Origin of the sequence: Streptomyces sp. Root1310 (genome assembly GCF_001426425.1) — a bacterium.
In the GTDB taxonomy this organism is placed as follows: Bacteria; Actinomycetota; Actinomycetes; order Streptomycetales; family Streptomycetaceae; genus Streptomyces.
Window position 1 is genome coordinate 455644 of the sequence record NZ_LMEQ01000030.1, and the last position, 55947, is coordinate 511590.

52 protein-coding genes and 2 pseudogenes (2 of these 54 cut by a window edge) are annotated in these 55947 nt (G+C 71.3%); 27 read left to right on the plus strand and 27 right to left on the minus strand.

All coding sequences use genetic code 11. The features are described from left to right. On the plus strand, positions 1-277 hold the final stretch of the coding sequence (locus ASD48_RS29235; protein WP_057604739.1) for a TetR/AcrR family transcriptional regulator. Its footprint begins 350 nt before the window's first position; the window shows 277 of its 627 coding nt (coding positions 351-627); its start codon lies off the left edge, out of view; the stop codon is at positions 275-277. 14 nt (positions 278-291) lie between these two features. Here the strand turns inward: ASD48_RS29235 and ASD48_RS29240 are convergent, their stop codons facing one another. Genes ASD48_RS29240 through ASD48_RS29255 form a run of 4 tightly spaced genes read right to left on the minus strand, consistent with a single transcriptional unit; the run spans position 292 to position 5288 of the window. Further along, on the minus strand, positions 292-2040 hold the full coding sequence (locus ASD48_RS29240) for an aldehyde dehydrogenase family protein (protein WP_057604740.1): 1749 nt from the start codon (positions 2038-2040) through the stop codon (positions 292-294). Then, complete coding sequence (locus ASD48_RS29245) at positions 2037-2930, minus strand: oxygenase MpaB family protein (protein ID WP_057604741.1); 894 nt, start codon at positions 2928-2930, stop codon at positions 2037-2039. Before ASD48_RS29245 ends, ASD48_RS29240 begins: the two co-directional genes overlap by 4 nt. A gap of 51 nt (positions 2931-2981) precedes the next feature. After that, positions 2982-4637: a DUF6114 domain-containing protein gene (locus ASD48_RS29250; RefSeq protein WP_057604742.1), complete on the minus strand. Its 1656-nt coding sequence runs from the start codon at positions 4635-4637 to the stop codon at positions 2982-2984. 24 nt (positions 4638-4661) lie between these two features. Next, complete coding sequence (locus tag ASD48_RS29255; RefSeq protein ID WP_242432766.1) at positions 4662-5288, minus strand: DUF6230 family protein; 627 nt, start codon at positions 5286-5288, stop codon at positions 4662-4664. A gap of 177 nt (positions 5289-5465) precedes the next feature. On the opposite strand from ASD48_RS29255, the gene ASD48_RS29260 reads away from it, so the two are divergent. Together ASD48_RS29260 and ASD48_RS29265 are read left to right on the plus strand one after the other, a co-directional pair. Beyond that, positions 5466-6356 (plus strand): oxygenase MpaB family protein, encoded by an 891-nt coding sequence (locus ASD48_RS29260; RefSeq protein ID WP_079074038.1) that lies wholly within the window; start codon positions 5466-5468, stop codon positions 6354-6356. A 1-nt stretch (position 6357) separates the two neighbouring features. Next, complete coding sequence (locus ASD48_RS29265; RefSeq protein ID WP_199876007.1) at positions 6358-7251, plus strand: oxygenase MpaB family protein; 894 nt, start codon at positions 6358-6360, stop codon at positions 7249-7251. A 78-nt stretch (positions 7252-7329) separates the two neighbouring features. Here ASD48_RS29265 and ASD48_RS29270 read toward each other — a convergent pair whose 3' ends face one another. The 3 genes from ASD48_RS29270 to ASD48_RS29280 form a co-directional block, all read right to left on the minus strand. Then, positions 7330-7839: an SRPBCC family protein gene (locus ASD48_RS29270; RefSeq protein ID WP_057604745.1), complete on the minus strand. Its 510-nt coding sequence runs from the start codon at positions 7837-7839 to the stop codon at positions 7330-7332. Positions 7840-8034: 195 nt separating this feature from the next. Then, positions 8035-8355 carry a hypothetical protein gene (locus ASD48_RS29275; protein WP_057604746.1) on the minus strand — a complete coding sequence of 107 codons (321 nt, stop codon included), beginning with the start codon at positions 8353-8355 and terminating at the stop codon, positions 8035-8037. A 179-nt stretch (positions 8356-8534) separates the two neighbouring features. Then, on the minus strand, positions 8535-9431 hold the full coding sequence (locus ASD48_RS29280; RefSeq protein ID WP_057604747.1) for a LysR family transcriptional regulator: 897 nt from the start codon (positions 9429-9431) through the stop codon (positions 8535-8537). Positions 9432-9525: 94 nt separating this feature from the next. Here ASD48_RS29280 and ASD48_RS29285 point away from each other — a divergent pair, with 94 nt between their 5' ends. Further along, the gene (locus tag ASD48_RS29285) at positions 9526-10395 is read left to right on the plus strand and encodes an alpha/beta hydrolase (RefSeq protein ID WP_057605042.1); all 870 of its coding nucleotides are present in this window, start codon (positions 9526-9528) and stop codon (positions 10393-10395) included. Between the two features lie 208 nt (positions 10396-10603). Further along, on the plus strand, positions 10604-11410 hold the full coding sequence (locus tag ASD48_RS29290; protein ID WP_057604748.1) for a class I SAM-dependent methyltransferase: 807 nt from the start codon (positions 10604-10606) through the stop codon (positions 11408-11410). A gap of 103 nt (positions 11411-11513) precedes the next feature. Here the strand turns inward: ASD48_RS29290 and ASD48_RS29295 are convergent, their stop codons facing one another. After that, entirely contained in the window at positions 11514-12419 is a 906-nt protein-coding gene (locus ASD48_RS29295) for an NADP-dependent oxidoreductase (protein WP_057604749.1), read from the minus strand. A 285-nt stretch (positions 12420-12704) separates the two neighbouring features. On the opposite strand from ASD48_RS29295, the gene ASD48_RS29300 reads away from it, so the two are divergent. Then, on the plus strand, positions 12705-13091 hold the full coding sequence (locus ASD48_RS29300; RefSeq protein ID WP_057604750.1) for a helix-turn-helix domain-containing protein: 387 nt from the start codon (positions 12705-12707) through the stop codon (positions 13089-13091). Between the two features lie 692 nt (positions 13092-13783). After that, on the plus strand, positions 13784-17095 hold the full coding sequence (locus tag ASD48_RS29305) for an RHS repeat-associated core domain-containing protein (RefSeq protein ID WP_057604751.1): 3312 nt from the start codon (positions 13784-13786) through the stop codon (positions 17093-17095). Between the two features lie 640 nt (positions 17096-17735). On the opposite strand, the gene ASD48_RS29315 is transcribed toward ASD48_RS29305, so the two are convergent. After that, entirely contained in the window at positions 17736-18635 is a 900-nt protein-coding gene (locus ASD48_RS29315; RefSeq protein ID WP_057604753.1) for an alpha/beta hydrolase, read from the minus strand. A 57-nt stretch (positions 18636-18692) separates the two neighbouring features. Between ASD48_RS29315 and ASD48_RS29320 the strand changes: the two genes are divergently transcribed. Beyond that, on the plus strand, positions 18693-19301 hold the full coding sequence (locus tag ASD48_RS29320; protein ID WP_199876009.1) for a TetR/AcrR family transcriptional regulator: 609 nt from the start codon (positions 18693-18695) through the stop codon (positions 19299-19301). A gap of 31 nt (positions 19302-19332) precedes the next feature. On the opposite strand, the gene ASD48_RS29325 is transcribed toward ASD48_RS29320, so the two are convergent. The 4 genes from ASD48_RS29325 to ASD48_RS29340 all read right to left on the minus strand — a co-directional run bounded on the left by ASD48_RS29325 (position 19333) and on the right by ASD48_RS29340 (position 23504). After that, complete coding sequence (locus ASD48_RS29325) at positions 19333-19851, minus strand: hypothetical protein (protein WP_057604754.1); 519 nt, start codon at positions 19849-19851, stop codon at positions 19333-19335. A 92-nt stretch (positions 19852-19943) separates the two neighbouring features. Next, positions 19944-22238 carry an ABC transporter permease gene (locus ASD48_RS29330; protein WP_057604755.1) on the minus strand — a complete coding sequence of 765 codons (2295 nt, stop codon included), beginning with the start codon at positions 22236-22238 and terminating at the stop codon, positions 19944-19946. A 4-nt stretch (positions 22239-22242) separates the two neighbouring features. Beyond that, positions 22243-22992, minus strand: coding sequence for an ABC transporter ATP-binding protein (locus ASD48_RS29335; RefSeq protein ID WP_057604756.1), 750 nt, complete (start codon positions 22990-22992; stop codon positions 22243-22245). Beyond that, positions 22989-23504, minus strand: coding sequence for a PadR family transcriptional regulator (locus ASD48_RS29340; protein ID WP_057604757.1), 516 nt, complete (start codon positions 23502-23504; stop codon positions 22989-22991). The genes ASD48_RS29335 and ASD48_RS29340 overlap by 4 nt, the downstream gene beginning before the upstream one ends. A 123-nt stretch (positions 23505-23627) precedes the next feature. Here ASD48_RS29340 and ASD48_RS29345 point away from each other — a divergent pair, with 123 nt between their 5' ends. The 8 genes from ASD48_RS29345 (at position 23628) to gvpJ (ending at position 31901) form a co-directional block, all read left to right on the plus strand. Beyond that, complete coding sequence (locus ASD48_RS29345; RefSeq protein WP_057604758.1) at positions 23628-24896, plus strand: ABC transporter substrate-binding protein; 1269 nt, start codon at positions 23628-23630, stop codon at positions 24894-24896. Between the two features lie 242 nt (positions 24897-25138). After that, entirely contained in the window at positions 25139-26770 is a 1632-nt protein-coding gene (locus ASD48_RS29350) for a glycoside hydrolase family 13 protein (protein ID WP_057605044.1), read from the plus strand. 55 nt (positions 26771-26825) lie between these two features. Then, positions 26826-28154: an ABC transporter substrate-binding protein gene (locus ASD48_RS29355; protein WP_057604759.1), complete on the plus strand. Its 1329-nt coding sequence runs from the start codon at positions 26826-26828 to the stop codon at positions 28152-28154. 6 nt (positions 28155-28160) lie between these two features. Continuing rightward, complete coding sequence (locus tag ASD48_RS29360; protein ID WP_057604760.1) at positions 28161-29519, plus strand: ABC transporter permease subunit; 1359 nt, start codon at positions 28161-28163, stop codon at positions 29517-29519. Continuing rightward, positions 29516-30361, plus strand: coding sequence for a carbohydrate ABC transporter permease (locus ASD48_RS29365; protein ID WP_057604761.1), 846 nt, complete (start codon positions 29516-29518; stop codon positions 30359-30361). Before ASD48_RS29360 ends, ASD48_RS29365 begins: the two co-directional genes overlap by 4 nt. A 62-nt stretch (positions 30362-30423) precedes the next feature. Further along, on the plus strand, positions 30424-30774 hold the full coding sequence (locus tag ASD48_RS29370) for a hypothetical protein (protein WP_057604762.1): 351 nt from the start codon (positions 30424-30426) through the stop codon (positions 30772-30774). A 105-nt stretch (positions 30775-30879) separates the two neighbouring features. Then, a complete protein-coding gene (locus tag ASD48_RS45665; protein WP_079074039.1) occupies positions 30880-31350 on the plus strand; it encodes a hypothetical protein in 471 nt (156 codons plus the stop codon). Positions 31351-31499: 149 nt separating this feature from the next. After that, on the plus strand, positions 31500-31901 hold the full coding sequence (gene gvpJ / locus ASD48_RS29380; RefSeq protein WP_057604764.1) for a gas vesicle protein GvpJ: 402 nt from the start codon (positions 31500-31502) through the stop codon (positions 31899-31901). Positions 31902-31966: 65 nt separating this feature from the next. On the opposite strand, the gene ASD48_RS45670 is transcribed toward gvpJ, so the two are convergent. The 3 genes and pseudogenes from ASD48_RS45670 to ASD48_RS29390 form a co-directional block, all read right to left on the minus strand. Further along, positions 31967-32371 carry a M23 family metallopeptidase gene (locus ASD48_RS45670; RefSeq protein WP_282438355.1) on the minus strand — a complete coding sequence of 135 codons (405 nt, stop codon included), beginning with the start codon at positions 32369-32371 and terminating at the stop codon, positions 31967-31969. Further along, positions 32366-32602 (minus strand): annotated as a pseudogene (locus ASD48_RS45675) (peptidoglycan-binding protein); the annotation flags it as partial. The gene ASD48_RS45670 and the pseudogene ASD48_RS45675, both read right to left, overlap by 6 nt. Before the next feature lie 537 nt (positions 32603-33139). Further along, the gene (locus tag ASD48_RS29390) at positions 33140-34009 is read right to left on the minus strand and encodes a peptidoglycan-binding protein (protein ID WP_057604766.1); all 870 of its coding nucleotides are present in this window, start codon (positions 34007-34009) and stop codon (positions 33140-33142) included. Positions 34010-34381: 372 nt separating this feature from the next. Here ASD48_RS29390 and ASD48_RS29395 point away from each other — a divergent pair, with 372 nt between their 5' ends. After that, positions 34382-34675 carry a hypothetical protein gene (locus ASD48_RS29395; RefSeq protein ID WP_157880724.1) on the plus strand — a complete coding sequence of 98 codons (294 nt, stop codon included), beginning with the start codon at positions 34382-34384 and terminating at the stop codon, positions 34673-34675. A gap of 54 nt (positions 34676-34729) precedes the next feature. After that, positions 34730-36523: a S8 family peptidase gene (locus tag ASD48_RS29400; RefSeq protein WP_057604768.1), complete on the plus strand. Its 1794-nt coding sequence runs from the start codon at positions 34730-34732 to the stop codon at positions 36521-36523. Between the two features lie 225 nt (positions 36524-36748). Here the strand turns inward: ASD48_RS29400 and ASD48_RS29405 are convergent, their stop codons facing one another. Then, positions 36749-37507, minus strand: a complete 759-nt coding sequence (locus ASD48_RS29405) for a hypothetical protein (protein WP_057604769.1) — start codon at positions 37505-37507, stop codon at positions 36749-36751. 183 nt (positions 37508-37690) lie between these two features. Beyond that, positions 37691-38338 carry a dihydrofolate reductase family protein gene (locus ASD48_RS29410; protein WP_057604770.1) on the minus strand — a complete coding sequence of 216 codons (648 nt, stop codon included), beginning with the start codon at positions 38336-38338 and terminating at the stop codon, positions 37691-37693. A gap of 180 nt (positions 38339-38518) precedes the next feature. On the opposite strand from ASD48_RS29410, the gene ASD48_RS29415 reads away from it, so the two are divergent. From ASD48_RS29415 to ASD48_RS29425, 3 genes are all read left to right on the plus strand, one after another. Beyond that, entirely contained in the window at positions 38519-39370 is an 852-nt protein-coding gene (locus tag ASD48_RS29415; protein ID WP_057604771.1) for an RNA polymerase sigma factor SigF, read from the plus strand. A 148-nt stretch (positions 39371-39518) separates the two neighbouring features. Beyond that, positions 39519-39941, plus strand: a complete 423-nt coding sequence (locus ASD48_RS29420; protein WP_057604772.1) for a hypothetical protein — start codon at positions 39519-39521, stop codon at positions 39939-39941. A gap of 17 nt (positions 39942-39958) precedes the next feature. Further along, positions 39959-40327: a low affinity iron permease family protein gene (locus ASD48_RS29425; protein ID WP_057605045.1), complete on the plus strand. Its 369-nt coding sequence runs from the start codon at positions 39959-39961 to the stop codon at positions 40325-40327. Between the two features lie 52 nt (positions 40328-40379). On the opposite strand, the gene ASD48_RS29430 is transcribed toward ASD48_RS29425, so the two are convergent. From ASD48_RS29430 to ASD48_RS45680, 3 genes and pseudogenes are all read right to left on the minus strand, one after another. Further along, a complete protein-coding gene (locus tag ASD48_RS29430; RefSeq protein ID WP_057604773.1) occupies positions 40380-41738 on the minus strand; it encodes an MFS transporter in 1359 nt (452 codons plus the stop codon). A 69-nt stretch (positions 41739-41807) separates the two neighbouring features. Beyond that, positions 41808-42728 (minus strand): amidohydrolase family protein, encoded by a 921-nt coding sequence (locus ASD48_RS29435; RefSeq protein ID WP_057604774.1) that lies wholly within the window; start codon positions 42726-42728, stop codon positions 41808-41810. 158 nt (positions 42729-42886) lie between these two features. Then, positions 42887-43048, minus strand: a pseudogene (locus ASD48_RS45680) (amidohydrolase); the annotation flags it as partial. Positions 43049-43226: 178 nt separating this feature from the next. Here ASD48_RS45680 and ASD48_RS29445 point away from each other — a divergent pair. Genes ASD48_RS29445 through ASD48_RS29455 form a run of 3 tightly spaced genes read left to right on the plus strand, consistent with a single transcriptional unit; the run spans position 43227 to position 46318 of the window. Further along, positions 43227-43904 carry a response regulator transcription factor gene (locus ASD48_RS29445; RefSeq protein WP_057604776.1) on the plus strand — a complete coding sequence of 226 codons (678 nt, stop codon included), beginning with the start codon at positions 43227-43229 and terminating at the stop codon, positions 43902-43904. Positions 43905-43916: 12 nt separating this feature from the next. Continuing rightward, entirely contained in the window at positions 43917-45329 is a 1413-nt protein-coding gene (locus tag ASD48_RS29450; RefSeq protein WP_057604777.1) for a HAMP domain-containing sensor histidine kinase, read from the plus strand. Further along, positions 45326-46318, plus strand: a complete 993-nt coding sequence (locus ASD48_RS29455; protein WP_057604778.1) for a TAXI family TRAP transporter solute-binding subunit — start codon at positions 45326-45328, stop codon at positions 46316-46318. The genes ASD48_RS29450 and ASD48_RS29455 overlap by 4 nt, the downstream gene beginning before the upstream one ends. Before the next feature lie 33 nt (positions 46319-46351). Here the strand turns inward: ASD48_RS29455 and ASD48_RS29460 are convergent, their stop codons facing one another. Next, entirely contained in the window at positions 46352-47233 is an 882-nt protein-coding gene (locus ASD48_RS29460; protein WP_057604779.1) for an NAD(P)-binding domain-containing protein, read from the minus strand. 97 nt (positions 47234-47330) lie between these two features. Between ASD48_RS29460 and ASD48_RS29465 the strand changes: the two genes are divergently transcribed. Beyond that, positions 47331-47681 (plus strand): helix-turn-helix domain-containing protein, encoded by a 351-nt coding sequence (locus ASD48_RS29465; RefSeq protein WP_057604780.1) that lies wholly within the window; start codon positions 47331-47333, stop codon positions 47679-47681. A 200-nt stretch (positions 47682-47881) separates the two neighbouring features. Here ASD48_RS29465 and ASD48_RS29470 read toward each other — a convergent pair whose 3' ends face one another. The 4 genes from ASD48_RS29470 to ASD48_RS29485 are packed head-to-tail and all read right to left on the minus strand — an operon-like array spanning position 47882 to position 52686. After that, positions 47882-49003 carry an XdhC/CoxI family protein gene (locus ASD48_RS29470; protein ID WP_057604781.1) on the minus strand — a complete coding sequence of 374 codons (1122 nt, stop codon included), beginning with the start codon at positions 49001-49003 and terminating at the stop codon, positions 47882-47884. Then, the gene (locus ASD48_RS29475; RefSeq protein WP_057604782.1) at positions 48996-51122 is read right to left on the minus strand and encodes a xanthine dehydrogenase family protein molybdopterin-binding subunit; all 2127 of its coding nucleotides are present in this window, start codon (positions 51120-51122) and stop codon (positions 48996-48998) included. Before ASD48_RS29475 ends, ASD48_RS29470 begins: the two co-directional genes overlap by 8 nt. Then, positions 51119-52111, minus strand: coding sequence for a xanthine dehydrogenase family protein subunit M (locus ASD48_RS29480; RefSeq protein ID WP_057604783.1), 993 nt, complete (start codon positions 52109-52111; stop codon positions 51119-51121). The genes ASD48_RS29475 and ASD48_RS29480 overlap by 4 nt, the downstream gene beginning before the upstream one ends. Continuing rightward, complete coding sequence (locus ASD48_RS29485; protein ID WP_057604784.1) at positions 52108-52686, minus strand: 2Fe-2S iron-sulfur cluster-binding protein; 579 nt, start codon at positions 52684-52686, stop codon at positions 52108-52110. Before ASD48_RS29485 ends, ASD48_RS29480 begins: the two co-directional genes overlap by 4 nt. 259 nt (positions 52687-52945) lie before the next feature. Between ASD48_RS29485 and ASD48_RS29490 the strand changes: the two genes are divergently transcribed. Both ASD48_RS29490 and ASD48_RS29495 read left to right on the plus strand, forming a co-directional pair. Continuing rightward, positions 52946-53554: a TetR/AcrR family transcriptional regulator gene (locus tag ASD48_RS29490; RefSeq protein ID WP_057604785.1), complete on the plus strand. Its 609-nt coding sequence runs from the start codon at positions 52946-52948 to the stop codon at positions 53552-53554. A gap of 396 nt (positions 53555-53950) precedes the next feature. Further along, a complete protein-coding gene (locus ASD48_RS29495; RefSeq protein ID WP_057604786.1) occupies positions 53951-55144 on the plus strand; it encodes a PP2C family protein-serine/threonine phosphatase in 1194 nt (397 codons plus the stop codon). Positions 55145-55355: 211 nt separating this feature from the next. Here ASD48_RS29495 and ASD48_RS29500 read toward each other — a convergent pair whose 3' ends face one another. Then, on the minus strand, positions 55356-55947 hold the end of the coding sequence (locus ASD48_RS29500) for a SpoIIE family protein phosphatase (RefSeq protein ID WP_057604787.1). 1127 nt of this gene lie beyond the right edge of the window; 592 of the gene's 1719 nt are visible here — the last part of the coding sequence; the start codon falls outside the window, past its right edge — the gene reads right to left on this strand; the stop codon is at positions 55356-55358.

Below are 55947 nucleotides of genomic sequence, written 5' to 3' on the forward strand. Positions count from 1 at the left end.
CGGACTGCTGAAGCTCGAACCCGAGGTGGTTCTGCCGTACTTCACCGTCCAGGGCGGCGCCTCCCTCGCCGCCACCACGGACTACCTGACCGCCCATCTGCGGCGCGCCCAGCACACCGAGGGCCGCCCGGAGACCGACCCCCGGCCGGTGGCGGAGCTGATGGTGCGCGTCGCGGTCTCCTTCCTCCTCAACCCGGCCGGCTGTATCGAACTGGGCGACGAGGAGCAGGCCCGCGCGTTCGCCCGCAGATACCTCGCGCCCCTGCTCGACGCCTGACCCTGCGCCCGCCGTCAACGCCGGGAGTGCAGCCACCGCATGAGCGCCACGGCCCTGGCCTTCGTCGCGGCGGGGGTCGCGAACGACGTCAGATCGACCGGCGGTGCGAAGCGCCGGACGGTCACCGACTGCGGGGTGGTGAAGGCCCGCAGTCCGTCCGCGCCGTGGATCCGGCCGAAACCGGAGTCACCGGACCCGCCGAACGGCAGGGCCGGGACGGCGGCGAAGCCCAGCACCGAGTCGACGGAGACCGCGCCCGCCCGCAGCCGGGACGCCAGCGCGGCACCGGCGCGACGGCTGCCGCCGAACACCGCGGCGCCCAGCGCGTAGCGTGACGCGTTCGCGCGCCGGACCGCCTCATCCTCGTCCGCCACGGCGTTCACCGCGACCGTCGGCCCGAAGGTCTCCTCGGTCATGGCGGGCGAGTCCTCGGGTACGTCGACCAGGACCACCGGCTCCACGAAGGCCCCGGCCGCCGGCGCCGATTCCGAGCCGCCGAGCGCCGCGCCCGCCCCCGCCGCCAGCGCATCCTGGACATGCCGCCGCACCACCGCCGTCTGGTCCGGCATCGTCATAGGACCGTAGGCCGCGTCAGGACCGGCGCCCGGGCGCAGGCCCCGGGCCCGCTCGACCACCTTCTCGCACAGCGCCGCGTGCACCTGCCGTACGGCGTAGACGCGTTCGACGCCCGCGCAGGTCTGCCCGGCGTTGCCCATCGCACCCCACACGATCGCGTCGGCCGCGGCATCCAGATCCGCGCCCGCCGTCACGATGACCGCGTCCTTGCCCCCGCACTCCGCCAGGAACGGCGTGAGCGATTCGGCGCACACCGCCATCACCTTGCGCGCGGTCCCCGGGGACCCGGTGAAGGCGACCTTGTCGACTCCGGAGCGGGCCAGCGCCCCACCGGTCGCCGCGGCCCCGGTGACGACGGTGAACAGTCCGGCGTACCCGGGCACGGCCGCGTCGAACAGCTCGGCGAGCAGCACCCCTGTACCGGGGGTGTACTCGGAGGGCTTGAAGACCACGGCGTTACCGGCCGCCAGGGCGTAGCCGATGGATCCCATCGGCGTGTACACGGGGTAGTTCCAGGGGCCGATCACCCCGACGACGCCGAGCGGACGGCGGACCACGGTCGCCGCCTGGTGCATCGCCACCGCCCCGGAGCGCACCCTGCGCCGGCGCAGCACGCGCCCGGCGTTGCGGGCCGCCCACGACAAGTGCTCCAGGGTGAGCAGGAGTTCCAGTTCGGCGTCCTGGCGGGGTTTGCCGGTCTCCGCCGCGACGATCCCCGCCACGGTGTCCAGGGACGACGCCAACTCCCGCTTCCAGCGCAGCAGATGTCCGCGCCGCTTACCGGCGGACAGGGCCGCCCAGCGGGTCCCGGCCGCCCGCGCCCGCCGCACGGCACGGTCGACGTCCAGCGGCCCGTGGACGGGGTACGCGGCGAGGGCCTCACCGGTGACGGGGGAGCGGGAGGTGAAGCTGCCGGGCGGGGAAGTGCGTCGCTCGACGGAATCTGCCCGCGTGCCGTCCGCGGTGGAACCGGGTTCGGTGGGTGCGGCGGTGTCGGTGGAACCGGGTGCCGTGGGTCCGGACGTGTCCGTGGGAGCCGGTTCCGTGAGCCCGGAGGTGTCGGCGGCGGCGGGTTCCGTGTGCCCGGCGGGACCGGTGGTGGCGGGATCCGGCTGTCCGGCGGTGTCGGTGGAGCCCGGTCCCGTGGCTCCGCCGGGTCGGTCGGCGTTCTCGGTGGTGTGGGTCATCGGCGCTCCATCGGTGGGTTCTCGTCGGCGAGCGGGGTCGGTGGCCTGTGGTGGGCCCAGTGCGGGCCGAGGTCGTCGAGCGTCCAGCCGAAGGGGTAGCTGCGGGGTTTGGGCCGGCTCGGCCACCAGCCGGGCCGGGCGGGCAAGTGGCGGGTCAGCAGGGCACGGGTCCGCAGGAGGACGTGGGCCGCCGTGCGTACCGGGCGCGGCTGCGGGCGGAAGCCGAGCGCGGTCAGCAGCGTTTCGTCCAGGACGGCCAGGGCGAGGCGGGCCACGAGCGGTCGCAGTGGCCGCGGGTACCAGTCGGTGATGATCCGCAGGGTGGCCGCGGCGACCCGCCGGTTGGCGGGGTCGTACGCGAACATCTCCTTCTCGTAGGTGTCGTGGAGCTGTTCGAACCCGGCGTAGTCGGCGGGGAGATCGGTGATCCCCATCATCTCGCCCATGCGCCGACCGACCAGGGCCAGACTCTCGGCCTCCTGCGGGCACAGCGGCCGCCAGCCGTACCGGTCGATCCACCGCTTGGGTCCGACCACGGTCGTCGCCAGGACGTACAGGTAGTCCTCGTTCGGTATGCGGTAACGGCCGTGGATGCGGTTGAGGTGACGGGCGGTGGCCCGGCCGTGCGGGGAGTCCATGCCGTGGCGGACCATCTCGTACGCGATCAGCACCGTGTCGTCGTAGCGCTTCTGTCCCGCGCGCTCGAACTCCTGCGTTCGGTCGAGGAGTTGAGAGATGCGGGGCACGCCGTAGTCGCGCAGGAAGGCGACGGACACACCCTGCATGTAGTCCCAGGGGAACTCGTACCGGGTGATCCACCGGAAGATCTCCTCGTGGTCGTGCCGGGGATCCATCCGGCGGATCCGTTCGAGCCGGCTGTAGCGGCCCATGGGTGATGCCTCCTATCGGCTGTCGGGCTGGCGGCCTATCGGGCTGTCGGGCTATCGGGTGTGACTGTGCGCGCTCAGGCCGGAGAAGTTGACCGTCTCGGCGTCGACCAGCACCTGGCCGGCCTCCACCGCCGTGACCGACAGCTCGGGCAGCTGAACGGCGATCGGCAGGTTCGCCGGCACGACGTCGGCGCCGATGCAGATGCGCGGGGTGGCGACGTCGATGACGGGGATGGTGAGGGAGCCGGAGAGCCGGGTGACGTAGATGTCGACCTGCGGGATGTCGAGGTCCACGTCGATCGTCTGCACCTGGCCCGGCGTCTCCAGACGGAAGGTGTAGTCGTCCGCGACGAGCCGGTCCGCGTGCACCCAGAGCACCTTGAGCTGCCCGCCGCCGACCGTCCCGAGATAGGTGGCGCCGTGGACGATGGCCCCGTAGGCGGTCAGGCTGTCCGCACCGACCTGGGGATAGACGGTGTTGACCGGGTAGGCCGCGCGGGGACGGCCCGGCTGGTCCCCGACGACGACGGGCGGGCGCAGGGCCGTCAGGTCGTCGGGGTCCGCGGGCATCTCGCCCGGCTCGGGGTTGGGCAGTCCGCCGGTGTCGACGCCGGTCAGGCACGGGAGGGTGACCTGGGGGCCCAGGACGGCTCCGGGCCGGTCCGCGGGCCCTTCGGTGCCGGCTCCGTCGTCCGGACCGCCGCCCTGGTCGGCGTCGCCCCCCGACGAGTCCGGGGCCGAGTCCGAGCCCGCCGAAGGGCTCGCGTTCGGGCCCGCGGAAGGGCCCGTGGACGGGCCGGGGGTGGCGCCGGGGGAGGCGGATCCCGTGGGGGAGGGGCCGGCCTCGGCCGCCGGGGACTCCGACGGAGTCGCGGACGGCGCTGTGGACGAGGTGTCGCCCGACCCCCACTCCCATGGCCAGCCGTTCGTCGGCCAGGGCAGCGGGAACAGGCCGGTGCCGGGGTGCGCCGCGGCGCCGGTGGCACCCGGGAGCATCGCGGCCGCCAGCGCCGTGGTCAGGACGAAGAGGACCGCGCCCCGCGCACCGGCCCGGCGCCCGCGGTACCGGGCTCGGCCCTCATCGGCTTTTGGGCGGCCGCTCGCTCCGTCCCCGGCGGCCGGGGCATCGGCGGTCCGCTCCGCACCGGCTGTCGCGCCCGTAGTCCGCTCCGCTCGGGCTGCCGCGCCCGCGGGCTGCGCGGAGGCCGGCTGCGTGGAGGCAGGCCGTGCGGAGGCGGGGCCTTGAGGCGTTTGCGGTTCTCGGGGGCCTTCCTCGGGGTGCCGGTTGCCCGGCATCCAGCCGAAGGCCATGGAGGAGCCGATGAGGCCCGCCAGCATGCCGATGCCGAAACCGCCCAGGTTCGTCGTCGCCATCGAGGTCAGGGACGCGACGGCCGTGACGACCGAGACGAACATGCGCTGGTCGGGCTTGAAGAGGAAGAAGATCCCGCCCGCGACGAGGACCACGGCGATACCGGCGGCCGACATCGCGCCCACCCCGACCCTGATCATCAGTGGCAGCGGGGCGAGCGGGATGGCGACCATCTCGATTCCGCCCGCGATCACCCACACCGCCGCCCAGAACGGACGTCTCCTGCGCCAGGCGCGCAGCGAGCGGCGAACCCGCCGCGCGGGCAGGACCCGGTCGATCCAGTCCCCGGTCTCCCGGGCCAGCTCCGACAGGAAGCCGAGAACGAAAGCGAACATGCCCGAACCCGTCTCTCGGCGCCGTCAGAAGCACTGCTTGCCGGAACGGCTGAACTCGATCTCCAGCTTCTCCAGCGTCAGCGTGCCGCCGTTGGCCGAGTAGGCGGTGCTCCGCAGGTCATGGGCGACCGCGGTGTCCGCCTGCACTCCGAACACGCCCTTCGGCCCGGTCACGCCCGGCGCGCCGGTCAGGGTGGACGCGTCCCGGCCGGCCTGTACACCGGTGACCTTTCCGCCGCCCCCGGTGAGCGCGTCGGCGTTCACCACGAGGTTGGTGCCCGCGAGCGGCTTGTCCGCGCCCGAGTGCACCAGCATGGAGATCTCTCCGACCAGCGGAAGCTTCTGCTTGAGCGAGACGCACACGTCGGAGACGGTGCCGTCCTTGACGGCCGCGAGCAGGACCGGCCTGGCGTCGTCGGCCGAGCCGCCGATGGAGGAGGGGAAGGACGACACGCCCTGCGCGGTGACCTCCGAGGCGGACACCTTGAACGCCGTGCCGGATACGGCGAACGAGGCGGCGATCGCCCCTTCCGCGAGCGCGATGCCCAGCGCGCCCACCGCCAGGGTGCAGGGGACGAACATCAGGGCGCTGCGCCGCCAGTGCGTCCGACCCTCGTCCGCGTTTCCGATATGTGCATATCTGTCCCTCACGGTGTTTTCCTTACCTTTAGGGGTGAATGCCGGGATCCCGCGTCGGGGTGTCGTCGAGAGAGTCGAAGATACAAAAACTATTGACTTGTTTCACAGGGCGCGTCAATACTCCGGACACGACGGAGAAACGGAGGCGTCATGACCGGCGTACCGCACACGTCAGGACGATCAACTCAGTTGGCTTCAGGGAGAGTTGAGATACCAGCGCAGATCCGCGCACCGCGCAGGGGAGGGGTCGTCTGGCGCTGCTTCGGCGACGCCCGCGCCACCCTGATGGCACCCCAGCTGCTGCTTCTCCAGGTCTCGCACCCCGTGGTCGGGGCAGGCGTCGCCGACCACAGCACCTTCCGTGCCGAGCCCTGGCCGCGCCTGATCCGCACCCTGCTCTCGCTCACCACGGTCGTCTACGGCGGCCAGGAGGCGGCCACCGCCGAGGCACGCCGCCTCCTCCACGTGCACACCGGGATGAAGGGCACCGACGCGCAGGGCCGCCGCTACCACGCCCTCAACCCCGAGGCGTACCACTGGGTGCACGCGACCCTGGTCAAGGGACCCGTGGACGCGCTTCGCCTGTTCGGCAAGGGCATGTCGGACGGTGAACTGGACGAGTACTACCGAGGGATGCGGGACGTGGGCCGCGTATGGGGCCTGAAGGAGCATCACCTTCCGCCCGACTGGCCCGCGTTCCTCGACTACTACGACGAGATGGTCGCCCACCGGCTGGAGTTCAACCAGTCGGTCCAGGACGTCCTCGACGAACTCGCCCGCCCCGCCAAGCCGTTCCGCCGACTGCCCGGTCCGCTGTGGTCGCCCTTCGCCCGGCTCGCCGCCCACTACGCCCTGCTGGTCACCGTGGGTACCCTGCCCCCTGTTCTGCGCGAGCGGCTGCACCTGACCTGGAGCCCACGGCAGGAACGCGCCCTGCGCCGTTTCGCCCGCGCCGTGCGGTTTCTGATGGCCCTCGTGCTTCCGCCGCTGCGGATCGCCGTCTCCCTCGCCATCGCCTACTGGGCCACCCACCGGCCCGGCACCGACCCCGCCACCCGGCGGCCCCTGGGAGCGTGCTGACGTGAACGCCCGCCCGGATCACCCCACGAGCGCCGCCGCCCGACCCGGACGGGGCGACCCCGGCGCCCGTCCCGTCCCGGAGCCGTTCGGCCCGGGAACGATCCTCTGGGACATCGCCGGTGACATACGCCTGCTGCTCTCCCTGCCGGCCGCCGTCGTGCTCCAGGTCGCCCACCCGGCGGTCGGAGCGGGCGTCGACGAGCATTCCGTGTTCCGCACCGACCCCTGGGGCCGGGCGCGCCGCTCCCTGGAATCCCTCCAGCTGTGGATCTACGGGGGTGAGCGGGCGATCGAGGAGGGCCGCAGGCTGCGCACGGTGCACAAGAGCATCAGCGGCACCGACACCCGTGGCCGCCCCTACCACGCGCTCACCCCGGCCCACTACGCCTGGGTGCACGCCACCGCCTACCCGGCCTTCCTGTCCTCCGCCCGGTACCTGTCCCGCCCGCTCGACGAAGGCGAGGAACGCCGGCTGTACGACGAACTGCTCCGGCTCGGCGACATCCTCGGCATCGGACGGCGGGACATGCCGGCCACGCCCGAGGAGTACTGGCCGTACTTCGAGCGGATGGTCCGGGACGAGCTGGAGAACACGGTGGTCGTGCGCGAACTGCTCGACCCGCGGCGGCCGGTTTCCCCGCCCGATGGCTCGGGCGCCCTCGTGCGCAGGTTCTGGCCCCTGTTCCGTCCGCCCATGGCCCGGCTCCACGTATTCGTCACCACGGGTCTGCTGCCGCCCGTCGTCCGTGACCATCTGGGGGTGACGTGGACGGCACGGGACGAGCGCAGGATGCGCCGTCTGGGCTTCGTCGTCCGTACGGTCGTCCCGCTGCTGCCGGAACGCCTGCGCTACCTGCCCGTGGCCCGGGCGGCCCGGCGCGCCGCCCGCGCCTGAGCCCGGCCCTTCGCGCGGTCGAGGGGCGACCTGGCCGACTCGGGACGGATCGGCTCGGCCCGGGCCGGGCCGGCGGGATCAGGAAGGGGACTCCGCCTCGAGCTCCCGCTTCAGGTTGCGCAGTGTCCTGGCGATGTTGTCCGTCTGGAAGTCGGCGAACGTCCGGCCGCCGGTGGCGACCCGGTCGAAGGCGTTGGCGACGAACGACGGCCAGGCCCGCCGGTCGTCCGTCCAGGTCTCCGTGACGCGGGTGGCGCCGCCCTCGGGCTCGAAGCGGTACTCCCAGGTGGCGATCGGACCTCGCAGCCGCGGCCGGCTCAGCCCGATCGCGTGCACCCGGAAGGCGAAACGGCGACCGGAGTCCGCGGCCGTCACCGTGCACCGCGTGACCCAGCGGAACGCCCCCCGTTTGTTCCGGCCGTCGAACGTGGTCCCCAGCGCGGCCGACGTGTCCGCCGCGGGCACGGTGGCCCCGAGGTTCTCCGGACTCCACCGTCCCATCTGCGCGGGCCGGCTGACCGCGTCGTAGGCCGCCTCCGGCGGGACCTCTATCACGATGCTGTCGGACACGGTGAACCTGCGGGCCACGGCGACTCCAATCCTCGGGAACGCGCAGCTTACTCGCCAGTAGCAAGTGTGCGGAACGTGCCGGTGCCGGTGCCGGCACCGAGCGGAACCCCCCCGCAGCATGCGTGAGCTCTTCATCGAGCAGGAGCCTTCGAAGCTGTCCGCGTCCCGGCGGTGTGCCGGTCCAGGCCGGACGGGGGCGTCATGCCAGGAGCGTCACGCCGGGTCGGGAGCCTGAAGGAAGCGGAGCAGTACGGCGGCCTCCGCGCGGAGCAGCGCGGCTCGCTCGGCGTGCGCGGGTGCCGTCAACTGCGCCGCGGCCGCGAGACGTTCGTCGGCTTCGGCGCGCACCACGGCCAGCACGCCCTGCTCGCTCAGTGCGCACCGCGCCACCTCGGTGGCGCCGGCTCCGACCGGCGACTGCTCCAGGGCCAGGCCACGGAGCTCGGCTTCGCGCACGGGCGCGGCCTCGGCGTTGTCCAGCGCGGCGAGTGTCGTGCGCAGGGCGCTCACCGCGGCCTTGTCACGGGCGCGCATCGCTTCCGGCAGTGCTTGACGCATACGAAGACGTAGAGACATGTCGGTGACCTTATGGCGGGGGCACCTGGATGCACCACGCGATATGGACGAGGGCCAGAGCTCCGGGGGTACGGCCGACCGGGGCGGTGCCGACGCCGCCCCGCCCCGCCCCGGAAGATCGCTCGCACTTGATCGGGTCAGAGGCGCTCGGCGATCCTGCCCGCGACGGTGACCGCGATCTCGATCGCCCGTGCCGCGAGTGGGGAGTGAGTGCGATGCGCCTGCCACAGCAGGAAGATCTCGCGTGGCGGGAGTTCCGGCTCGAGCTCGTGGACGCACAGTGACGGATCGGAGCCGATGTCGGCACTGTGGACGGTGAGTTGGGGCAGGACCGCCGAACCCAGACCGGCGCGCACCATCGACAGCACGGTCTCGTTGCCCGCGGTACGGCACACGACGTGCGGCCGGACCCCGTGGCTCGCGAGCGCCTGCTCCAGCCGGGCCTGGTCGCAGATCGGCGGGTACGCCACCATCGGTGCGCCGTCGAGCAGGGCCGGGCGCACCGGACCTTCGGGGAAGGTGCCCCGACGGGCCACCAACAGGTAGGGATCGTCGAGCAGTTTGCGGTGTTCCACGTCGCCGTCGACGCGGCCGTCGAAGAACATCAGGTCGAGGTCCTGGACGTGCGGCCGGTCGGTCTCCTCCTCGAACAGCCTGATGTCGCAGCCTGGGTGCTCGTCCCGGAGTCCGCGTACGACCAGCGGGAGGATCACGTTGGACACGCTCTGGAAGGTGCCGATGTCGATCCGGCCGTCGCCGGCCTTGAACCGGTCGACGGCTGCCGCCATCGCCTGGGCCCTCGCCAGCAGTTCGCGTCCGTGGGCCAGGACCACCGTGCCGAGTGGAGTGATCCGCACCGGCTTCGGCCCGCCCGGCCGGTCGAACACGGCACCGCCGACGGCCTTCTCCAAAGCCGCGATCTGCTGACTCACCGTCGACTGCGTGTACCCGAGCCGCGCGGCCGCCCGCCCGAACGAGCCCTCGTCGGCCACGGCGGCCATCGCGGTGAGATGCCTCAGTTCAACGTCGGACATGCCCCCACCCTCATCATGAACATCGTCGAACACGATTGACTCGATCACAAACCATCGCTTTTGACAATGGACAGCTTGCTCTAGCGTGGCGTTCATGACCGATCACCCCTCGCGCGGCGAGCGACTTGTCGAGATCGACGAGGTCGAGCTGTGCGTCGAGACCTTCGGAAACCCCGCGAACCCGGCGATCCTGCTCATCGACGGTGCGACCGCCTCGATGCTGTGGTGGGAGACCGAGCTGTGCGAACGGATCGCGCGCGGCGACCGGTTCGTGATCCGCTACGACAACCGGGACACCGGCCGATCCACCAGCTACCCGCCGGGGCGGCCGGGCTACACGTTCGCCGACCTGGCCGGGGACGCCCTCGGCATCCTGGACGTCCTGCGGGTCGAGCGCGCCCACGTCGTCTGCCGGTCCATGTCCGGCGGGCTCGGGCTCATCATCGGGGTGGATCACTCCGACCGGGTGGAGTCACTGACGTTCGTCTCCACCTCCACGGGCGAGGACGGACTTCCGCCGCCGTCGGAGGAACTCGCCGACGCCATTCCCGCAGAGCCGGACCCCGCCGATGCCGGCGCGGTGGTGGACTTCGTCCTCGCATCGGCCAGGGCGTGCTCGGGCGGCTCGCCCTACTTCGACGAGAAGGCCACGCGCGCGCTGGTCGAGCGGGACGTGGCCCGCACCCGTGACGTCGCGTCCACCCTCGTCAACCACTACGCGATGAGCTTCGACGGGTCGTCCCGCGATTTCGCCGCCATCAAGGCGCCGACTCTGGTGGTGCACGGCGACCACGACCCGGTGTGCCCGCTCCCGCACGGACAAGCGCTGCGCGACGCGATTCCCGGCGCGACGCTGCTCATCCTGGAAGGCGCCGGGCACGACCTGCCGAAGCCGCTGTGGGACGTGTTCGTCCCGGCTCTGCTACGGCACACAGGAGGCAGGCGGCCGACCAGGACCGGGTAGCGTTCGGCGCTCTGGCCGAGCCCGGCGCCCCGACCGGATTTCGGCGCCGCCCCGGCGTGCCGCTGTGGGCGGAGGAACCCCCCGGTGACGTCAAATGGCGTCGAACCGCTGCGCCGCGGGCCGGAAACAGTGTCGCCGGACCAGGCGCGAGGCGTACCCGCGACGTCGGCCCTGCCGACGTCGGTATCGAGAGGATCCGGTGACGGCGATGTCCGACCTGTTCGACTACGACGCGGAATTGCGCCTGCACAACGAGGTCTTCCGCGCCGCCGCCCGCGTCGGCTCCCGCGACCGTGTGCTCGACGTCGGCTGTGGCACCGGCCAGTCCACGCGTGAGGCCGCCCGCGCCGCCGTCGACGGAAGCGTGCTGGGCGTCGACGTCTCCGCGCCCATGCTCGAACGGGCCCGCCGGCTCAGTGACGACCAGGGACTGGCCAACATCACCTACCAGCGGGCGGACGCCCAGGTTCACCCCTTCCCCCCGGAGCGCTTCGACCTCTGTATCAGCAGGTTCGGAACGATGTTCTTCGCCGACCCGGTCGCCGCGTTCACCAACATCGGGCGGGCTCTGCGCCCCGCGGCGCGCCTGGTGCTGCTGGTGTGGCAAGAGCGCGACCGCAACGAGTGGGCCACCGAGATCCGCCGGAGCCTCACCGCCACATCGGACACGTCAGCCACATCGGATACACCAGCCGCATCAGGCACACCCGGCGGCCCGAACCCGTTCTCGCTCGCCGACCCGACCCGCACGGAAGGCATCCTCGCGGCGTCCGGCTTCGCGGACGTCGGCTTCACCGACGTGCACGAGCCCGTCTACTACGGCCCCGACAGCGCCACGGCCTTCGACGCCGTGCTCCGCCTGTGGGAGTTCAAGGACCTGCTCGCCGGCCTCGACCCCGCGGCGGCCGAGCAGGCACGCACCCGGCTGCGCACGACCCTCGACGCCCACCACACCGCGAGCGGCGTGCACTTCGATTCGCGTGCCTGGATCGTCACGGCTCGCCGCCGTCCCTGAGGGCCGCGGGACCACGTCCGCGGACTGCTCGATGGCGGGCTGTCAGTGCCGGCCCACCGAGATCGTCGCTGGGCGGGCCGGCGCATCTGTGCCATGCCCCGCTTCAGATGCAGATCACGATCTTTCCACGGGTGCGTCCACGCTCGGCGTGCGCGTGGGCGTCGGCGATCCGCTCCAGGGGGTAGGTCTGTTCGATACGGGGTGTGTAGCGGCCCTGCCGGCCCAGTTCCGCGGCCGCGGACAGGAGGGTGGAGTCGTTCTCCGCGTTGACGACGTGGGTGCCCAGGCGCTGCCCGCCTGCGTGGTCGGCGACCGTCGCGACGCGCGTCGGGTCGCCCGTGATCGCGACGAGGTCGTCCAGGGATCCGGAGGCCGCGGTGTCGAGCGCGATGTCGACGCCGTGCGGAGCGAGAGCGGAGAGGCGCTGCCCGAGGCCGGGGCCGTAGGTGGTGGGGACGGCGCCGAGAGAGGTGAGGAACTCGTGGTTGCGTTCGCCTGCTGTCCCGATCACGGTGGCACCTTGTGCGATGGCGATCTCGACTGCCGCGCTGCCCACGCCTCCGGCGGCGCCCTCGACGAGCAGGGTGCGCCCCGCGAGGGGGCCGAGCGCGTTCAGGCCACGCATCGCCGTCACGGACGCGAGACCGGCGCCCGCGGCCTGCTCGTCGTTCCACGTGTCGGGGGCGTGGGCCCAGGCCGAGAGGACGACCAGCTCCGCGGTCGCGCCGGTGACACCGCCCAGCCCGAAGACGCGGTCGCCGATGCCCACCCCCTGCACTCCGTCACCGATCTCGTCGACCACGCCGGCGGCGTCGCGCCCGGGAACGGCGGGTAGCTCCAGGGGGATCAACTGGTGCAGGACGCCGGCGCGCAGCTTCCAGTCGATGGGATTGACGCCGGCCGCCGCGACGCGGACGCGGATCTCACCAGGTCCGGGGTGAGGGACGGGGGCCTGCTCGATCACCAGGCTCTCCGCTCCGCCGTACTCATGGAAGCGGGCTGCACGCATAATGTCCTGCCTTGCCTTTATAGGTGGAAATAATGGTGTTCATTCGACGCCCCGTCGGTGTGAACCTGAGGTCGACGTGAGGTTCACACCGGCAAGCCGGCTGCCTTCCGGTCAGAGGAAGGCGGGTGCGGATCGGTGAGGTTGCCGAGCGGACGGGCGGCCACCTGCCCCGACAACCACGATCCCGCCCACTGCCGGAATACCTCTCGCCGAGTCGATGCTCCGGAAGATATCCAGAAGGTCGGTCACCAGCTGGATACCAAGACCGCAGACAGGAGACCCTCGATGACGCAACGGCCACCGCTGCCACCCGACTTGTTCGACGAGCTGTGCCCGTCCTCGCTGCTGCCCTTCCGCTTCGGTGACAAATGGGCACCCATGGTTCTCCGCTGTCTGGAGGACGGCCCGCGCAGATACTCCGAACTCCGCGTGCCACTGGCCCGCGTCACCCCGAAGGTGCTCACCCAGTCGCTCCGCGGTCTGGAGCGAAGCGGGTTCGTGTCACGCACCGTGCACGCCGACCCGAAACTGAGGGTGGAGTACGCGCTGACGCCGCTGGGCCGCAGCGCGCTGGAGCCGCTCGACGCCGCGTGCCGGTGGGCGGCCGAGCACTGGGACGAACTGCTCGACGCCCGCGAGGGCGTCGAGGGCGGCATCTCCTCCGTCGGCTGATTCGAACCTGCGTCGGCGCGTGCCGCACCGGACGAGCCGCACCTCCGTGTTCACTCGGGGAGTCGCCGACAGCGCTGTCCGCGGCCCAGCCGCAGCCACCGCCCGCGGTGCAGACGGGCGGAAGTCTCGGTGAAGCCGGCCCGGCTGCTGAACGACGCCGGCCTCGTCGTGTTCCTGACCGTGCGCCAGCCCGCCTCGGCCTGCCGCCGCCTCCACAGCCGCGCGACGACCTCCTGCTCCCGCCGCCCGCAGATACGAATCGAGACGGGAAGCGATCCGCTCAACGCGTTCATCGAGGAGGGACGACCAGGTGTCGGTGGGGGCTGCGTACCCGCACTCCACCACGTCCGCAGATTCGAGCCGGTGCGGTCTGCAAGGGGAGGCTTTCAGTCGCTTTCTGCCTGCGGGAGGCGGGCTGTTGCCGCCTGTCCGGGCTCTCTGCGTGTCCTATGCAAGCTTCTGTGCCTTTCATGCACGCGAAGGGGAGGGGCTGATTCCTGCCCGTATGGCGCGGCAAACGGCGGGAACCGCACGGATCTTTGTGCGATTCCTGTGTCAGTTTGTGTGCGCCTGGAGACCACTGGGGTCTCCGGGGTCGTCCTTCCTGTGGGGGGAAGTCCATGCATACGCGTGCCTTCGGCATGCCCTTTCGGCGTGCCCGTGAAAGATCAGCCGCTCTCGCCGCCTCGGCGATGATGGTCTCCGCGGCGCTGGCCTTGTCGGCACTGCCGGCCGCTGCCGCGGTCGCCGACGACACCAGGCCCACCTCAGTCTGGGGCCCGGACGGCCCCGACTTCGACATGCCGGCGGTGAAGGTCGGCCCGAACCGGCCCGTGAAGTCCGAGCCGTCACAGAATCCGACCGACGAGGTCTACGTGCCCTGGCTGCGCGAGCAGCGCGCACACGCCAAGGGCGCGCCCGCGAACAAGACCAAGTCCTCCGGCGCCACGGCGAGCGCATCGGCGCTCAGTCTCGTGCCCGAAGGTCAGGGCGACGTGCCCTGGCACCGGTACACCAGCTTCGCCCTCACGGACGCGCTGACCGCGAAGATCGACTACTCGACCGGCAACCTGATGCTGACGGCCACCGACTTCGACATCGCCGGTGTGGGGCAGCGGCTGACGCTGGCGCGGACGTACAACTCGCTGGACGCGCCGTGGGGGAAGGTCTCGCAGCGCTGGTGGCAGCAGTACGAGCGCTACCTGTCGCTGTCCTCCACCGAGGCGGTCTTCTACGACGCCTCCGGTGCCACGGTCCGCTTCACCAAGAACAGCGACGGCTCCTTCACCACGCCGAAGGGCTACTCCGAGGACCTGAAGAAGAACGCGGACGGCACCTACTCGCTGACGAAGTGGAAGTCGGGGGCGACGGACACCTATGACGCCAACGGGACGCTGGCGAAGGTCACCGACCGCAACAAGGGCACGGTCACCGTCACCCAGCACGACGAGGGCGGTGAGCACAAGGGTTTCAAGCTGACCGAGACCCGCTCCGGCCGCTGGGTGGACCTGCTGAAGACGGACGCCTCGCAGTGGCAGGCCAAGGACAACACCGGCCGCACGGCCGTGTTCAACCTCGACAGCGCGGGCAACCTGGCCACCACCACGGACACCGAGGGCAAGACGGTCACCTTCCGCTACGACACCTCCGGCCGTGTCGACAAGATCACCACGGCGGAGGGGCGGGTGACGGTCTTCACCTACGACGACGCCAACCGCGTCACGTCCATGCTGCGTGGCACCGGCTTCAACAGTGCCGGCCACACCGGCCCGACCTGGACCTACGGCTACACCAGCGACTCCGCGACCGCCGCCGGCACGACCACCGCCACCGACCCGGAGACGCACGCCACGAAGTACGCGCACGACGGCGACGGCCAGGTCACCGAGGTGACCGACGCGCTCGGGCACAAGCGGTCCACCAAGTTCGACGCCAACCACAACATCGACACCGCCACCGACGCGATGGGCTCCGGCGCCACCCCGGGCAACGTCACCGACTACGGCTTCGACTCCCGCAACAACCTGAAGACCGCCACCGCGCCGACGGGCGCCGCGACGGTCAACAACTGGCAGACCATCGCCGGCGGCGACCTGCCCAAGGACTCCACCAACCCCGACGGTGAGAAGACCGCCTTCACCTACGACACGGCCGGCAACACCAAGACGGTCGCGCAGACCGGCACCGGCGGCGGCAGCGTCTCCTACGACTACAACCCCGCCACCCCCGGATGCGGCGGCTTCGAGGGCCAGCGCTGCGCGCAGAAGACGAAGATGACCTCCTCCAAGACGGTGGAGACGGACTTCCACTACGACGCCAAGGGCAATCTGGAATGGGCCAAGGCCCCGGCGCCACTGGGGAAGACGACGTACACCCACGACGACCTGGGCCGCACCAGGACCGTCACCGACGCCCGGGGCGTCACTGTCACCTACACCTACGACAACCGTGACCGCATCCGCACCGTCACCTCACCGAACACGGTGACGGTCGAGTACCGGTACGACGGAGACGGCAACCTCAGGCAGCGCTCCGACAACACCGGCACCATCTCCTACGAGTTCGACCCGCTGCAGCGCGAGACGGTCCGCCATCTCCAGGACGGCTCCCAGACCCTGCTGGCCTACACGGCGGCCGGCAACGTCGACTACTACCAGGACCCGGCCGGCACGGTCGACTACACCTGGAACGAGGTCAACAAGCTCAAGGAGCTGAAGGACACCCAGGGCCGGGTCACTTCGTACACGTACAACAACAACGACGTCCGCAAGACCACCACCTACCCCGGCGGCACGGTCCAGACGGTCGAGGTCGACAAGTCCAGCCGACCGCAGTCCATCAAGGTCACCTCAGGCCAGGGCACCCTGGTCAACCTGGCCTACACCTACGGATACGGCACCGGCAGCGCCACCGACGGCAGCAAGATCCGCACCAGCACCGACAACGTCAGCGGGCTGAAGCGGACCTACAGCTACGACGGGGCGGGCCGCTTCGCCTACGCCAAGGAGGAGAAGGCGGGCGCGATCACCGACTCCTGGCAGTACTGCTACGACCTGGCCGGCAACCTCACCTCCCAGGGCACCGACCCCGGCTGCCCGCGCGGCACCACCTACACCTACAACGACGCCCAGCAGCTGACGACCAAGTCCAGTTCCACGGGGACCTGGTCCTACGACGCCATCGGCAACGAGACCGCCGCAGCCTCCACCGACGACTACGTCCGCACCGGCGAGACCTGGACCGACCACTCGCAGATGACGTCGATCACCGTCGGCGGCAAGACGTACGCGGGCCAGTACGGCTCGACCGACCAGAGCGAACGCGTCAAGCTCGGCGACACCTTCTTCCACAACGGTCCGCTGGGCCTGTCGGCGAAGACCACGGCCGGTGTGGACATGGGCTTCAACCGGGAACCCGGGGGCACGTTGAATTCCATGACGACCGGGGGCAAGACGTACTTCTATCTCACCGACGCGATCGGCAGCGTGATCGGTCTGGCGGACGAGGACGGCAACAAGGTCGACAGCTACGCCTACAGCCCTCGCGGCGTGCGCATCCTGGCCCAATCCAGCGAACCGGTCGCCCAGCCCTACCGCTTCGCCGGCAACTTCCAGGACCCCACCGGCCTCTACCACCTGCGGGCCCGCTACTACGACGCCAACATCGGCCGCTTCACCCAGCCCGACCCCTCCGGCCAGGAACAGAACCCGTACCTGTACGCGGAAGGCGACCCCGTCAACCGCATCGATCCCGACGGATTGCTCAGCCTGGGAAGCGTCGGGGACGCACTCGGCGTCGCGACCATCCTCTACGAGGGATTCACCGGCGGAACGGGCGCGGCTGAGAAAGCGACCGCAGCCATGATCGCGGACATCGGTATCACGGGGCTCTGTGAAGCTGGAGCCGCGGCGTTCACCGGACCGGGTGCCGTCCCGGCGCTCCCGTACTGCATGGCCATCGGCACGGCCGCGGGCACTTACATCGGCGCCACCTACAAGAGCTGACGAACGGACCGATCGTGGTTGCCGGAGCAAGCGTTTCCTTGCTCCGGCAACCACGGTCTCGAACAGGGAGAATGAGATGATTCAACCGGGAAGAGGGCGCCAGATCCTCCTCTTCGGCATGCTGGCTCTCGTCTGTGGTGCAGTTCTCCTGGCAATCTCCTCCGGGGGCCCCGCAGGCGCATTCGGATGGCTGCTCGTCGCGGGTGGGGCTCTCTGCGTGCCTGTGGGTCTGATCAGCACAAAGAAGGGGCAGAGGTGATGGGGCCTCTCTCTGCCCCGCCGTTGCTGAGAGACGGGCAATCGGCGCTCTTGTTCACCGTCGGATTCATCGTGCTGGTAGGAGTCGCCATGTTCCTCTTCAGCAGGAGGAACAGGTGAAGTGCCCGGGACGTCGTGGCGCGATCGCGGTCGGTGTGACCGGCCCATCGGTACGCGTACGCCAGCCCGGCTACGAGACCGGTCCTGAGTACGGCCAGGCTGCGTGCCAGGGAGGCGAAGGCGCCGCCGAGTTCGAGGCGTCGTCCCCTCGGATGGCGAGGCGTTCGAACCGGTGGAGGAGGGCGAGGGCCTGCTCCACGACGACGCGGAGTCGGTGCAGCTCCGCCTGTCGTTCGCGAAGTTCAGCCGTGTGGCGTGCCTGCTACCGGTTGGCCGCGAGGAAGTCCTCCAGGATCTCGGCACACCGCGCCGGCTGCTCCTCGGCCGGGTAGTGGCCGCAGTCGTCGAGGACGACCCCCGTGACGTCGTCGGCCGTCAGCCGCATCGTCCGGGCGGCGTTCGCGCCGCTCCACAGCGCGCCGCCGGCGGCGAGCACCGGCAGTGTCAGCCGGGTCCTGCCGCGCTGCTCGTTCTGCGCGATCGTCTCGTCCAGCGCCCGGTAGTACGCGAAGCTCGCCCGCAGCGCGCGAGGATCCGCGGCGATCGCGTCGACGTAGACGTCGACGGCGTACGCCGGGATCGCGGTCGGCGTGGCGGCCTTGGTGGCGAACTGCCAGCCGAAGAAGAGCCGCTCCCGTCCCCGGACCAGTTCCTCGTTGAGGTCGGTGAGCCGGTTGAAGCCGAACTGCCAGAGCTTCAGGTTGGCCGCCGCCGGGCCGAAGAGCGGCGGGGACGGCGTGAGACCGGGGATCACTGCTTCGACGATGGCGAGCCGGCCCACCCGCTCGGGGTGATCGGCGGCGAGGGCGTATCCCGTCCACGTACCGATGTCGTGGCCGACCACGTCGAACCGGTCGTGCCCGAGTGCGGCCATCAGCGCGACCAGATCGGCGGCCAGCGTGCCGGCGTCGTACCCGTCGTCGGGCTTGTCGGAGAGCCCGGCCCCGCGCGAGTCGACGGCGACGACGGTGTGCCGGCGGGCGAGAGCGGGCATCACCTCCCGCCAGGCGTACCAGGTCTGGGGCCACCCGGCGATCAGCAGCAGCGCCGGGCCGTCCCCGCCGGTGACCGCGTGCAGCCGCAGCCCGTTCACCTCCACGAGCCGGCTGGTGAAGACGTCAAGGAATCCGTCGGGCAGTCGCAGCGAACTCAAGCCAGTCATGGCGGTGACCCTACCCATCTTTGAACGATCGGTACAAGATGTGTAGGCTGACGGACCATGGCAGGCCGCAAGCAATTCGACGTGGACGAGGCACTACGACGTGCGATGCACGTCTTCTGGCGCTGGGGTTATTCGGAGGCCTCGATCGATCGCCTGACCGAGGGCACGGGCCTGGGCCGGGGCTCGCTCTACGGCACCTTCGGCGACAAGAGCGCCCTCTTCCGGAAAAGCCTCCAACGGTACGCGCAGACCTACCACCCGCTGTACGAGCAGGCACTGTCCGGCCCCCATCCGAGCCCGAGCGCCGTCGTGGCCGCCTACCTCCAGGTCGCCCTGAACCGCATCGCCGACCCGACGGTCCCGGACGGCTGCCTGCTCACGGTGTCGGCAACGCAGTTCCCGGCCCTCGACGCGGAGGGCCGGGCGATGGTCCGCGCCATGATCGACGGTTTGCGGGCGAGGCTGGAGCAGGCGTTGCTGGCGGCGGGGGCCGGTGAGCAGGAGGCGGCAGAGCTGGCGTTGTGCACGCTGGCGACGAACAAATCTCTGGCGGTGCTGAGCCGCGCCGGCTTCTCGGGCGCAGACCTGGCAGCCGTCGCGGCGGCCGCCGCCAGGAATGCCGAGGTTCTGCCGAATCGACCGGCCGAACCGTCGGGGCCGCGATAGGCGCCACGATCCGATGATCTGAGGGAACGGCCTAGTCGCCGCCCCCGTCGCCGCCCCCGTCGTAGTCCCCGGCGTCGGGCCAGTCCGGGCCGTCCGGTGGGGTGGCCCCGTCGTGGGCGGGCCGCACCGAGGGGGCGAGGGCTGTCACGGTGACGAGGCCGGCGAACGCGGTCGGCATCAGCGCGGTCATCGAAGCGACCACGGCCTGCAAAGGAACGCCGGTCCGGTCGAGCACGGCCAGGGTGATCATGGTGGGGAATACGAGGAAGATCCCGCTCAAGCAGGCGGCGGACACCGTCACGCTCTGGTGATCGTCCACGAGCTTCTCGGACCCGGCCCCTTCTCCCGGCCACAGGACCCCGAGCACCGAGACCGCTTCGAAGGCGAAACAGACCACGTGAAGGGCGACGACATTGCCGAACGTCACCCCCTGCCCGATCAGGTACCAGACTCCCGCCAGAGAAGAGAGCCAGTACGCCGCACCGGCCCCCACCACCCAGACGCGGCGGGACACCCCGTGTTCGATCGGGTACTCGGCTCTGGCATGCATGCGTCCCCCGGTCCGTCAGCCACCCCGGTACACGTCATGCCCGGCGCCGGACGGTCTCAAAGGCGTCCGGGCTCCCCGGTGTCCTTTGCGGGCTACGCCACCGCGCTCATCGTGTCCGCGAGGCGTCGGCGGGAGGCGCGGGTCGCCGGGAGCGCGGCGAGTGCCACGGCACCCAGCAGCACCGTCACGCCGAACGCGGTCAGTACGACGAGGGACGGAGCCTGTGCGATTCCGGCTCCGATGCCGCTCGACCGGCCCTGGGCGTCGATCAGCCAGTGGGAGAGAGGCAGGCCCAGTGCCAGGGCGACGGCGACCGCGGCCCCGACGGTGCACCCCGTGGCCGTGACGGTGATCGCGCTGATCTGCCGTGGCGACAGTCCGATCGCCTTGAAGGCGAGGAGATCCCGTTCGCTCTCGCGCAGCGCACCGCCGATGCCGGTCAGCAGATCGACGAGCCCGATGAGCGCCAGGACGCCGAGCAGGCCGATGACGACACTGCGCAGGGGCGACAGACCGTCGGCGGGGTTCGTCACGGTGTGCACGTCCAGCTGTCCACGCCCGGCCGCGGCACTCAGCTCGGCGGCGACGCGGTGCGGATCCGCGCCGTCCCGCAGCCGGACCTGGTACAAAGTCGGCCGGAGTTCCGCGTCGTTCTCCCTCAGGGTGTCGAGCGACGTGGAGATGACCCGGCCGGCGTTGTCCGGCTCGATGCTGCGGCCCACGATGTGGAGGATCTGGGGCCGACCGCTCACGGTCATACGCACCCAGTCGCCGACCCGTACGTCCAGCAGGTCCAGCAGCCCCTGCCCGGCCACCGCCTCGTCGGACCCGAGCGCGGGGCGCCCCTCGGCCAGCGTGTAGGGGTACGGATCCGTACGGGTGCCCAGACCGCGCAGGGCGATCGTCGCCGTCTGCCCCGGCACCAGGGCGGCCACCTCGACGCCCGGATAGGCGGCGGCGACCTCGGGACGCTGCGCGAGAAGCGTCCGGGTCGCGGCGTCGCTCAGGCCGTCGTCGGCGCGTACGGAGAGCGCGGCCGCCAGTCCCATCTCCTCCGGTGTGCGGTGGAAGCGGTCGATGGTCGTCCACGCGCTCATCGCCACCACGATCAGCGTCAGCGGCAGCGCGAGGCGGGCGATCGTGCCCAGGGAACGCGGGCGACGCGTGAACGCCTTGTGCCAGCCGAGGACCAGCGCGGGCGGCACCCGCAGGCCGAGCGCGCGACGCGCGACGCCCGACAGCCGTCCCCCGGCGGGGGCCGCGGTCCGCGGCACCGGAACCGGCGGCACCCGCCCCGCCCGCCAGGCCGCGAGCCCGGTGGTCGCGCCGATGAACAACACCACCCCCACCGGCACCACGACCAGGGTCGCCGCGTGTCCCGGCAGCCCCTGCCACACCCCGACCGCGTCTCCCAGCCGCCCCGGCAGCCGGCTGCCCAGTGCCTGGGTGAGCCCCGCCGCTGCCACCGCGCCCAGCAGCGCGTAGGCGAGATGCTGGAGCAGGAAGACCCGCATGACCTGGCCCGGCGTGAAGCCGATCGCCTTGAGGATCGAGATGTCCCGCAGATGCCCCCGGATGCGGGTGCCGATGGCCCCGTGCACGGCGAGTCCGGCGGCGATGAGCGCGCCGAGACCGAACAGGCCCAGTATCTGGCCGAGCAGCCGGTCGTCGCCCTGCGCCGCCGCCCGCGCCTGCTGCCAGGTGGCGACCTCGCGCACGGCGCCGGCGCCGAGCACCGTGACGGCACGCTGGACGGCGTAGTCGGTGTCCCCGGGATCCGTCAGACGCAGCCCGATCACCTGGCCGCGGTCGGAGCCGGTGCGCGGCACGGTGGACGGCAGTGCCCAGGCCAGTCCCGGCTGCTCACCCTGGCGGTAGCGCGGCTCGGGGCTGTCGGCGACACCGAGGACGGTCAGCCTCGCGGCACCGCCGGGCAGGGTGAGCACGTCGCCGGGCTCGGCCAGCAGCGCCCGGGCGAGGCTGCTCTCCAGCACCACACCCCGGGGCGCCGCCCGGTCGAGCCAGCGGCCGGAGACGAGCAGGGGCCGTCCGACCGCGGGTCGCTCGGTGGTGCCGCGCAGTTCGACGGATGCGCGGGCGCCACGGGAGGCGACCGTGGTCGAGGCCGTGGGGTACGGGCCGGCCACGGACTCGACACCGGCCAGCCCGGCAAGCTTGGCCGCATCGGCCGAGGGACCGGTGTGGATCGACACGTGTGCGCCACGGGACTGGGTGAAGACACGTTCCCACGGGTTCGTCGCGTACCCGAAGAGCGCCGCCGCCAGCAGCAGGGAGGTGACGACGCCGACGGTGGCGAGCACGAGGAACAGCGCCTCACCGCGATGCGTCCGCAGGTCCGAGTGCGCCCAGCGCAGCGTGGCTCGCACGGGCTCAGTCCTTCAGTTCCAGCACGGCGGATATCCCCTTGCGGGGGGACGGCGTGCCGTCGAGCGTCGCGTCGTCGGCGATCCGCCCGTCGAAGAAGCTGATCACCCGGTCCGCGGTGCTCGCCATGCGCGCGTCATGGGTGACCAGGAGGATGGTCTGGCCGCGTCGGTGGAACCGGGACAGCAGCCGGGTCACCTCGCGGGTGCCCTTGCTGTCCAGGCTGCCCGCGGGCTCGTCCGCGAGCAGCAGCGGCGGATGGTTCACCAGGGCGCGGGCCAGCGCCACCCGCTGCTGTTCGCCGCCGGACAGCTCACCGGGCATGCTCCGCTCCTTGCCGGTCAGGCCGAGCTCGGCCAGCAGTTCCTCCCGCTCCGCACGGGCCCGCCTGGGGGAGACCCCGGCCAGCAGCGCGGGCAGTTCGACGTTGTCGGCGACGGACAGATTGGAGACCAGGTTGAAGAACTGGAAGACGACGCCGATCCGGCGCCGGCGCGCCACTGCCCACTGGGCCTCGCTGTAGCCGTCGGTGCACACGCCGTCCAGCCAGATGCTGCCGCTGTCCGGCCGCTGGAGACCGCCGAGCAGATGCAGCAGCGTCGACTTCCCGGCGCCGGACGGGCCGGTGACGGCCACGAACTCGCCCTGCCGTACGCACAGGTCCACCCCGCGCACGGCATGGGCGGGGGCGCCCTCGCCGTGGTGGGTCTTCACGAGGCCCTCGGCCCGCAGCGCAGGAGTGGGAGTGTCGTTCATTCCGGCTCCTCCAGTTCTTCCTGGCAGCGCTCCAGCCAGTCGAGGTCGGCCTGCAGGTGCAGCATGGCGCCCTCGATGAGCAGCCGGGCCGTCCGGTTGTCGCGGTTCTCGCCCGTGACGAGCTTGGACAGGGTGCGCATGGTGTTCAGGTAGTGACGTCGTTGCTTGTTGATCAGGGCGATCTGGTCGGCGAGACCGGTCTGCGGGGCGAGCGCGAGCTTCATGAAGAACTCGTCCCGCAACCGCGGCTCGTCCGCCGTCTCCTCGTACCAGACGCGCAGCGCTTCCTGGCCGGCGTCGGTGAGGCGGTAGATCTTCTTGTTGGGCCGACTCGACTGCTCGACCTCCTCGCCCTCGATCAGCCCCGTCTTCTCGAGGCGGCTCAGAGTCACGTAGATCTGGCCGATGTTCGGCTGAGGGTACGCGGCGCCCAGGAGTCGCTCAAGGTCCTGCTTGAGCTCGTAGCCGTGGGCCGGGCCGCGCGCCAGCAGGGCCAGGAGGGGCAGGCGCACTCGTGCTGTCCTCCTCGCAGCCTCGTATTGTGGTCCAGGCCCTAGTATCGCCCATACCTAACGGGTATACATAGCCTCTGACTCGGGCGAGGGTGCCCGCAGCCGGTGTACTGGGAGGAACCTATGCGGTGGATACGTGCCGCCGGTAGGGGCCTCCTCGTTCTCGCCGTCGTCCTGGCCGGTTACGGCTCTTCCGGCGCCCGGGCCGCCGACGGCCCCGAGGGCCGCGGACCGCTCACCCTCGCGACCGCCGGCGACCTCACCGGCTACCTGGGCCCGCTGCTGCAGGGCTGGAACCGGGCCCATCCCGGCGAGAAGGTCACCCTCGTCGAACTGCCGGACTCGGCGGACGAGTCGCGCGCCCAGATGATCACCGATCTGCGCGGCGGCACCCGCAGCCGGTTCGACGTCCTGAACATCGACGTCGCCTGGACCTCGGAGTTCGCCGCCGCCGGCTGGATCCGCCCGCTGCCACGGGACCGCTTCCCGCTGGGCACCTTCCTCCGGCCGGTCGTGGACACGGCGACGTACGACGGCCGGCTGTACGCCGTCCCCTACGTCACCAACGCCGGGCTGCTCCTCTACCGCAAGGACGTGCTCGCCGAGGAGGGCGTGCCACCACCGCGCACCTGGGCCGAACTGGAGCGGGCCGCGAAGACCATCGCGCCCCGGCACGGACTCGACGGCTACGCGGGGCAGTTCCTGCCCTACGAGGGACTCACCGTCAACGCGGCCGAGGCCGTGTACTCGGCGGGCGGCACGATCCTCGGCGACGAGGGCGACCGTGTCACCGTCGACTCGGCGGCCCGCGAGGGCATCGGGTTCCTGGCCCGCGGCGTCCGCGACGGCTGGGTGCCGAAGGAGGCCCTGACCTACACGGAGGAGGAGTCCCGGCAGGCCTTCCAGGACGGCCATCTCCTCTTCCTGCGCAACTGGCCCTACGCGTACGTCAGCGCCTCCGCCGCGGGTTCCGGGCTCGCCGGCAAGGTCGGCGCCGTGCCGCTGCCGGGGCGCGACGGGCCCGGCACCAGTGTGCTCGGCGGCTCCAACCTGGCCGTCAACGCGCACGCCGAGCATCCCGACACCGCCGCGCGTCTGATCGCGTACCTCACCAGCGAGGGCGTCCAGCGGCAGGTGCTCACCCGGGGCGCGCTGCCGCCCGTGCGCGCGGATCTGTACGAGGACCCGGAGCTGGTGCGCCGGTTCCCGTACCTGCCGACGCTGCGCACGAGTGTCCTGACGGCCGCGCCGCGGCCCAAGAGTCCGCGCTACGACCAGGTCAGCATGGTGGTGCAGGCGGTCGTGCACGACGCGATGTCCGGGCACTCGACGCCCGAGGCGGCGGTGCGTCGGCTGGCCCGGGAGCTGGCGGACATCTCCCGCCGCGGCTGACGCCCCTCAGCCGAGACCGACCCCTCCTCGTCCTACTTACATGTTAGGTAACGCCGACGTATCAACCAGGTGCGATTTGCCCAGGTTTGAGGGCTTATGTCATCCACGCTCGCACATTGGCTGCTGCCTGTTCGTTGACACTTCCGTGAAACGCCTACATAACATGCATGCATAACAGTCAGCCCGCACAGACAGGTCAACGGGTGAGCTCCCAGCACATCGACACGCGCATCGACACGCGCATCGACACGCACCACTGGTGGCGTGAGGCAGTGATCTACCAGGTGTACGTCCGCAGCTTCCTGGACAGCACCGGCGACGGCGTCGGCGATCTCGCCGGAGTCCGCGCCGGGCTGCCGTACCTGAAGAAGCTGGGTGTCGACGGGATCTGGCTGAGCCCCTTCTACCCGTCCCCGCAGCACGACCACGGCTACGACGTCGCCGACTACTGCGACGTCGACCCGCTCTTCGGCGACCTCGCCGAGTTCGACCGGCTGGTCGCGGCCGCCCGGCGGCTGGGCGTAAGGGTCCTGCTCGACATCGTCCCCAACCACTGCTCCAGCGAGCACCCCTGGTTCCGCGAGGCCCTGGCCTCGGCGCCTGGCAGTCCCGCCCGGGCCCGCTTCCACTTCGCCGACGGACGGGGAGCGGACGGCGCCGAGCCGCCCAACAACTGGCACGCCATGTTCGGCGGCCCCGCCTGGAGCCGGGTGACCGAGGCGGACGGAAGCCCCGGCCAGTGGTACCTGCACATGTTCACGCCCGAACAGCCCGACTGGAACTGGCGCGACCCCGGGGTCGGCACCTACTTCGACCGCGCACTGCGGTTCTGGCTGGACCGGGGCGTCGACGGCTTCCGCATCGACGTCGCCGCCGGCCTCTTCAAACACCCCGAGCTGCCCGACTCACCGGATCCCGAGGCCGACGCCCGCACCCGCGACTCCGTCAACCCGCTCGCCTGGAACCAGCCCGAGGTGCACGACGTGTGGCGGCACTGGCGGGCGGTGTGCGAGGAGTACACGGCACGCGACGGCCGCGAACGGCTCCTGGTCGGCGAGGTCTCGGTTCCGACCGCCCGCGAACACGCGCTGTACGTCCGCCCCGACGAACTGCACCAGGCCTTCTTCTTCGACCTGCTGAGCGCCTCCTGGGACGCCGACGCCTTCCGCAAGGTCATCACCGAGGCCATGCAGGACATCGCGGGAACCGGGTCGACCGTCACCTGGGTCCTCAACAACCACGACCAGGTCCGCACGGTCACCCGCTACGGCGAGCCGGCCGTGGAGGGCAGCGGCCTCGGTGCCGCCCGCGCCCGCGCCGCCGCCCTGCTGTTGCTGGCGCTGCCCGGCGCCGCGTACATCTACCAGGGCGAGGAGCTGGGCCTGCCCGAGGTCGTCGACCTGCCCGACGACGTGCTCACCGACCCGATCTTCCGCCGTACCGGCAGCCGGGCCCGCATCCGGGACGGCTGCCGGGTACCGCTGCCGTGGTCGGGTCAGGCCTCACCGTTCGGATTCACCTCCGGCGTCGACGCCGGCAAACCCTGGCTTCCGCAGCCCGAGTACTTCGCCGAGTACGCCACCGATCGCGCCCTCGCCGACACCCGCTCCTTCTGGCACCTCTACCGCGACGGCCTCCAGCTGCGCGCCGGCCTGCCCCAGCTGGGCGAGGGCACGCTGCGCTGGCTGGACACCCAGCCCGGCGTCCTCGCCTTCGCCCGTGGCGACGGCCTGGTGTGCGCCGTCAACTTCGGCACGGCGCCCGCTCCGGCGCCCGTTCCCGGCATCCCCCTGCTGTCCAGCGGCCCCTGCCGGGCCGGGGTGCTCCCCGGCTCCACGGCCGCCTGGTGGATCGGTGACGACACCGACTCCTGAGCACGACCACCTCTCCATCCACCGTCAACTCCCCTTCCACGAACGGACATCAACGATGATGCGACGACGTACCACCCTGCTCAGCGGCTGCACCGCCCTCGTCCTGGCACTCGGCGCGACCGCCTGCGGAGGCGGCGACCCCGTCTCCGCGGGCGGCGGCGACAAGGCACTGGGCGGCCAGACGGTCACCGTGGCCGGTGTCTGGTCCGGTGCCGAGCAGAAGAACTTCCAGAAGGTGCTGGACGCGTTCACCGAGAAGACCGGCGCCAAGACCCAGTTCGTGTCCACCGGCGACAACGTCTCCACCGTCGTCGGCAGCAAGATCGAAGGCGGCAACGCCCCCGACGTCGTGATGGTCCCGCAGGTCGGCGTGCTCCAGCAGTTCGCCGGCAACGGCTGGCTCAAGCCGCTGTCGGCGACCACCCAGAAGTCCGTCGCCGCCAACTACGCGCCGGTCTGGAAGGACTACGGCAGCGTCGAGGGCACCCTCTACGGCCTCTACTTCAAGGCCGCCCACAAGTCGACCGTCTGGTACAGCCCCGCCGCCCTCGACCAGGCCGGAGTCCAGCCGCCGAAGACCTACGACGAGATGCTGAAGGCCGGGCGGACCGTCTCCGACTCGGGGCTCGCCGCCTTCTCCGTCGCGGGCCAGGACGGCTGGACGCTCACCGACTGGTTCGAGAACGTCTACCTCTCCCAGGCGGGCCCCGAGAAGTACGACGCCCTCGCCGCCCACGAACTGAAGTGGACCGACCAGAGCGTGGTCGACGCCCTCACCACGCTCGGCAAGCTCTTCCAGGACAAGCAGCTCCTCGCCGGCGGCCAGAAGGGCGCGCTCAACACCGACTTCCCGGGCTCCGTCGAGAAGGTCTTCGGGCCCGAGCCCGAGGCGGGCATGGTCTACGAGGGCGACTTCGTCGCAGGCGTCGCCAAGGACCAGTTCGGCCGGAAGATCGGCGAGGACGCGAACTTCTTCGCCTTCCCGCCCGTCGGCGGGGGCGAGGCCCCCGTGGTCAGCGGCGGCGACGCGGCCGTCGTCCTCAAGGACGGCAAGAACACCAAGGCCGGCATGGCACTCCTGGAGTACCTGGCCACCCCCGAGGCCGCGGCCGTATGGGCCGAGACGGGCGGCTTCCTCTCCCCGAACAAGAAGCTCGACCTCGCCTCCTACGGCGACGACGTCACCCGCACCACCGCCAAGTCGCTCATCACCGCCGGGGACTCCGTCCGCTTCGACATGTCCGACCAGGCCCCGGCCGCGTTCGGCGGGACGAAGGGCGCCGGCGAGTGGAAGATCCTCCAGGACTTCCTGCGCGACCCGTCCGACCCGAAGGCCACCGCGGCGCAGCTGGAAACCGCCGCGGCCAAGGCCTACAAGGGCTGACCGGCGATGACCGCCACGCTCACGAAGACGGCAACGCCACCCGTCGCCGCGACCGCGGCCCACAAGCTGCGGGCCCGGCGGCGGGGCAGGATCATCGCCCTTCTCTTCGTTCTTCCCGCACTGCTCCTGCTCGGCGCCCTCGTCGTCTACCCGGTGCTGTTCTCGGTCGGCCGAAGCTTCTTCGACGCTTCCGGGACCCGGTTCGTGGGCGGCGACAACTACACCGAGATGTTCCGCGACCCGGCCACCCTGAAAGCCGTACGCAACACCGCGATCTGGGTGGTCGTGGCGCCGACACTGCTGACCGGCCTGGGTCTGATCCTCGCCGTGCTCGTCGAGAAGATCCGCTGGGCCACGGCCTTCAAGCTGCTGCTCTTCATGCCCATGGCCGTCTCCTTCCTGGCCGCGGGCATCATCTTCCGGCTCGCCTACGACGAGGACCCCGACAAGGGCGTCCTGAATGCGGCGGCCGTCGGCGTCCACGACGCCTTCCGGGACACCGCCTCCTACCCGACCGCCCGCGCTCGTGACGGTGAGGGCCTGACCCGGGGTGCCGACGGCTCGTACCGCACCGGCACGACCGTGTCACCCGGCGACACGGTCGCCCTCGGCCTGGTCGGCGTCGCGCCCAGGGAACTGCCGGCGGGCGCGGAACCGGCCTACCCGGCGGCCGCTCGCACGGCGGGCCCCGACGAACTGCGCGGGGTCGTCTACCTGGACTTCACCCCCGGTGGGGGAGGGAAACAGGGCGCGGTCGACCGCCGGGAGAGCGGGCTGCCGAAGATGCAGGTCGAGGCGGTGCGCGACGGCAGGGCCGTCGCGAGCACCACCACCGCGGCCGACGGCTCCTTCCGCTTCCCCGGCCTGGAGGCGGGCTCGTACAGCGTCACCCTCCCCGGCTCGAACTTTGCCCAGCCCTACGACGGCGTCTCCTGGCTCGGCCCGGCGCTGGTCACCCCGGCGATCATCGGCGCCTACCTGTGGATCTGGACCGGCTTCGCGATGGTGCTGATCGGTGCCGGCCTGTCCACGCTGCCGCGTGACTCGCTCGAGGCCGCGCGGATGGACGGCGCCAACGAGTGGCAGGTGTTCCGCCGGATCACCGTGCCGTTGCTGGCGCCCGTGCTCACGGTGGTCTTCGTGACCCTCGTCATCAACGTGATGAAGGTGTTCGACCTCGTCTACATCATCGCGCCCGGCCCGGTGCAGGAGGACGCCACCGTGCTGGCCACCCAGATGTGGCTGGTGTCCTTCGGCGGCGGCAACGACCAGGGACTGGGCAGCGCTCTCGGCGTCCTGCTCCTGCTGCTGGTGATCCCCGCCATGGTCTTCAACGTCCGTCGTTTCCGAGGGAGTCAGCGATGAACCTCAGTGCGCTTCGGCGCGGGCTCGGCAACAGCCTGGTGCAGGCCGTCCTCGTGGTCATCGGACTGCTCTGGCTCACGCCGCTCGCCGGACTGCTCGTCTCGTCCCTGCGGTCGGCGCAGGACACGGCCAAGGGCGGCTGGTGGACGGCGATCACCAGTCCGGGCCAGTTGTCCTTCGACAACTACTCGTCGTTGCTGGGCAACGCCGGAATGACGCAGGCGTTCTGGAACACCGTGCTGATATCGGTGCCGACGACGTTTCTGGTCGTGGCGATCGCCGCACTGGCGGGGTACGCCTTCGCCTGGATGGACTTCCCCGGCCGGGACGCCCTCTTCCTGCTCGTGGTCGCGCTCCTCGTGGTGCCCGTGCAGATCGGCCTGCTGCCGGTCGCCAAGCTCTTCGGCCAACTCGGGCTGTTCGGCACGATTCCCGGCGTGGTCCTCTTCCACGTCTCCTACGGACTGCCGTTCGCGATCTTCCTGCTGCGGAACTACTTCGCGGAGATACCGCGGGAGATGCTGGAGGCGGCCCGCATGGACGGGGGCAACGAGTGGCGCATCTTCACCCGGCTCGTGCTGCCGGTGGGACGGCCCGCCCTGGCGAGCCTGGCCATCTTGCAGTTCCTGTGGGTGTGGAACGACATGCTGGTGGCGCTGCTGTTCGCCGACAGCTCGTCACAGCCGCTGACCGTGGAACTCCAGTCGCAGATACGGCAGTTCGGCAGCAACATCGACGTGCTGGCACCGGGCGCCTTCCTGTCCCTGATCGTCCCGGTGGCCGTGTTCTTCGCCTTCCAGCGGCACTTCGTGCAGGGGGTCATGGCGGGGTCCGTGAAGTAGGCCCGGTGCCGACGCCGCGGGGCGCCGCCCGGACGGGGGACACGTCACACCACGGCGCGGGGATGCACCCCCGGTGCGCAGCAGTCCGACGGCACACTCGTGCCGTGACCCCTGACGCGCAACCGGAGCGCACCCCCGACGGACGGTTCGTCGTCGTGGGCGGACGGCGCTGGCGGGCGACGGATCCGCTCATCCCCGAAGAGGACGCCGCCCGGCTCCGCTCCCACCTCATGGCGGCCCGGCGTGCGGTCGGGGCCGCCCGGCGAACGCGGGACGCGGACGCCGAGCGCGCCGCCCGCGCCCGCGTCCACCTGGCGAAGGTCGCTCTGGGCGAGCGCGGCACCCCCTGGTGGGAACAGAGCGACCAGGAACGTCACGACCGCTGGCACGAAGGGCTCAGGGCGCTCGACTGAGCCAGGGGCAGCCGGCGGGCAACCGTGATGTGTCCGCGATGGGGTGACATGGGGTGCGCGGTGTCGGGCACACGTGAGGGAATGCAGGGAAACCAGACGTATGCCATGAGCGACGCGCACGGCCGGCCTGGAACACGGGCAGGCGCCCCAACGCGGCGGGCCGAGGGAAGGCACCGGCGCACCGGACGGCGAGGGGGCCGGTGGCACCGCAGGCTGCTGGCCTATCGCGACGTCGAGTTGTTGCCGTCGTCCTCCCTGGACGGCGGGGCGGGAGAGGAGTGCCTGCTCCTGGTGCACATCCGCAAGGTGGTCGGACGGGTCGCCTATCGAGCGTGCGACGAGTGCGCCGAGGGTGTGATCACCGAAGTCGTCCTGGACGAACCGTTCCGCGACTGCGGGCTGGGCACCAGGGCACTGTCGCACCTGCGTTCGCGGCACCCCGACGTCACCTGGCGCACCACACTCGACACCCGCCTGACGCGGGCTCTGCTGCGCCGGATGCGCATCCCCAGGGCCGCCGTGACCGGGAAGTGCTCGCACGGCCGGCCCGGCGTGGTCGCCCCCGCCGGTATCTGAGCGGTCGCCGTCCGGCCCGCCTCACCGAGGACTCGTACGTGCGTTTGGCCGCGGGATGTGCGGCTACTTGAACAGGTAGTCCGCACCGCACCGAGGAACAGCGCCGACGGGACCAGGCAGAGACATCAGGGCAAGGGGGTTGGCCGGTCATGACCGTGGCGACGCAGCAGGGCGGCGGGGGCGGTTCCAGTGGGCTCTACGACGTCCTCGAGCTCATTCTCGACCGAGGACTGGTGATCGACGCCTTCGTGCGCGTCTCGGTGGTCGGCATCGAGATCCTCAAGATCGACATACGCATCGTCGTCGCCAGCGTCGACACCTACCTGCGCTTCGCCGAGGCGTGCAACCGCCTCGACCTGGAGTCGGGACCACGCAAACCGGCCGGGCTCATGGAACTCACGGAGAAGATCACCGAGTCCGGCGCCCGCGGCACGACCAAGGGTGCGCTGTCCGGCGCCGCTGAGACGATCTTCAGCGCCTATCAGCAGGCCCGTGACGAGGGGCAGCGGCGTCAGGGGGCACGGTCCGCGCGCAGAAGGCAGACCGATTGACGCCGAGCGCGCGCCGGTGAACAGCGGCTGTCCGACCGGGCACACGAGGGGCGAACCGTCTCCGGCTACCAGACGGGTCTCACGTCGGAGCCGAAGCCGCCACCGGCCGGGCGCTTCTCCAGATGAAGGTGAGGGCCCGTGGCATTCCCGGTGGAGCCGACTTCTCCCACCTTCTGACCGGCTTTGACCGAACCCTTGGTCACGGTCCGTTCGGAGAGATGGCAGTACCAGAAGTCGAACCCGTGGGCGCGCAGCACGAGGAAGTTGCCGAAACTGACGTCGTGTCCACTGCGGGCTATCGAACCGTTGACGACCGCGACGCAGCGCGTGCCCTCCGGGGCGGCGTAGTCCGCGCCGGTGTGATAGCCGAGCGACCAGTGGGGCCCCTTCTTCCGGTAGGGGGTGGTGACCCCGTGTCCCGGAACCGGAGTGGCGACGCGGGCGCCGGCGGGTGCGGGCTTCGCCGTCATCGGGACGCGCAGCCTGTCCCAGGACACCTTGCCCGGAATTCCGTCGGCGGCGGCTCCCTTGAGCCCGATCTTGTGCTGCCAGGCGGCATACGACCGTTGATCGACTTCGGTCCATTCGGGACCCGGGCCTGTCCGGTACTTCCCGCATTTCTCCGCGACCAGGCGCCTACCCATCGCGGCGATCACGGGGCTGCGTTGTCCTTTGTGGAAGAACGTCGATCCTGGGAATGGTGCCAGCGCAGGCATGGCCCTCCTCCTCTCGGCAAGGGGCCGGATCGTGATGTGGCACATCCGGGGGATCCGGGGGATCCGGGGGATCCGGGAGATCCGGGAGATCTGGGAAGTCCGTGAAGTCCGGGAAGTCGGTCAGCGGCCGAGCCGGTGAACCCCGGCATGCGTTCCCGCGGCGCGTAGGCAGACTTGGTCTGTTCGCCGAGGAATCAGATGGCGCCTGCGGGGATTTCTTTTCCGACTGCGATGAGCACGGCCCGAGTTGCCTTGATCTCGTCGTCGCGCTTACCGAACCGCACGTGGGAAAGAGTGTCCATCGTGCCTCCCCGACCGTCGAAGGCCGATAGGAGTGAGCCTGCTGGTCGGCACAGCAGCGCCCTTGTCGCAAGCGGCGCACCTTCGCAGACCGTGTGCTGCCGCTGACCGTTACAGACGCCCCTGCTTCCACCATGCGCCTGATGAGATAAGCGCGCAAATTCGAGGGCCGGCAAGAACGCAAGTCGTCCGACGGCCTGTCTGCGCGTCCTCCGCGGAGCGTCAGACTTCGGGGACGGCCAGCCTGTCCCAGCTGAACCGGCCGGGGACGCCGTCGGCAGCGCTGCCCACGAGACCCAACTTCTGCTGCCACGCGGCGTAGGACCGCACATCACCCGGTCCCCACACATCGGCACCGGTGCTGGACGTGTAGCGGTTGCAGTCCTCGGCGACGAGCCGGGCGTGCATGCGCGCGATGATGGGCGATCTGCGTCCCGTCCGGAAGAACGCCGCACCGGGGAACGGCTCGAACCGGGTCCCCACAGGAGTCGGTTCATGCGGCTGTGACCCGAACGACGGCCAAGAGCCGGGGTCCACATGGTCGTTCTCCGGGACGTGGGCATGGGCGTACCACCCGCCCTGCGTCTTCCACTTCTGGGGCGGACACGTGTTGCGGGACAGGGAGGTCGGACGGCCCATGGGCCAGAAGTCCGGTACATCCCACGAACTGATCCACGCGTGCAGCACGTCCCAGCCCTTGCAGGGGGTGTCGATCAGCCTGACGAACACCTGGCCGTCGACGCGACAGTGCGGGAAGAAGAGGGCCTCGACCTGGATGACGACTTTGCCCGACCGGTTCGTACGAAAACCACCGTCATCGTCGAAAACGGCTTTGCTGCGGGAAGTTGCCGGGAAGAACTGGGCGAACGTCCCCGTGAAGGGATCCCAGAGGATGTGCGGAGCCTGACCCCTGCCGCTGCCTTTGAAGAAGCTCTTGAGATCGGCGAAGGGGACCAGATTCAGCGGAGCCTCGGCGGTGGCCTCCTCGTCCGCCGTGATGTGCGCGATGGCCCTCGCGGGGAACCCGGGGTCACAGGGCGCATGGTCCCCGAGATCCACCTTGAGTGCTTGGGGCATCCACTTGTCAGGCATCGTGCACACCTTCCCTCGTCGCACCGCACATGACCGTGCGGTGCCGCAGGGGTGAAACGGGACGACGGACGCCGGCCCAACAACGGGCCGCGCAGGGGTCTTTCCGCTTCCTACGATGCGTCCGCCGCGGGTGTGCGGCAAACGGGGAGCGTCGGCAGGTCCGGCCCGCTGTCCCGGCGTCAGGCGCCTGGGTACATCGCCCGCGATGTACAAGGGAAATGTCCGTGCGGCGACGGAATGGCGGGCCATGCTCATGATGCCTACGGTGGTATGAGAGGCAAGTTCGCACGAACGGTCGCCGACACGAGAACGAGGTCTGCGTACCGAGTGCGAACGGACGCGGGGGGCCGCTCACCGGAACAGGTGGGGAAGATGCGTGCTGACAAGCTCGGTTCGGCCGCACGGCGTGCGCTGTCGAATGTCGGTGAGGCAGTCGGCCCCACTCCTTTGCAGGTGCTCATCCGGGTGACGGGGGAATTCGGTGAGGAACAGCGTCGGCAGATCGCCGATGCCGGCGCGCGGGTGGGCTTCGCGGCGGGCGACGTCCTGACCGCGGTGGTCGCCCCCGGTGATCTCGGACGCTTGACGGAAGTCGACTGTGTCGCCTACGTGGAGCTGTCCGAACCCCTCCGCCCTGAAGCGGGCACCTGGCCACAGCAACAGTGATCGCCCGTCCTCCGTGGTGAAGGGCCGGCGATATCGCCAGAGAGAAGACCGCTCATGCTCGACTCACGGCTGAAGTTCCTGACATCCCGGGCCGAGGAAGGCCCGGCGGAGCTGGTGGGCCTCGAGTCCACCGGCCGTTTCGCGCTCACGACCGAAGGGGAGAGGACGCCCCGTGTGCGCGTGCTGCTGCGCATGGCCGAGGGCCACGGCGCCGACGACCTGGGAGAGCTGTCCCGGCACTTGGGGCTGACGGTGCTCACCCGGGCCGGAGACGTGGTGGGCGGCGAGATCGGGATCGATCGCCTCACGGAGCTCGACGAGTTGGAAGCCGTCGGCTACGTCGAGGCGTCCCGCCCGACCCTGCCGGAACTGGACGCCGCCGTGCCCGAGACCAAGGCCGACAAGGTGCACACCGGACCGCCCGGGCTCCGTGGGGCCGGTGTGATCGTGGGTGTGGTCGACAGCGGCATCGACTGGAGGCACGGCTGCTTCCGGGACCCGACCGGGAAGACCCGCATCCTGCGCATCTGGGACCAGAACCTCACTCCGGAAGCAGGGGAGTCCTCGCCCGCGCCGTTCGGTCACGGAGTGGAGTACGAACGTTCCGCGATCGACAGCGCATTGGGTGCTCCGAACCCGATGAGCGTCGTGCGCCACATGGACGACAGCGTGGGCCATGGCACCCACGTGGCGGGCATCGCCGCCGGTGACGGGTCGTCGGCCGGCAATGGCAAACCGGCGTTCACCTTTGTCGGCCTGGCGCCCGAGGCGGATCTGGTCGTCGTGGCCAACAGGGTGACGACGGAGGCCATGGGCGATTCCATGAGCACCCTCGAGGCCGTCGGTTACATCTTCAAGGTCGCCGAGACTCTCGGGCGGCCCGCGGTCGTGAACATCAGCCAGGGCGACAATCTGGGCCCGCACGACGGTTCCAGCCTGCTGGAACGCGGAATCGACAACCTGCTCAACTCCCCGGGGCGCGCACTGGTGAAGTCCGCGGGCAACGCGGCGAACGCCGGCGTCCACGCGACGGGCCTGGTCACGGAGGGAGGCAGCGACGTCGTGCAGTTCCTGGTGCCCGTCGGCGACGACACGCCGGACACGCTGGACGTCTGGTACTCGGGCGCCGACCGACTCGCCCTGCGGATCTCCACCCCCCAGGGCACGGCGAGTGCCGAAGTCGCCCCCGGCAGCACGATCGACGGCCTGGATCTCCCCGGGGGGAACAAGGCCTTCATCGACTCCGTCGTGCACCACTCCCAGAACGGCGACAACCGCATCTACATTCAGCTGAGCCCGGGAACCCAGACAGCGATCCGCCCCGGCACCTGGAGCCTGACGCTCATCGGCCAGACCGTGGCCGACAGCGGCCGCTGGCACGCCTGGATGGAGAGGGGCCGGACCGTTCCCCAGTTCATCGGCGCACACCGAAACGACGAGACGACGATCTCCGTACCCGGGACCAGCCGGAAGGTCGTCACCGCCGCCTCCTACATCACCAAGGGCGCGGGAGAGGGAAACCTCTCCACCTTCTCCAGCCGCGGCCCCACGCGCGACGGCCGCCACGCGCCGACACTCGCCGCTCCGGGCCAGGCCATCACCTCGGCACTGGTCGGAGCCTCGGGACCGAGCCAGTACCAGCCCATGTCCGGCACGAGCATGGCCGCGCCGCATCTCACCGGAGTGTGCGCCCTGATGCTGCAGTCCAGTCCCACGCTGACCCAGGACAACCTCGTCCTGCACCTGACCAGTTCGGCCCGGCTGGACCCGTTCACCGGCGGGGTGGCCGGCGACGACTGGGGGGCGGGGAAGGTGGACGCGGCAGCGGCTGTCGACTCCGTGACCTGACCCGTCGACACCCGCACGGTGCATCCGGGCCCACGTCGCACCTCTGTATCTCTGTACCTCTGTCCAGCCTGTTGACCGAGGTCAAGGACCGTGGGCCCGGTGCACCGTGCGGACTCCGTGCCGTACGGCACGGACTCGTCGCCGCACAGCCGTGGAACGGCACGGCACGAGGCGGGCGGGCGGTCGGTCGGAGGGCGTCGGGCGGGCGGTCGGAGGGCGCTGTCCTCAGCCCTGCTCGGCCGCCGCCAAGGCGGTGAGGACGCGCCAGGTCTTGTTCTCGGGGTGCTCGGAGAGCGTCACCCCGCGCTCCCGCACCGCTTCCACGAGCTTGCGCTGCTTGCGCTCGGCCCGTGCGGTGAACTTCTCGGCGTCGTTGTCGTCCTCGTCCTTGGGCTTCACCCGGATCGAGGCCTCCAAGAACTCCAGACCGGCGACCGACCACGCTTCCAGATCCACGCTCAGGTCGTCGAGCGGAACGTCGTCAGCCTTCGTCGAGAGGATCGGCCCGAGGGCGACAAGCCCGTCGAGCCGGACGGCGGGGGCGCAGGCGTGCAGGAACTGGTCCTGCACCGCGTCGATCGGCGCCGCGGGGTCGGCCCCCTGGAGCACCGCGCCCGTCAGCGCTCCCGGCGGGTGAGTGCGCACCAGCGAGGCGGCCGGCGTATGACGGTTCCCCGACCAGTCCTCCTCGATCCTGTACGTGAGCGGCTCCGAGTCGAAGGGCGCGGAGAACCGGCCGACCAACCTGGGTCGGGGACAGGGACGCAGCTTGACGGTCAGATCGTCCGGACCGCCACCGCTTCTGAAGCGCACGATCACGCCGCCGTCCAGGAGAGACACCCGGCCCTGCCCCACACCCTCCCGGTCCTCGGCGAACCAGATCCGACGCGTCGTCATCGCGGCATGCGACCCGCGCAGGGCCGAGAACGCCGGCGCCACGTCACCCTCGATGTTGACCTTGATCTCGACAGGCAACAGGTCCATCGCAAGCTCCCGGCATGTCATGGGGATTCGAATGCGAGAAGGAAGGGTGGTGTCGAGCGGTGCGTCGGCGGTCGGGCGAGGAGGCCACGAGCCGGATCGACACCGGGTGAAGAGCGAGAGCGCTGCTGGAAGCACCTCGATTCCAGGCTATCCCCACCCCCTCGGGCCGCAGTCCGGCGGCGATCACCGCGTGGCGCGAGGGTCTTCGGGAGAGGGACGGAGGATGTCGTAGGTCAGGTGTGTCGCGGTCGATGTCGAGGTAACGCTCCGCTGTACGAGCGTGCGCGGGACGCCTCCGGTGAACAGGGGCGTGCCGGCGCCCAGGATCGTCGGGGCGAGGTGCAGGGACAGGACGTCGACCAGTCCGGCGGCGAGCGCCGAACCGATCGTGGCACCGCCGCCCATGAGGACGACGTCGAGGTCCGTACCGGCGGCCGAGGACGCGGCCTCCGCGCGTTCGCGCGCGACGGAGACGGCGTCGGACAGACCCGTGGTGACGAACGTCCAGTCGAGGTCGGTGAGCCGGACCGACTGCGGCGGCGAGGTCGTCACGACGACGAACGCGGGCTTGCCGACCTCACCGGCGCCGTAGCCGGTTTCGTCGTTCCAGCCGCCTGGCCCGTCGACCAGGTCGAAGAGCCGACGGCCGAGGACGACCGCGCCCGAGCGGGCGGTGCCCTCGCGCAGGATCCGGTGGTCGTCGGGATCGTCGGAGAACGCCCACGTGTGCAGGGCCTCGCCGCCGGTGCCCAGACCGTTGTCCGGGCCGGGGTCGGGACCGGTGACGAAGCCGTCGAGGGAGACCGAGACGTCGGCGATGATGTGCGTCATATCAGGGCAGACCGTATCCGTCACCGGAACTCATCGCCCGTGTGCGAAGCGGGTGGCGGATGCGAATCTCCTACCGGTCGTTCTGCCGGTGGTTCTACATGCGCATGTTCCGCGGATGCGGGGGTACACGCGGCGACAACAGCTCGAACGCAGGGCACCGGCAGGGTGGGGAGATCTCAGATGACTACGACGATCGCGCAGGCGGCCGAGGCGCAGACGACGGCGGCACTGCCTGTGGTCCCCGAACCGGGCAAGATGGCGCCCAAGGACGCCCGCAGCCTGTCGAAGCTGTTCTTCGCGAAGCTGGCGGTGCTCGAGGAGGGCACGCCCGAGTACCAGTACGCGCGCAACACCCTGATCGAGATGAACATGTCCCTGGTCCGCTTCGCGGCCGGCCGGTTCCGCAACCGGGGCGGCGCGGACGGGATGGAGGACATCGTCCAGGTCGGCGTCATCGGGCTGATCAAGGCGATCGACCGGTTCGAGATATCCCGCGAGGTGGAGTTCACCTCCTTCGCCATCCCGTACATCGTCGGTGAGATCAAGCGCTTCTTCCGGGACACGTCCTGGTCCGTCCATGTGCCGCGCCGTCTGCAGGAGGCACGCGTGCAGCTGGCGAAGGCCACCGAGGAGCTCCAGAGCCGTATGGGTCGCACCCCCACGGTCAAGGAGCTGGCGGAGCTGATGGACCTGACCGAGGAGGAGGTCATCGAGGCCCGGGTCGCGTCCAACGGCTACAACTCCGCCTCCCTGGACGCAACGATCGGCGGCGGCCCCGACGGCGAGACGGCGCTGGCGGACTTCATCGGGTCCGACGACGCGGCCATGGAACTCGTGGAGGACTTCCACACCCTCGCACCGCTGCTCGCCCAGCTCGACGAGCGTGAACGGCACATCCTCCACTGGCGGTTCGTCGAGGAGCTGACCCAGGCGCAGATCGGCGAACGGCTCGGCTGCTCGCAGATGCACGTGTCGCGCCTGCTCTCCGGCACCCTGAAGCGCCTGCGCGCGGGCATGCTCACCACCCAGTGAGCCGACCCCCGGTGAGCTGACACCCACTGAACCGACGCCCACTGAACCGACAGCCGTGGCCCGACACTCGCGGCCCGTGCCCCGCGGTCCATGAGCCGTGGCCCGGAAGACCAGCCGGGCCACGGGCATGCACCAGAGAGGACCTGTGGTGAGCGAAAGCAGTGCCGCGCTCCCGCCGATCGACGCGCATCTGGAGATACTGCTGCGGCTGGTCGACGCGCAGCCCGAGGCGGCCCTCAAGATCTGCCTGACGACACCTGGTGGAATCGTCGCGGGGAACCTCGTCGGGTCCCGCACGTGGGCCGACCGGTGGGAGCGCGTGGTGTCGACGGCCACCGGGGCGGAGGACGCGTGCGACCACATGGCACACCTGGCGCACACCGTCCGGTCCGCCCTGAAGGAGGCCGATGCGGAGACGGGAACGGGGGAGGGGCTGCACGGGTTCATCCACCTCGTCGACGTCACGTTCCTGTCCGTGCCCGGGACCGCGACCGCCCCGCTGTGGCGTGGCCGGCTGGGCGATGTCTCCGGCTGGGCGCTGGGGGCTCCCGCCGACCGGCCGGCCTCGTGAAGACCGCCGGTGACCTGATGGCGCCACAGCACCCCGCACACCGGGACGGCGACCGGCCGGGGCGGTTCACGCGCCTGGCCGAACACGCGTCGAACTTCACCAGTTCCCCCGCCTTCTTCGGCGTCTGCCTCGTACTGGTCGCCGCCGCGATCACCGCGCACGCACTGAAGCTGTCCACGCCGTGGCTGTTGCTGGTGGGCGAGACGATGTCCGCCGTGTCGCTGCTGCTCCTGGCCCTGCTCAAGAATTCCGAACGGCGAGCCGAGCACGCCATCCAGCGCAAGCTCGACGCCATCGCCGCCGCCCTGCTGGAGATGCAGCGGCGGGAACCGGGAGCGGCGAGCGAGGAACTTCGCCAGGCCATCCGGCTGGAGAAGCAGACCTGACCGGCGTTTCGAGGGCGCGCCGCGCGGTCCGGCAGCGCCCTGCCTCCCCGCCTCAGGCGGGGAGGCTCACGTGTTGCCGCTCCGCTTGGGCGAGGCGGGCCGAGCGTGTGCGGGTGCCGAAGGCGGCCAGGGCGATCGCGCCGAGCAGCCAGGTGCCGGCGATGAAGTAGAAGACGCTCTGATAGCCGTGGCCGTTGTAGAGCGCCGCGACGATCAGCGGACCGGCGGCGTTCGACAGCCGGCCCAGGCCGTAGGAGACGCTCGTGCCCAGGGAGCGGCTGCGGGTGTCGAAGAGCTCGGGGGAGTAGGCGTAGGCCAGGGCGGTGTAGCCGCGCTCGAAGAGGTTCACCAGGAAACCGAACACGATGATGAGGACCGGGTCGAAGGTGAGCCCGTAGAGCAGACCGCACGCTGCGATCACCGTGCCGAAGGCGACCAGGCACCACTTGCGCTCGAAGCGGTCGGTGACCAGGGAGGCCAGGTAGCAGCCGAGCGGTGCGCCGACCGTGGTCAGGGCCACGTAGAAGACGGACTTCTCGACGCTGAAGCCCTCCTTGGCCAGCAGGGTGGGCGCCCAGCTTGAGTAGCCGAAGAAGCCGATGGTCTGGGTCGTCCACAGCACCGTGAGCAGCAGTGTCGGGAACAGGTACTTCTTCTGGAGGAGCAGTCGCAGGGGGGCCTTCGCCGACGGTGTCTCGTCGACCGGGGGCGCGGGCTCGGGAAGGGGGCCCCGCTCCGCCGTGACGCTCTCCTCGATCTCCCGCAGGACGGCGTCCGCCTCGGCGTGTTCGCCCCTGCTCTCCAGCCAGCGTGGCGATTCCTTGAGGTGCCGGGTGAACAGCACGAGCAGGATGCCCAGCGAGCCCCAGAGGTAGACCAGCCGCCACGACCAGTCGTTGAGCGGGACGACGGCGCTGGCGACGAGGTTGGTGACGGGCGTTCCGCAGATGCCGATGACGATGGCGTACGCCTGGTACTTGCCGCGGATCGCCGACGGGTACATCTCGTTGACGTAGACGACCCCCACGACCGTCATCGCCGACAGCCCCGCCGAGGTCAGGACGCGGAACACGCCCAGGGAGACGAGGTCCCAGGAGAAGACCGCCGCGAACGAGGAGATGCCGAAGAACAGCGTGGTCCACAGCAGTGCCCGTTTGCGGCCCCACCGGTCGGCGATGGACCCGGCGACGATCGCCCCGAGGAACATCCCGACGAACGAGAGCGAGGTGACGTAGGCGACCTGGTCGACCGTCAGGCCCCACAGCTTGATCAGTTTCGGCGCGGTGGTGGCGAAACTGTTGATGTCCGCGAACTCGAAGAAGTAGGCGAAGGCGACGGCGAGCAGGGTGACCTTGTGGAACCGGGAGACCGGAAGCCGGTCCAGCCGGTTCAGCGCGTTGGAGTGTTGCATGAGCGGCCCTTGTCGAAGTGGGTGGAAATGCAGGGGAGTTGCAGATGAATTGCCGGGGAGTTCGCGGAGTCAGACCTGCTCGCCGGGCCAGTAGAGACCCATCGGGTTGGCGACGAGGAGCTTGTGCCGCTGTTCCGCGGTGACCGCCACCCGCGACACGTGATCGACGAGGAGTCCGTCGTCGGGCATGTGGTCGGTGAGGTTGGGGTGCGGCCAGTCGGTGCCCCACAGCACCCGGTCGGGGAACTCCGCCACGACACGGCGGCCGAAGGGGACGACGTCGGTGTAGGCGTGCCGTTCGCCGTCCAGGGCGGCGGGTCCCGTCACGCTGAGGCGCTCGGGACAACTCACCTTCACCCAGACGTCGTTGTCGTCGACGAAGCGCAGGAACCGGCTGAACTGCGGCCCGTCCACGGGCTGGGCCACGTCGGGTCGGCCCATGTGGTCGACCACCAGCGGGACGGGCAGCGACCCGAAGAAGCCCTCCAGTTCGGGGAGGTCGACGCTCTCGAAGTAGAGGACGACGTGCCAGCCCAGCGGGGCGACCTTCTTGGCGATCGTGTGCAGGTCGTCCTCGGGCGAGGTGTCGACCAGGCGCCGTACGAAGTTGAACCGCACTCCGCGCACGCCGGCTGCGTCGAGTTCCAGCAGCTCGGCCTCGGTGATGTCCGGGCGGACCGTCGCGATGCCGCGCGCCCTGCCACCCGCGGCTCGGACGGCGTCGACCATGGCGCTGTTGTCCGCGCCGTGGCAGGTGGCCTGCACGATGACGTTGCGGTCCACGCCCAGGTGGTCGCGGAGCGCGAACAGTTCCTCCTTGCCGCCGTCGCAGGGCGTGTACTTCCGCTCCGGCGCGAAGGGGAAATCGGCCTGCGGGCCGAAGACATGACAGTGGGCGTCGACGGTTCCGGGCGGCAGCCGGAAAGCCGGTGCGGAGGGGTTGCGGTACCAGTCCAGCCAGCCGGGAGTCTTGGGCGAGGGAGCGGTCATGTGCCTCACCGCCCGTGGCTCTTCAGCAGCGCGTCCGGGCGCGGGTACACGGCGCGGGCGTTGTGCTCCTGGATCGCCGCGAGGTCGTCGGCGGGCAGCTCGACCGCCTCCGCGTGACGACGGGTGTCGTCGAAGTGGTGGCCGGTGCACGGGTCGATGTCGGGCTCGATGGTCTCGCGCAGCTCGTCGTCGTCGATGCTCAGGTCTCCGCGGGCCGGAGCGGCGGCCGACGGGTCGGTGAGGGCGGCGATCTGCCGGGTGCGCCATGCCTGCAGGGCCGGCGGGGCGGTCGTGCAGTGACCGTGACATTCGATGATCATTTGCGGCGTCCTTCTCGGGCTGCTGGGTTACGTGCAGCCTGGCTCCGTCCCGCACCGACGGACGAGAGGACCGATCACAGAACTAACCTCCCCTTAACACTCCGGCGGGTGCACGGTCGGTGTGGTCTACATTCGGCTGGAGGCGGTGGCCGGGAGTGGCCGAAAGGAGGTGGTCAGGGTGCAGATCCTGCTGGCCGAGGACGACGACGGTGTGGCCGCGGCGCTCGTGGAGGTCCTGTACGACCATGGTCATGTCACCCGGCGGGTCCGGTACGGCAGGGAGGTGCTGACCTACCACCGCAGCTCCGACCTGCTGCTTCTCGATCTGGGACTGCCCGACACCGACGGCCTGGACGTGTTGCGCGCCCTGCGCGCGGTGAGCGACATGCCGGTGGTCGTGCTCACCGCCCGCGGAGACGAGCGCTCGGTGGTGCGCGGGCTGCGGCTCGGGGCCGACGACTACCTCGTCAAGCCGGTCCGACTCGCCGAGCTGCTCGCCCGGATCGACGCCGTGACCAGGCGGAACGCGGCGAAGAGCGCTTCCTCGGTACGGACGGCCCGTGCGGGTGACGTCGAGGTGGATCTCGACGCGCGCCGGGTCCGGGTCGCCGGAGCGGAGATCGACCTGACCACCAAGGAGTTCGACATCCTCGCCGTGCTGGCCGGGAGGGCGGGAACGGCCGTCAGCCGCGAGCAGCTCCTGGACGAGGTGTGGGGCGACGCCCGCCACACCGTGTCCCGCTCCCTCGACGTACACCTCACCCAGCTGCGCGCCAAGCTGCGCCGCCCCGAGCTGCTCACCACGATCCGGGGCTTCGGCTACCGCTTCGGGGATCTCGGGAACCTCGAGGACTGAGGGGAACCACGCGTGCGCACCCGGGTCCAGGCCGCACTCCTGCTGTTCGTCGTGATCGCGGTGGCCGCGTTCGCCGTGCCGCTGCTGCTGTTCACCGCGTCCGACCGCACCCAGCAGCTGGTCCTCGCCCGCAGCGCCGACCTCGACCGCTTCGCCTCCCTCATGGACCAGGCCGCGTCGACCGGCGACACCTCGGCCGTCGCCGCCGAGGCGCGACGCTACACACAGCTGTACGGCGAACCGCTCGTCGTCACCGACACGCGCCGCAACCCCGTCGTCCAGACCGGCGGCATGCGGGCCGCCGACCCCGACGTCGCGCGGCTGCTCGACGCGGCGCTGCGCAACCAGACCGCGCATCCCACGGGGGCGCTGCGCCCCTGGTCGCGGGGCTCCCGCATGTTCGCCGAGCCCGCGGGCACCGGGACCCGGGTCTCCGGGGCCGTCGTACTGCGGGCCTCGGTCGGGACCGCGGCGCAGGACATCACCCGGCGCTGGGCCGCCGTCCTCGCCGGGGCCGCGCTGGTCGCCGTCGCCTGCACGGTCCTCGCCCGGGCCGCGACGAGGTGGGTGGTCAGCCCGCTGCGCCGCCTCGACCGTGCCGTGGGCCAGCTCGCCGCGGGACTCCCGCCCGAGCAGACCCGGGCCGGCGGCCCGCCCGAACTGCGCCAGCTCGCGACCGGCTTCAACCGCATGGCGCGTACGGTCACGGCGGCCCTGGAGCAGCAGAGCAGACTCGTCGCCGACACCTCCCACCAGATGCGCAACCCCATGGCGGCGCTGCGGCTCCGCGTCGACGCCCTGCACACCCACCTGCCCGCGTCGGCGAACCGCACCTACACCGGGGTCACCACCGAGCTCGACCGCCTGGAGACCCTCCTCGACGACATGCTCGCCCTCGCCACCGCCGAACACCGGGCCGGGGAACTGACGGTGACCGACGGCTCGGACGCCCGCTGCGAGCTCACGGCCGTGGCGGCCGCCCAGCACCGCCTGTGGGAGCCGGTCGCCCACCGCGCCGGGGCCCGCCTCACCCTGCGGGCCGCTGCGGCCCGGGTCACGGCCGCCTGCACGGACCGCGAACTCGCCCAGATCACCGACATCCTCGTGGACAACGCCATCAAGTACGCCGGGCGGGGCGCCGAGATCTCCCTGCGCTGCACCGTCGAAGGCCCGCTCGCGGTCCTCACGGTGACCGACGACGGACCCGGCCTGGGCACGGAGGAGCTCGCGCTGGCCACCACGCGGTTCTGGCGTTCGGGCCGGCAACGACACGACGGCACCGCGGGCACCGGACTCGGCCTGGCCATCGCCGAACAACTGCTGGCGGGGCGGGGCGGCCGACTGGAGCTGGAACCCGCGCAACCGCGGGGGCTGCGGGCCAGGGCGGTCGTGCCCCGCGCTGCGGGCGACGGAGGTGCACCATGACCCGTCCCGTCGACCGCCGCGCCCTTCTCCACGCCGCCCTCGGCACCGCCGCCTTCGCCGTCCTCGGCGGCGCGCTCACGGCCGACGCCTCCCGGCAACTGCCCGGCCCCAGCGGTGTCCTGCGCGTCGCGACCGGAGAGCCCACCGCGTTCTACGCGGCTTTCGGCCGCCTCCTGGCCACCGAGCTCGAGGCGGCCTACCCCCGTCTGACCTGCCGCGTCCGGACCACCGCGGGCAGCGTCACGAACGTCGAACTGCTCCGCGACCACCGCGCCGATCTCGCACTCGTCCTCACCGACACCGCGCTGGCGGCCCAGGGCACCGACCTCTTCCCGCACCCCGTGCCTCTGCGGGCGCTCGGAAGGGTGTACGAGACCTACCTCCAGTTCGTCGTCCGCGCGGACTCGCCCGTCCGCGCGGTGTCCGACCTGGCGGGACACACCGTCTCGCTCGGCGCCACCGGATCGGGCGCGGCCGTACTCGGCGAACGGATCCTGCACGCCTCGGGGCTTGCCCCCGGCACCGACACGCCCGTACGCCATCTCCCCCTGGCCGACGCGGCCGACGCGGTGCGGACGGGCTCGGTCGACGCCCTGCTCGTCGCGGGCGGCGTACCACTGCCCACCCTGTCCGACCTCGACGACCGCGTCGGCCTGCGGTTCCTGCCGCTGGCCGGTCTGCTGCCCCGGCTGGGCGGCCGAGACGGCCTGGCCGCGTCGGGCCTGGAGGAGGTGTCCCTGCCCCAGGGCGCGTACCGGTCGGCGGGCGGAGTCGGCACCATCGGAGTGTCCAACCTGCTGGTGTGCCGCCCCGATCTGCCCCGCGGCGTCGCCGACGCGCTGACCCGCCTGCTGGCGCTGCGGGCGAGTGCCCTCGTCCCCGACAACGCCGTCGGCACCCAGTTCCTCGACGTCGGCAGCCTGATCGGTACGGGCGGCATCGCACTGCACCCCGGCGCGGCCGCGGCGTACCGCTCGCTGCACGGCTGAACCACATCGCACACCGCCCCGGCATGCTGCCGATCAGCGCACCAGCAGGTCGATCACGCCCGTCAGGTCCTCCTCGGCGCCGCCCTCGCCCAGGCGGCGCCGCATCAGGTCGAAGTAGGGGCTCAGCAGTTCCGGGCTGACGCCCTGCTGCTCGGCGGTGCTCAGCAGGGTCGGCGTCCCGGCCACCTGCATGGCGAGAGGGGAGGTGACGTCTGTGGTGTACTCGCCGCTGCGCAGCTGGTCGGCGGTCCGGTGAACCGCCGGAGCCATCGCGACGAGCCAGTCGGCGAGCAGCGGGGCGAGCGACACCGGGTCGATGTCCTCCTCGCGGATCAGGGCGAAGGCGTGCGCGGACCCGGCGAACATCCCGTACATGGCGCTGAGCAGGGCCACGTCGTGCAGGGCCGCGAAGCCCGCGTCCTCGCCGACGTACTTCGTGCCGGCCGGGACTGCCAGGGTCTCCCGGTGCCGCTCGAACAGTTCTCGCGAGCCGCTGTAGAAGACGTAGCCTCCGGCTTCCCGGACACCGATCATCGGTGGGACGGCCATGATCCCGCCGTCCAGGTATCGGGCGCCGCGCTCTCGGGCCCACTCGGCACGGGCCCGGGCCTGGGCAGGGGTGCTGGTGGTCAGGTTGACCAGGTCCCTGCCTGCCGGGTCGGCGTCGGCCAACACCTCGCCTACCGAGGCGTCGTCCAGCAGACAGACGACGACCAGGGCGCTCGCCGCGACCGCCCCGGCGGCGCTGTCCGCGACCCGCGCCCCCTCGGCGGCGAGTGCCGCGGAGCGGTGCGGGTCGCGGTTCCAGACGGTGAGCGGGTGACCGGCGGCGAGCCAGGTACGGGCAAGCGCGGTGCCCATCGCGCCGAGGCCCAGCAGCGTGACGGCGCTCTTCTCAACAGTGTGCTGTGTCATGCCGATCAGGCTGGTCGCAGGCCCTGGCGTGATCAAGTACGTACTTGGGAGTGGGTGGTTACCCTGGGGTGAGCGAGCACGTCGGAGGGGTGGGGGCATGACGACGCTGAACCGGCCGGGCGCACCGGACGGACACGCCTGCGGGATCGACACCGCGATGGAGGTGATCGGCGGCAAGTGGAAGGTGTTGCTCCTCTGGGCGCTCCACGAGCACCCCTGCCGGCGCTTCGGCGAACTGCGCCGCTTGCTGCCGGGGATCACCGAGAAGGTGCTGGCCTCCCACCTGCGCGAGATGGAAGCGGACGGTGTCGTGCACCGCGTCTCCTACGACGAGGTGCCGCCCCGCGTCGAGTACTCGCTGACCGAGGACGGCACGCGCCTCAACGACGCACTCCGGCCGCTGGCGGCCTGGGGACGGGAGCGGCCGAGCGTCCGGCGGTCGGGATGAGCGTCCGGTGTCGTGCGCGCGAGTACGGGGCACCTCCCGCGGGCATCGCCTGATCTTCGGCGAGGCGCCGCGGCAGTCGTCGTCGGGCCGGCGGACGGGCATGCCGGCGGAAGTGCTGGGACCCCGCAACACGGGCCCGCCCTCGGCGTGGTGGCCGGGGCGGGCCGCTCCCGTGCCGGGCGGTCCGGCGCCGTCGGGACTCAGGCGGAGTGGCGGTGGTGGATCGGTCTGTCCGAACCGGTCAACGGCAGGCCCGTCCCGCCCCTGCGCGCCGCGACGATCTCCGCCGTGATGGACAGGGCGGTCTCCTCCGGCGTACGCCCCCCGAGGTCCAGGCCGATCGGAGACCTCAGCCGCGCCAATTCGTGCTCCTGGAGGCCGATCTCGCGCAGCCGCCGGTCCCGGTCGGCATGGGTGCGGTGGGAACCCATCGCACCCACGAACGACACCGGCAGCCGCAGCGCGACCTCCAGCAGCGGGACGTCGAACTTGGCGTCGTGGGTGAGCACGCACACCACGGTGCGCCCGTCCGTCCGGGTGCCCCGCAGATAGCGGTGCGGCCAGTCCACGACGACCTCGTCGGCCTCGGGGAACCGCTCCGGCGTGGTGAAGACGGGCCGGGCGTCGCACACGGTGACGTGATAGCCGAGGAACTTGCCGGCCCGGACCAGTGCCGCCGCGAAGTCGACGGCACCGAACACGATCATCCGGGGCGGCGGCACGCTCGTCTCGACGAGCAGGGTGAGCCCGCCGGGGCAGTGGGATCCGTCCTGCGACAGCTCGACCGTGGCGGTTCGGCCCGTGTCGAGCGCGGCCAGGGCCTGTGCCGTGGCGGTGCGGTCGAGTTCCTCGTGTCCGCCGAGCCCGCCCTCGCGGGAACCGTCGGCGTGGACGAGCAACGCGGCGCCGAGCAGTTCCCCGGGACCGCGGACGACCCTGACGAGGGCGACGGGCTCGCCCCGTGCCGACGTGTCCAGGGCGGAACGCAGCAGTGCGCCGACCGGACCGTCCGCCAGGACCGGGGTGACCAGGACGTCGAGGACCCCGCCGCACGTGAGTCCCACGGCGAAGGCGTCCTCGTCGCTGTAGCCGAAGCGTTCGAGAACGCTGTCGCCGGTCTCCAGCGCCCGGGCGCACAGGTCGTAGACCGACGCCTCCACACAGCCGCCGGACACCGACCCGATGACGGTTCCCTCCCCGTCGACGGCGAGCGCGGCGCCCGGACCGCGTGGGGCGCTGCCGCCGACGGACACGACGGTCGCGACAGCGGCCTTGCGGCCCTCGGCCAGCCAGTCGCCCAGCTGCGGCGCGAGGTCAAGCATCGCGGCCGCCCGTCAGGACCCGGTCGGGGCGGATGGGCAGGCTGCGGTGGCGTACGCCGGTCGCGTGCCACACGGCGTTGGCGACGGCGGCGGCCGCGCCGACGATACCGATCTCACCGATGCCCTTGATGCCGACCGGGTCGTCGGGGTCCTCGTCCGCCACCCAGTGCGCCTCGACCCGCGAGACGTCGGCGTGCGTCGCCACGTGGTAGCCCGCGAGATCCGCTCCGACGGGACCGCCGGAGGCCGCGTCGCGCGCGGCTTCCTCGTGGAGGGCCATGGAGATTCCCCAGATCATGCCGCCGGTGAACTGGCCACGCGCGGTGAGGGGGTTGACGATGCGCCCCGCCGCGAACACGCCGAGCATGTGCCGGACCCGGACCTCGCCCGTCGCGGTGTCGACGGCGACCTCGGCGAACTGAGCACCGAACGAGTGCCGTTCCTTCTGCGCGAGGGCGGCGATCGCCGCGCTGGTGTCGGAGCGCACGGTGATGCCCTCCGCCGGGATCGCCGCGCCCGGCACCAGTTGGTCGCGCAGTTCGGCGGCGGCGGCCATGACGGCCCACGACCAGGACCGGGTGCCCATGGAACCCCCCGCGATCATCGCGAACCCGAACGCGCTGTCGCCGAGACGCACTTGGACGCGATCCGGCGGGACGTCCAGTGCGTCCGCGGCGACCAGGGTGAGGGCTGTCCGCGCGCCGGTACCGATGTCCGCCGCCGCGATCCGTACGGTGAACCGGCCGTCCGCCTCGGCGGTGATCGAGGCCGTGGACGGGGCGGCGCCGGCGCCGAAGGAAGCCGCCGCGGTGCCCGTGCCGAGCAGCCAGCGCCCCTCGCGCCGCACCCCGGGCCGCGGGTCGCGCCGGTCCCAGCCGAAGCGGCGGGCGCCCTCCTCGAAGCAGGCGCGCAGATTGCGGCCGGCGAAGGGGAGCCCGGAGACCGGCCCCCGGGCCGGTTCGTTGCGCAGCCGGAGCTCGATCGGGTCGATGCCGCACTCGTGGGCGAGTTCGTCGAGCGCGGCCTCCAGCGCGAAGGACCCCGGGGCCTCGCCCGGGGCACGCATCCAGGTGGGGCTCGGGACGTCGAGCGGTACGACCCGGTTCTCCGTGCGGTGCGCGTCGGCGTCGTACATCACCCGGGCCACGCCCGCGCTCGGCTCCACGAACTCGTGCACGGTGGAGGTGCGGCTGAGCGAGCGGTGATCGAGGGCGCGCAGCCGCCCGTCGGCGTCGGCCCCGAGCCTGACCCGCTGGATCGTGGGGCTGCGGTGGCCGGCCAGCGTGAACATCTGACGCCGGGTCAGGACGACCCGCACCGGACGTCCGATCATCCTGGACGCCATCACGGCGGCGACCTGGTGGGCGCGCACGCCCTTGCTTCCGAAGCCGCCGCCGACATGCTCCGAGCGCACCCGCACCGACGCGGGATCGAGTGAGAAGAGGTTCGCGAGTTCCCCGACGACCCAGGTGGCACCCTGGTTGGAGTCCACCAGCTCGAGCCGGTCGGCCTCCCAGCGGGCGGTGGCCGCGTGGGGCTCCATGGGGTGGTGGTGTTCTTCCGGAGTGGTGTAGGTGGCGTCCACGACGACGGCGGACGCGGCCAGTTCGGCCTGCAGGTCCCCCTTGTCCGTCACGGCGGGCATATGGCCGTCGGACGGGTGGGCGTCGGGGTGGCCGTCGGTGAACCCGACGTCGTGCGGCACCTGTTCGTAGCGGACGACGAGGGCCTCGGCGGCCTCCCGTGCCTGCTCGGACGTCTCGGCGACCACCAGCGCCACCGGCCAGCCGAGGTGGGGAATCCGGTCGCTCTGGAAGACCGCGCACGTAGGGTCGGGCACCGTGCCCAGCAGTCCGACGTAGTCCGTCTTCAGCGGCGTGGCGTTGCGATGGTCCAGGACGGCGAGGACGCCCGGCATCGCGAGGACGGCGTCCGTCCCGACCTCCCGGATCCGGCCACGGGCCACCGTGGACAACACCAGCCAGCCGTAAGCGAGTTCGGCGAAGGGAACCTCGCCCGCGTACCGGGCCGCGCCGGTGACCTTGTCCCGCCCCTCCACCCGGACGTGACCGGTGCCCACGGCGCGGACGGCGGCGAGGGGCGCCTCGGTCGTCGTCATCGGGCGGCCTCCTCGGCGAGTTCGCCGAGCACGGCCACGGTGAGGTTGCGCATCAGGGTCACCTTGAATCCGTTGTGCGAAAGGGGCCGGGCCGCCGCCAGTTCGGCGTCCGCGGCGGCCGCGAACGACTCGGCGTCGGCGGGGGCCCCGGTCAGGATCCGCTCGGCGGCACGGGCCCGCCAGGGCCGGGAGGCCACCGCGCCGAACGCCAGACGCACCTCGCGCACGACACCGTCCCGGACGTCGAGCGCTGCGGCGACCGAGCCGACGGCGAACGCGTACGACGCGCGCTCGCGCACCTTCCGGTAGCGGGAACGGGCGGCGACCGGAGCCGGCGGCAGGGTGACGCCGGTGATCAGCGCGCCCGGTGGCAGGGCCGTCTCGCGGTGCGGCGTGTCGGCGACCGGGAGATAGAACCAGCCGAGCGGCAGCTCGCCCGCTCCCTGGGCGGTCTCGTAGTGCACCATGCCGTCGAGGGCGGCCAGCGCGACGGCCATGTCCGACGGGTGCACGGCCACGCAGTGCGCGGACGCGCCGAGAACGGCGTGATTGCGGTTCTCGCCCCTGACGGCCGGACAGCCACTGCCGGGAGCCCGCTTGTTGCAGGGTCCGGTGGCGTCGGCGAAGTACGCGCAGCGGGTGCGCTGGAGCAGATTGCCGCCGACGGTGGCCATGTTGCGCAGCTGGCCGGAGGCACCGGCGAGCACCGCCTGCGCCAGCACGGGGTAGCGGGTGCGGACCAGGGGATGGGCGGCGAGGTCGCTGTTGGTGACGGTCGCGCCGATGCGCAGCCCGCCGGCCGGGGTCGGCTCGACACGGTCCAGCGGCAGGTCACGTACGTCGACCAGTCGTCCCGGACGTTCGACACCGGTCTTCATCAGGTCGACCAGGTTGGTGCCGCCGGCGAGGTAGCGCGCGTCCGGATCGGAGTCGAGCAGCGCGACGGCGCCCGCCACGTCGGAGGCCTTGCGATAGGCGAACTCCCTCATGCGGCAGGCTCCTTCGATTCCGGTCCGGTGTCGGTGCGCGCCCCGGCCCCGGATTCCGCGGCCCTGGTGACGGCCTCGACGATCGAGGGGTAGGCGGCGCAGCGGCACAGGTTGCCGCTCATACGCTCACGGATCTCCTCCGAGGTCAGGAGTGGTGGTCCGGCCGCGGGCCGTACGTCCGCCGTGGCGGCGCTCGGCCATCCGGCGGCGTGCTCCGCGAGCACACCGATCGCCGAACAGATCTGTCCCGGCGTGCAGTAGCCGCACTGGTAACCGTCGAGGTCGAGGAAGGCCTGCTGCACCGGGTGCAGCAGGTCGCCGTCCGCCACGCCCTCGATGGTGGTGACCTCACGCCCCTCGGCCGCGACCGCGAGCTGGAGGCAGGCCACGGTCCTGCGGCCGTCGACCAGAACTGTGCAGGCTCCGCACTGCCCCTGGTCGCAGCCCTTCTTGGTACCGGTGAGGTCGAGTCGCTCGCGGAGTGCGTCGAGCAGGGTGGTGCGGTGGTCGACGGGCAGCGTGTGCCGCGCGCCGTTGATGTGCAGGGTGATGACGCTGGACGTCGGTAAGGCCATGAGAGCTTCTTTCACGCTTGCGGAACCTGAGGCGGCGGCCGCCGGTGCCTGGCGGCCGCCGAGGTGCGTAGTTCGTGGGGGGCGAGGGAGCGAGAGGGGCGCACGGGACGGCGCTGACGGTGGCCGTGGACTCCCGCGCCCACCCGGCCGGGGCTATGGTGAACCCAACCGGACAATCGTCCGCTACCGGCAAACGTAACGGACACTTGTCCGCTTAGCAAGGGCGGGGTTTCGGCCACGCACCCCCGAGGAGAGTCGAGTGCAGCACAAGAAGGACGCGCCCCTGCGCTCGGACGCACAACGCAACCGTGAGCGCATTCTCGAGGTGGCCCTGGCCGAGCTGACGCAGTGCCCCGACGCCCCGCTGAGCGCGATCGCCAAGAAGGCGGGCGTCGGACAGGGCACCTTCTACCGCAACTTCCCCCACCGCGAGGCCCTCGTCCTGGAGATCTACCGCCACGAGATGCGCCAGGTCGCCGACAGCGCGGCCCAGCTGCTCGAACAGCTGCCGCCGGAGCAGGCCCTGCGCGCCTGGATGGACCGACTGGCCGAGTTCGCCATGACCAAGGCCGGCCTCGCCGACGCGATCCGCCTCGCCACCAGCACGCCGGGCGGCCCCGAGAAACCGGCACACACCCCCGTCACCGACGCGGCCGAGCTCCTCCTGCGCGCCAACGACGCGGTGGGCGCCATCCGGCCGGGCATGACCCCCGACGACCTGGTCCTCGCCATCGGCGGCCTGTGGCAGCTGACCCCCGCGGACGACTGGCGTCCGCGCGCCGCCCGGCTCCTCGACCTCGTCATGGACGGGCTGCGCGCCGGGGCCCCAGGGGCCCCCGGAACCGGCGGCCCGGCTCACCCGTCGTGACCCGGGCGCCGGGCGGTCACCGGTCCGTCCGGTCGAGTTCGGCACGAAGTGCCGCCCGTCCCGCGGAACCGGACAGTCTCGACAGTCTCCCGATTCCGCCGGACCGGGCCTCCTGCCGGGGCTCCTTCCGGGCCTCCTTCCGGGCCGCACGGTAGGGGAGCCCGGCACGGTACGGCGATGCGTCCGGCGGCAGTCGAGCCACCCCGGGCAGCGGCCACGGGAGCTCCGTCCCGGGGCGGTCACCAACTGGCCTCCTTCGGGACGCCGGTGAGCGAAAGGACCGTCCGGCAGGTGGTCCTGCGCCCTGACCCGCCGTTCTGACCAGGCAAGATGAGGAATTTAGGTGATGTTGCGGAGAGCCGGGGAAGAAGATGCGACAGCCGATAGGAGGTTGTCGTGGAGGGTGGAGATCTGGAACTGGGCGAATTGCTGGCCGCCGCGGAGGCGGCGCCGCCCGGGGAATCCGTCGATGTCGTGGCGCACGATCTGCAGAAGCGGTTCGGCGCGGAGCGTGTGTCCTTCCTGTTCGTCGACCTCATCGGTCAGCGACTGGTACGGCTCGTCGCGGCAGACGGTGAGGCCGCGGACGATGCCGAACCGATAGACCTGCAAGGCAGCGTGTACGACGACGTTCTGCGGAGCCAGCGTCAGCATGTGGAACCGGACGGCCAGGGCGGACGGCGCGTCATCACGCCGGTCACCAACCGCGGCGACTGCATCGGCGTCCTGGAGGTCACCCTCCAGTCCGCCGACGACACGGTGCTGCGCCAGGTGCGCGAGGCGGCGCACGCGCTGGCCTACATCATCGTCACGGACCGCCGCTTCACGGATCTCTACCACCTGGGCCGGCGCACCACCGAGACCAGCCTGGCCGCCGAGATCCAGCACCAGTTGCTGCCCTCGGCGCCCTGCTGCGAGGCGGACGAGTTCACCCTCGCGGCAGGGCTGGTCCCGGCCGACGACATCGGTGGCGACACCTACGACTACACCCTGGACCGCGACACCCTGCACCTGTCCATCACCGACGCCATGGGCCACGACACGAACTCGGCCCTGCTGGCCACCCTGCTGGTCGGCGCACTGCGCCGGGCCCGCCGCAGCGGCTGCGACGCCCTCAAGCAGGCCCGCCACGCCCACCAGGCCCTGCTCAGCCACGGCCGTGGCCTGGCCACCGGGCAGCTGCTGTGCGTCGACCTCGAATCAGGCCTGTGCGAACTGGTCAACGCGGGCCACCCCCGGCCGCTGCGGCTGCGCGACGGCGTCGTCGAAGAGGTCAGGCTGTCCGTCAACCTGCCCTTCGGAGTGGAGGCGCCCACCGCCTACCGCGTACAGGAACTGCAACTGCGGCCCGGAGACCGGCTGGTCCTGCTCACCGACGGTATGCAGGACCGCGATGCCGCGGCCGTAGACCTGCCTTCGGTCATCCACGACACCCGCGCGCTGCACCCGCGTGAAGCCGTCCGAAGCCTGACGGCCGCGGTGCTCGACGCCTGCCGCGGGAACCTCAACGACGACGCCACGGTCCTGATACTGGACTGGCACGGCGCGCGCCGCCGACGGGACGAGTCCAGACCCGCCCCGCGGCGATGAGCCGCGGCGACCCGATCGAGGTGACCGGTACCGCGCACGACGGCTTCCCTCGTCGGCAAGGCCCCGGGACACGAGCTGCCTGGACTTGAAGCCGAGGCGCCGTGGTCACAGCCTGGACGGGCGGTGCACGCCCGGCGGCGGCCGCGGGTCCCGGTCAGCCGGCCGGCCGCCCGATGCCCGCTGGCACTGCGGGTGCTGGTGAGCGCGGGGGTCACGGTCGGGCGGGTGTCCTCATGGCGAGCAGGGCGACGTCGTCGTCGTTGGCGGCCGGGCGGACCCGGCGCAGCAACTGGTCGGTGAAGGAGTCCAGAGGGCGGTGGGCGAGCGCGGCGGCGTGCCGGCGCAGTCGGTGCAGGCCCTCGTCGAGAGTGTGGCCGGGCTCTTCGATCAGGCCGTCGGTGTACAGCAGGAGGGTCGACCCCGGCGGCAGCAGGGCGCTGCCGTCGGTGCGGTGCCCGCCGGATCCGGTGCCCAGGAGTATCCCGTGGCCGCCGGTGAGGTATTCGGCCAGGCCGTCATGGCTGATCAGCAGCGGCGGAGGATGTCCGGCGTTGCTCCAGGACAGTCTCCACCGGCCTTCGTCGGCCTCTTCGACCCGGGCGAGGATCATGGTGGCCATCGTGACGTCGGTGATGTGCATGACCGCCTCGTCGAGGCGTTCGACGATCCTGCTGGGGGGCTCTGGCAAGGCCCAGGCGTAGGCGCGGAGCATGTTGCGGACCTGTGCCATGCCGGCCGCGGCCTCCAGGTCGTGTCCGACGACGTCGCCGACGGCCAGCGCGGTGGCGCCGTCGGACAGCGAG

What these genes read in the sequence shown, in the direction of transcription:
- ASD48_RS29325 (WP_057604754.1), bottom strand. Translation starts at nt 19,851, where the DNA reads ATGCATGCCAGAGCCGAGTACCCGATCGAACACGGGGTGTCCCGCCGC.
- ASD48_RS29365 (WP_057604761.1), top strand. Translation starts at nt 29,516, where the DNA reads ATGAACCTCAGTGCGCTTCGGCGCGGGCTCGGCAACAGCCTGGTGCAG.
- ASD48_RS29245 (WP_057604741.1), bottom strand. Translation starts at nt 2,930, where the DNA reads ATGGGCCGCTACAGCCGGCTCGAACGGATCCGCCGGATGGATCCCCGG.
- ASD48_RS29290 (WP_057604748.1), top strand. Translation starts at nt 10,604, where the DNA reads ATGTCCGACCTGTTCGACTACGACGCGGAATTGCGCCTGCACAACGAG.
- ASD48_RS45665 (WP_079074039.1), top strand. Translation starts at nt 30,880, where the DNA reads ATGAGCGACGCGCACGGCCGGCCTGGAACACGGGCAGGCGCCCCAACG.
- ASD48_RS29360 (WP_057604760.1), top strand. Translation starts at nt 28,161, where the DNA reads ATGACCGCCACGCTCACGAAGACGGCAACGCCACCCGTCGCCGCGACC.
- ASD48_RS29405 (WP_057604769.1), bottom strand. Translation starts at nt 37,507, where the DNA reads ATGGACCTGTTGCCTGTCGAGATCAAGGTCAACATCGAGGGTGACGTG.
- ASD48_RS29480 (WP_057604783.1), bottom strand. Translation starts at nt 52,111, where the DNA reads ATGAGGGAGTTCGCCTATCGCAAGGCCTCCGACGTGGCGGGCGCCGTC.
- ASD48_RS29370 (WP_057604762.1), top strand. Translation starts at nt 30,424, where the DNA reads ATGCACCCCCGGTGCGCAGCAGTCCGACGGCACACTCGTGCCGTGACC.
- ASD48_RS29465 (WP_057604780.1), top strand. Translation starts at nt 47,331, where the DNA reads ATGACGACGCTGAACCGGCCGGGCGCACCGGACGGACACGCCTGCGGG.
- ASD48_RS29300 (WP_057604750.1), top strand. Translation starts at nt 12,705, where the DNA reads ATGACGCAACGGCCACCGCTGCCACCCGACTTGTTCGACGAGCTGTGC.
- ASD48_RS29320 (WP_199876009.1), top strand. Translation starts at nt 18,693, where the DNA reads ATGGCAGGCCGCAAGCAATTCGACGTGGACGAGGCACTACGACGTGCG.
- ASD48_RS29240 (WP_057604740.1), bottom strand. Translation starts at nt 2,040, where the DNA reads ATGACCCACACCACCGAGAACGCCGACCGACCCGGCGGAGCCACGGGA.
- ASD48_RS29250 (WP_057604742.1), bottom strand. Translation starts at nt 4,637, where the DNA reads ATGTTCGCTTTCGTTCTCGGCTTCCTGTCGGAGCTGGCCCGGGAGACC.
- ASD48_RS29390 (WP_057604766.1), bottom strand. Translation starts at nt 34,009, where the DNA reads ATGCCTGACAAGTGGATGCCCCAAGCACTCAAGGTGGATCTCGGGGAC.
- ASD48_RS29460 (WP_057604779.1), bottom strand. Translation starts at nt 47,233, where the DNA reads ATGACACAGCACACTGTTGAGAAGAGCGCCGTCACGCTGCTGGGCCTC.
- ASD48_RS29355 (WP_057604759.1), top strand. Translation starts at nt 26,826, where the DNA reads ATGATGCGACGACGTACCACCCTGCTCAGCGGCTGCACCGCCCTCGTC.
- ASD48_RS29425 (WP_057605045.1), top strand. Translation starts at nt 39,959, where the DNA reads ATGGCGCCACAGCACCCCGCACACCGGGACGGCGACCGGCCGGGGCGG.
- ASD48_RS29295 (WP_057604749.1), bottom strand. Translation starts at nt 12,419, where the DNA reads ATGCGTGCAGCCCGCTTCCATGAGTACGGCGGAGCGGAGAGCCTGGTG.
- ASD48_RS29455 (WP_057604778.1), top strand. Translation starts at nt 45,326, where the DNA reads ATGACCCGTCCCGTCGACCGCCGCGCCCTTCTCCACGCCGCCCTCGGC.
- ASD48_RS29415 (WP_057604771.1), top strand. Translation starts at nt 38,519, where the DNA reads ATGACTACGACGATCGCGCAGGCGGCCGAGGCGCAGACGACGGCGGCA.
- ASD48_RS29345 (WP_057604758.1), top strand. Translation starts at nt 23,628, where the DNA reads ATGCGGTGGATACGTGCCGCCGGTAGGGGCCTCCTCGTTCTCGCCGTC.
- ASD48_RS29335 (WP_057604756.1), bottom strand. Translation starts at nt 22,992, where the DNA reads ATGAACGACACTCCCACTCCTGCGCTGCGGGCCGAGGGCCTCGTGAAG.
- ASD48_RS29475 (WP_057604782.1), bottom strand. Translation starts at nt 51,122, where the DNA reads ATGACGACGACCGAGGCGCCCCTCGCCGCCGTCCGCGCCGTGGGCACC.
- ASD48_RS29280 (WP_057604747.1), bottom strand. Translation starts at nt 9,431, where the DNA reads ATGTCCGACGTTGAACTGAGGCATCTCACCGCGATGGCCGCCGTGGCC.
- gvpJ (WP_057604764.1), top strand. Translation starts at nt 31,500, where the DNA reads ATGACCGTGGCGACGCAGCAGGGCGGCGGGGGCGGTTCCAGTGGGCTC.
- ASD48_RS29430 (WP_057604773.1), bottom strand. Translation starts at nt 41,738, where the DNA reads ATGCAACACTCCAACGCGCTGAACCGGCTGGACCGGCTTCCGGTCTCC.
- ASD48_RS29435 (WP_057604774.1), bottom strand. Translation starts at nt 42,728, where the DNA reads ATGACCGCTCCCTCGCCCAAGACTCCCGGCTGGCTGGACTGGTACCGC.
- ASD48_RS29285 (WP_057605042.1), top strand. Translation starts at nt 9,526, where the DNA reads ATGACCGATCACCCCTCGCGCGGCGAGCGACTTGTCGAGATCGACGAG.
- ASD48_RS29400 (WP_057604768.1), top strand. Translation starts at nt 34,730, where the DNA reads ATGCTCGACTCACGGCTGAAGTTCCTGACATCCCGGGCCGAGGAAGGC.
- ASD48_RS29315 (WP_057604753.1), bottom strand. Translation starts at nt 18,635, where the DNA reads ATGACTGGCTTGAGTTCGCTGCGACTGCCCGACGGATTCCTTGACGTC.
- ASD48_RS29470 (WP_057604781.1), bottom strand. Translation starts at nt 49,003, where the DNA reads ATGCTTGACCTCGCGCCGCAGCTGGGCGACTGGCTGGCCGAGGGCCGC.
- ASD48_RS29305 (WP_057604751.1), top strand. Translation starts at nt 13,784, where the DNA reads ATGATGGTCTCCGCGGCGCTGGCCTTGTCGGCACTGCCGGCCGCTGCC.
- ASD48_RS45670 (WP_282438355.1), bottom strand. Translation starts at nt 32,371, where the DNA reads ATGACGGCGAAGCCCGCACCCGCCGGCGCCCGCGTCGCCACTCCGGTT.
- ASD48_RS29485 (WP_057604784.1), bottom strand. Translation starts at nt 52,686, where the DNA reads ATGGCCTTACCGACGTCCAGCGTCATCACCCTGCACATCAACGGCGCG.
- ASD48_RS29275 (WP_057604746.1), bottom strand. Translation starts at nt 8,355, where the DNA reads ATGCGCGCCCGTGACAAGGCCGCGGTGAGCGCCCTGCGCACGACACTC.
- ASD48_RS29395 (WP_157880724.1), top strand. Translation starts at nt 34,382, where the DNA reads ATGCGTGCTGACAAGCTCGGTTCGGCCGCACGGCGTGCGCTGTCGAAT.
- ASD48_RS29410 (WP_057604770.1), bottom strand. Translation starts at nt 38,338, where the DNA reads ATGACGCACATCATCGCCGACGTCTCGGTCTCCCTCGACGGCTTCGTC.